The 56,098-nt window shown below is 73.4% G+C and carries 53 protein-coding genes and 1 pseudogene (1 of these 54 cut by a window edge); 23 read left to right on the forward strand and 31 right to left on the reverse strand.

What is annotated here, in order from left to right; all coding sequences use genetic code 11:
* Positions 1-221 precede the first annotated feature (221 nt).
* Positions 222-2,147: a 1-deoxy-D-xylulose-5-phosphate synthase gene (dxs, locus tag VE614_RS31825; protein WP_324945204.1), complete on the forward strand. Its 1,926-nt coding sequence runs from the start codon at positions 222-224 to the stop codon at positions 2,145-2,147.
* Positions 2,148-2,245: 98 nt separating this feature from the next.
* Positions 2,246-3,871, forward strand: coding sequence for a glycosyltransferase family 39 protein (locus tag VE614_RS31830; RefSeq protein ID WP_324945207.1), 1,626 nt, complete (start codon positions 2,246-2,248; stop codon positions 3,869-3,871).
* Between the two features lie 25 nt (positions 3,872-3,896).
* On the opposite strand, the gene VE614_RS31835 is transcribed toward VE614_RS31830, so the two are convergent.
* The 5 genes from VE614_RS31835 to VE614_RS31855 all read right to left on the reverse strand — a co-directional run bounded on the left by VE614_RS31835 (position 3,897) and on the right by VE614_RS31855 (position 11,385).
* Complete coding sequence (locus tag VE614_RS31835) at positions 3,897-4,265, reverse strand: NYN domain-containing protein (protein ID WP_324922778.1); 369 nt, start codon at positions 4,263-4,265, stop codon at positions 3,897-3,899.
* A gap of 118 nt (positions 4,266-4,383) precedes the next feature.
* A complete protein-coding gene (locus VE614_RS31840; RefSeq protein ID WP_324922779.1) occupies positions 4,384-6,513 on the reverse strand; it encodes a 3-hydroxyacyl-CoA dehydrogenase NAD-binding domain-containing protein in 2,130 nt (709 codons plus the stop codon).
* Positions 6,510-7,736: an acetyl-CoA C-acyltransferase gene (locus tag VE614_RS31845; protein WP_324945209.1), complete on the reverse strand. Its 1,227-nt coding sequence runs from the start codon at positions 7,734-7,736 to the stop codon at positions 6,510-6,512. The genes VE614_RS31840 and VE614_RS31845 overlap by 4 nt, the downstream gene beginning before the upstream one ends.
* Before the next feature lie 242 nt (positions 7,737-7,978).
* Positions 7,979-9,007: a LacI family DNA-binding transcriptional regulator gene (locus VE614_RS31850; RefSeq protein ID WP_324945213.1), complete on the reverse strand. Its 1,029-nt coding sequence runs from the start codon at positions 9,005-9,007 to the stop codon at positions 7,979-7,981.
* A complete protein-coding gene (locus VE614_RS31855; RefSeq protein ID WP_324945216.1) occupies positions 9,004-11,385 on the reverse strand; it encodes a glycoside hydrolase family 2 protein in 2,382 nt (793 codons plus the stop codon). The genes VE614_RS31850 and VE614_RS31855 overlap by 4 nt, the downstream gene beginning before the upstream one ends.
* A gap of 151 nt (positions 11,386-11,536) precedes the next feature.
* On the opposite strand from VE614_RS31855, the gene VE614_RS31860 reads away from it, so the two are divergent.
* Genes VE614_RS31860 through VE614_RS31870 form a run of 3 tightly spaced genes read left to right on the forward strand, consistent with a single transcriptional unit; the run spans position 11,537 to position 14,624 of the window.
* On the forward strand, positions 11,537-12,850 hold the full coding sequence (locus tag VE614_RS31860; RefSeq protein ID WP_324945219.1) for an ABC transporter substrate-binding protein: 1,314 nt from the start codon (positions 11,537-11,539) through the stop codon (positions 12,848-12,850).
* Complete coding sequence (locus tag VE614_RS31865) at positions 12,850-13,797, forward strand: sugar ABC transporter permease (RefSeq protein WP_324945223.1); 948 nt, start codon at positions 12,850-12,852, stop codon at positions 13,795-13,797. The genes VE614_RS31860 and VE614_RS31865 overlap by 1 nt, the downstream gene beginning before the upstream one ends.
* Positions 13,794-14,624, forward strand: coding sequence for a carbohydrate ABC transporter permease (locus tag VE614_RS31870; RefSeq protein ID WP_324945227.1), 831 nt, complete (start codon positions 13,794-13,796; stop codon positions 14,622-14,624). Before VE614_RS31865 ends, VE614_RS31870 begins: the two co-directional genes overlap by 4 nt.
* A gap of 72 nt (positions 14,625-14,696) precedes the next feature.
* Here VE614_RS31870 and VE614_RS31875 read toward each other — a convergent pair whose 3' ends face one another.
* The 3 genes from VE614_RS31875 to VE614_RS31885 all read right to left on the reverse strand — a co-directional run bounded on the left by VE614_RS31875 (position 14,697) and on the right by VE614_RS31885 (position 17,730).
* A complete protein-coding gene (locus tag VE614_RS31875; protein ID WP_324945230.1) occupies positions 14,697-15,986 on the reverse strand; it encodes a ribonuclease D in 1,290 nt (429 codons plus the stop codon).
* A 113-nt stretch (positions 15,987-16,099) separates the two neighbouring features.
* Positions 16,100-16,762, reverse strand: a complete 663-nt coding sequence (locus tag VE614_RS31880) for a response regulator transcription factor (RefSeq protein WP_003993737.1) — start codon at positions 16,760-16,762, stop codon at positions 16,100-16,102.
* A 299-nt stretch (positions 16,763-17,061) separates the two neighbouring features.
* Positions 17,062-17,730: a DUF3000 domain-containing protein gene (locus tag VE614_RS31885; protein WP_324945233.1), complete on the reverse strand. Its 669-nt coding sequence runs from the start codon at positions 17,728-17,730 to the stop codon at positions 17,062-17,064.
* A 112-nt stretch (positions 17,731-17,842) separates the two neighbouring features.
* Between VE614_RS31885 and hemE the strand changes: the two genes are divergently transcribed.
* Positions 17,843-18,898 (forward strand): uroporphyrinogen decarboxylase, encoded by a 1,056-nt coding sequence (gene hemE / locus VE614_RS31890; RefSeq protein WP_324945236.1) that lies wholly within the window; start codon positions 17,843-17,845, stop codon positions 18,896-18,898.
* A gap of 4 nt (positions 18,899-18,902) precedes the next feature.
* Here the strand turns inward: hemE and VE614_RS31895 are convergent, their stop codons facing one another.
* Positions 18,903-19,727, reverse strand: a complete 825-nt coding sequence (locus tag VE614_RS31895; protein ID WP_324945239.1) for a rhomboid family intramembrane serine protease — start codon at positions 19,725-19,727, stop codon at positions 18,903-18,905.
* A 106-nt stretch (positions 19,728-19,833) separates the two neighbouring features.
* Between VE614_RS31895 and VE614_RS31900 the strand changes: the two genes are divergently transcribed.
* A complete protein-coding gene (locus VE614_RS31900; RefSeq protein ID WP_324945242.1) occupies positions 19,834-20,100 on the forward strand; it encodes a hypothetical protein in 267 nt (88 codons plus the stop codon).
* Positions 20,101-20,241: 141 nt separating this feature from the next.
* Here VE614_RS31900 and VE614_RS31905 read toward each other — a convergent pair whose 3' ends face one another.
* Positions 20,242-21,639: an FAD-dependent oxidoreductase gene (locus VE614_RS31905; protein ID WP_324945245.1), complete on the reverse strand. Its 1,398-nt coding sequence runs from the start codon at positions 21,637-21,639 to the stop codon at positions 20,242-20,244.
* Between the two features lie 27 nt (positions 21,640-21,666).
* Positions 21,667-22,668: a DUF4349 domain-containing protein gene (locus VE614_RS31910; protein ID WP_324945248.1), complete on the reverse strand. Its 1,002-nt coding sequence runs from the start codon at positions 22,666-22,668 to the stop codon at positions 21,667-21,669.
* Between the two features lie 160 nt (positions 22,669-22,828).
* Between VE614_RS31910 and hemG the strand changes: the two genes are divergently transcribed.
* Both hemG and hemQ read left to right on the forward strand, forming a co-directional pair.
* Positions 22,829-24,283, forward strand: a complete 1,455-nt coding sequence (gene hemG, locus VE614_RS31915; protein ID WP_324945250.1) for a protoporphyrinogen oxidase — start codon at positions 22,829-22,831, stop codon at positions 24,281-24,283.
* 5 nt (positions 24,284-24,288) lie between these two features.
* Positions 24,289-25,014, forward strand: a complete 726-nt coding sequence (gene hemQ, locus VE614_RS31920) for a hydrogen peroxide-dependent heme synthase (protein WP_324945254.1) — start codon at positions 24,289-24,291, stop codon at positions 25,012-25,014.
* Between the two features lie 82 nt (positions 25,015-25,096).
* Here the strand turns inward: hemQ and VE614_RS31925 are convergent, their stop codons facing one another.
* From VE614_RS31925 to VE614_RS31945, 5 genes and pseudogenes are all read right to left on the reverse strand, one after another.
* Positions 25,097-26,680 carry an alpha/beta hydrolase gene (locus VE614_RS31925; protein ID WP_324945257.1) on the reverse strand — a complete coding sequence of 528 codons (1,584 nt, stop codon included), beginning with the start codon at positions 26,678-26,680 and terminating at the stop codon, positions 25,097-25,099.
* Between the two features lie 182 nt (positions 26,681-26,862).
* Positions 26,863-27,626, reverse strand: a pseudogene (locus VE614_RS31930) (TIGR04222 domain-containing membrane protein).
* Positions 27,627-27,795: 169 nt separating this feature from the next.
* On the reverse strand, positions 27,796-29,142 hold the full coding sequence (locus VE614_RS31935; protein ID WP_324945260.1) for a DUF692 domain-containing protein: 1,347 nt from the start codon (positions 29,140-29,142) through the stop codon (positions 27,796-27,798).
* 106 nt (positions 29,143-29,248) lie between these two features.
* Entirely contained in the window at positions 29,249-30,091 is an 843-nt protein-coding gene (locus VE614_RS31940; RefSeq protein WP_324945262.1) for a DUF1206 domain-containing protein, read from the reverse strand.
* Positions 30,092-30,326: 235 nt separating this feature from the next.
* Positions 30,327-30,470, reverse strand: a complete 144-nt coding sequence (locus VE614_RS31945; RefSeq protein ID WP_324945266.1) for a hypothetical protein — start codon at positions 30,468-30,470, stop codon at positions 30,327-30,329.
* Between the two features lie 229 nt (positions 30,471-30,699).
* On the opposite strand from VE614_RS31945, the gene VE614_RS31950 reads away from it, so the two are divergent.
* Positions 30,700-31,125 (forward strand): hypothetical protein, encoded by a 426-nt coding sequence (locus VE614_RS31950; protein WP_324945269.1) that lies wholly within the window; start codon positions 30,700-30,702, stop codon positions 31,123-31,125.
* A gap of 306 nt (positions 31,126-31,431) precedes the next feature.
* Here the strand turns inward: VE614_RS31950 and VE614_RS31955 are convergent, their stop codons facing one another.
* Positions 31,432-32,184 carry an aminoacyl-tRNA hydrolase gene (locus VE614_RS31955; RefSeq protein ID WP_324945272.1) on the reverse strand — a complete coding sequence of 251 codons (753 nt, stop codon included), beginning with the start codon at positions 32,182-32,184 and terminating at the stop codon, positions 31,432-31,434.
* Between the two features lie 43 nt (positions 32,185-32,227).
* On the opposite strand from VE614_RS31955, the gene VE614_RS31960 reads away from it, so the two are divergent.
* Entirely contained in the window at positions 32,228-33,091 is an 864-nt protein-coding gene (locus tag VE614_RS31960) for an ABC transporter ATP-binding protein (RefSeq protein WP_324945427.1), read from the forward strand.
* Entirely contained in the window at positions 33,088-33,759 is a 672-nt protein-coding gene (locus VE614_RS31965) for an ABC transporter (RefSeq protein ID WP_324945275.1), read from the forward strand. The genes VE614_RS31960 and VE614_RS31965 overlap by 4 nt, the downstream gene beginning before the upstream one ends.
* On the opposite strand, the gene VE614_RS31970 is transcribed toward VE614_RS31965, so the two are convergent.
* The 7 genes from VE614_RS31970 to zapE form a co-directional block, all read right to left on the reverse strand.
* Complete coding sequence (locus tag VE614_RS31970) at positions 33,751-33,939, reverse strand: hypothetical protein (protein ID WP_324945278.1); 189 nt, start codon at positions 33,937-33,939, stop codon at positions 33,751-33,753. The two genes, VE614_RS31965 and VE614_RS31970, sit on opposite strands and share 9 nt — an antisense overlap.
* A gap of 32 nt (positions 33,940-33,971) precedes the next feature.
* On the reverse strand, positions 33,972-34,814 hold the full coding sequence (locus VE614_RS31975; RefSeq protein WP_324945283.1) for a polysaccharide deacetylase family protein: 843 nt from the start codon (positions 34,812-34,814) through the stop codon (positions 33,972-33,974).
* A 103-nt stretch (positions 34,815-34,917) separates the two neighbouring features.
* A complete protein-coding gene (locus VE614_RS31980) occupies positions 34,918-36,285 on the reverse strand; it encodes a PhoX family protein (protein ID WP_324945285.1) in 1,368 nt (455 codons plus the stop codon).
* Between the two features lie 100 nt (positions 36,286-36,385).
* Positions 36,386-37,186, reverse strand: a complete 801-nt coding sequence (locus VE614_RS31985) for a slipin family protein (protein ID WP_324945288.1) — start codon at positions 37,184-37,186, stop codon at positions 36,386-36,388.
* A gap of 209 nt (positions 37,187-37,395) precedes the next feature.
* On the reverse strand, positions 37,396-38,853 hold the full coding sequence (locus VE614_RS31990) for a SulP family inorganic anion transporter (RefSeq protein WP_324945291.1): 1,458 nt from the start codon (positions 38,851-38,853) through the stop codon (positions 37,396-37,398).
* 8 nt (positions 38,854-38,861) lie between these two features.
* On the reverse strand, positions 38,862-39,443 hold the full coding sequence (locus VE614_RS31995) for a carbonic anhydrase (RefSeq protein ID WP_324945294.1): 582 nt from the start codon (positions 39,441-39,443) through the stop codon (positions 38,862-38,864).
* 661 nt (positions 39,444-40,104) lie between these two features.
* Positions 40,105-41,229: a cell division protein ZapE gene (zapE, locus tag VE614_RS32000; RefSeq protein ID WP_324945298.1), complete on the reverse strand. Its 1,125-nt coding sequence runs from the start codon at positions 41,227-41,229 to the stop codon at positions 40,105-40,107.
* Positions 41,230-41,527: 298 nt separating this feature from the next.
* Between zapE and VE614_RS32005 the strand changes: the two genes are divergently transcribed.
* The 4 genes from VE614_RS32005 to msrB all read left to right on the forward strand — a co-directional run bounded on the left by VE614_RS32005 (position 41,528) and on the right by msrB (position 44,843).
* Positions 41,528-42,295 carry a pyrimidine reductase family protein gene (locus VE614_RS32005; RefSeq protein WP_324945301.1) on the forward strand — a complete coding sequence of 256 codons (768 nt, stop codon included), beginning with the start codon at positions 41,528-41,530 and terminating at the stop codon, positions 42,293-42,295.
* A 178-nt stretch (positions 42,296-42,473) separates the two neighbouring features.
* On the forward strand, positions 42,474-42,947 hold the full coding sequence (locus tag VE614_RS32010; RefSeq protein WP_324945304.1) for an indole-3-glycerol phosphate synthase: 474 nt from the start codon (positions 42,474-42,476) through the stop codon (positions 42,945-42,947).
* A gap of 77 nt (positions 42,948-43,024) precedes the next feature.
* Positions 43,025-44,422, forward strand: a complete 1,398-nt coding sequence (gene murC / locus VE614_RS32015; protein WP_324945308.1) for a UDP-N-acetylmuramate--L-alanine ligase — start codon at positions 43,025-43,027, stop codon at positions 44,420-44,422.
* 13 nt (positions 44,423-44,435) lie between these two features.
* The gene (msrB, locus tag VE614_RS32020; protein ID WP_324945311.1) at positions 44,436-44,843 is read left to right on the forward strand and encodes a peptide-methionine (R)-S-oxide reductase MsrB; all 408 of its coding nucleotides are present in this window, start codon (positions 44,436-44,438) and stop codon (positions 44,841-44,843) included.
* Between the two features lie 55 nt (positions 44,844-44,898).
* On the opposite strand, the gene VE614_RS32025 is transcribed toward msrB, so the two are convergent.
* The 3 genes from VE614_RS32025 to VE614_RS32035 form a co-directional block, all read right to left on the reverse strand.
* Entirely contained in the window at positions 44,899-46,158 is a 1,260-nt protein-coding gene (locus VE614_RS32025) for a cation:proton antiporter (protein ID WP_324945314.1), read from the reverse strand.
* 249 nt (positions 46,159-46,407) lie between these two features.
* Positions 46,408-46,860 carry an ATP-binding protein gene (locus VE614_RS32030; RefSeq protein WP_324945316.1) on the reverse strand — a complete coding sequence of 151 codons (453 nt, stop codon included), beginning with the start codon at positions 46,858-46,860 and terminating at the stop codon, positions 46,408-46,410.
* Entirely contained in the window at positions 46,857-47,465 is a 609-nt protein-coding gene (locus VE614_RS32035; protein ID WP_324945319.1) for a response regulator, read from the reverse strand. Before VE614_RS32035 ends, VE614_RS32030 begins: the two co-directional genes overlap by 4 nt.
* A gap of 176 nt (positions 47,466-47,641) precedes the next feature.
* On the opposite strand from VE614_RS32035, the gene VE614_RS32040 reads away from it, so the two are divergent.
* From VE614_RS32040 to VE614_RS32070, 7 genes are all read left to right on the forward strand, one after another.
* Complete coding sequence (locus tag VE614_RS32040; RefSeq protein ID WP_324945322.1) at positions 47,642-48,979, forward strand: ferredoxin reductase family protein; 1,338 nt, start codon at positions 47,642-47,644, stop codon at positions 48,977-48,979.
* A gap of 35 nt (positions 48,980-49,014) precedes the next feature.
* Entirely contained in the window at positions 49,015-49,440 is a 426-nt protein-coding gene (locus VE614_RS32045) for an FMN-binding protein (RefSeq protein WP_324945325.1), read from the forward strand.
* A 1-nt stretch (position 49,441) separates the two neighbouring features.
* Positions 49,442-50,191, forward strand: coding sequence for an FAD:protein FMN transferase (locus VE614_RS32050; protein ID WP_324945328.1), 750 nt, complete (start codon positions 49,442-49,444; stop codon positions 50,189-50,191).
* A 57-nt stretch (positions 50,192-50,248) separates the two neighbouring features.
* Entirely contained in the window at positions 50,249-50,443 is a 195-nt protein-coding gene (locus VE614_RS32055) for a hypothetical protein (RefSeq protein ID WP_324945331.1), read from the forward strand.
* A gap of 89 nt (positions 50,444-50,532) precedes the next feature.
* Complete coding sequence (locus tag VE614_RS32060) at positions 50,533-51,717, forward strand: ABC transporter ATP-binding protein (protein ID WP_324945334.1); 1,185 nt, start codon at positions 50,533-50,535, stop codon at positions 51,715-51,717.
* Positions 51,714-52,364 carry an ABC transporter permease gene (locus VE614_RS32065; RefSeq protein WP_324945337.1) on the forward strand — a complete coding sequence of 217 codons (651 nt, stop codon included), beginning with the start codon at positions 51,714-51,716 and terminating at the stop codon, positions 52,362-52,364. Before VE614_RS32060 ends, VE614_RS32065 begins: the two co-directional genes overlap by 4 nt.
* A complete protein-coding gene (locus VE614_RS32070; RefSeq protein ID WP_324945340.1) occupies positions 52,361-53,029 on the forward strand; it encodes an ABC transporter permease in 669 nt (222 codons plus the stop codon). The genes VE614_RS32065 and VE614_RS32070 overlap by 4 nt, the downstream gene beginning before the upstream one ends.
* A 126-nt stretch (positions 53,030-53,155) precedes the next feature.
* Here VE614_RS32070 and VE614_RS32075 read toward each other — a convergent pair whose 3' ends face one another.
* The 4 genes in view from VE614_RS32075 to VE614_RS32090 are tightly spaced (at most 37 nt apart) and all read right to left on the reverse strand, a layout consistent with a single transcriptional unit that may run on beyond the window.
* On the reverse strand, positions 53,156-53,758 hold the full coding sequence (locus VE614_RS32075; RefSeq protein WP_324945344.1) for a GTP-binding protein: 603 nt from the start codon (positions 53,756-53,758) through the stop codon (positions 53,156-53,158).
* Positions 53,706-54,146 (reverse strand): DUF742 domain-containing protein, encoded by a 441-nt coding sequence (locus VE614_RS32080; protein ID WP_324945347.1) that lies wholly within the window; start codon positions 54,144-54,146, stop codon positions 53,706-53,708. Before VE614_RS32080 ends, VE614_RS32075 begins: the two co-directional genes overlap by 53 nt.
* A 37-nt stretch (positions 54,147-54,183) precedes the next feature.
* Entirely contained in the window at positions 54,184-54,660 is a 477-nt protein-coding gene (locus tag VE614_RS32085; protein ID WP_043504857.1) for a roadblock/LC7 domain-containing protein, read from the reverse strand.
* A protein-coding gene (locus VE614_RS32090) for an ATP-binding protein (RefSeq protein ID WP_324945354.1) crosses the window boundary here: on the reverse strand, positions 54,657-56,098 show its 3' portion. Its footprint extends 1,219 nt past the window's final position; the window shows 1,442 of its 2,661 coding nt (coding positions 1,220-2,661); its start codon lies off the right edge, out of view — the gene reads right to left on this strand; the stop codon is at positions 54,657-54,659. Before VE614_RS32090 ends, VE614_RS32085 begins: the two co-directional genes overlap by 4 nt.

Consider the following 56,098-nt stretch of genomic DNA (forward strand, 5'->3'; position numbering starts at 1 on the left):
CTGCTGGCCGCGGTCGTCATCGACTCGGTCTCCCGGCGCACCCAGCGGTCCGCGGGCCGCGGCTGACCGGCGCCTTCGAGCCGTCCCGTCCGGTGCCCGATCCGGAGCCCGGCCCGGAGTGTGACGAGGAACGCGGTGGCCGCCGCACACCGCCGCGAACGGAACACTAGACTCAACGGATCGGCACAGGCCCGTACGGCTCGACCAGCAAGGAGGCACGGGTGGCTCTGCTGACCCGCATCACGGGACCGCGCGATCTCGACCGGCTCAGCCCCGAACAGCTCGACCGGCTCGCTGGGGAGATCCGGACCTTCCTCGTCGACGCGGTCTCGAAGACCGGCGGTCATCTGGGGCCCAACCTGGGAGTGGTCGAGCTGACCATCGCCCTGCACCGGGTCTTCGACTCGCCCAAGGACAAGATCCTCTTCGACACCGGTCACCAGAGCTACGTGCACAAGCTGCTCACCGGGCGGCAGGACTTCTCGAAGCTGCGCGCCAAGGGCGGCCTCTCCGGCTACCCGTCACGGGCCGAGTCCGAGCACGACGTCATCGAGAACAGCCACGCCTCGACCGTACTGGGCTGGGCCGACGGCCTGGCCAAGGCCAACCAGGTGACGGGTCGCAAGGACCACGTCGTCGCGGTCATCGGCGACGGCGCGCTGACCGGCGGCATGGCCTGGGAGGCGCTGAACAACATCGCCGCCGCCAAGGACCGCCCCCTGGTGATCGTGGTCAACGACAACGAGCGCTCCTACGCGCCGACCATCGGCGGTCTGGCCAACCACCTGGCCACGCTGCGCACCACCGACGGCTACGAGCGCTTCCTGGCCCGCGGCAAGGAGATGCTCAACCGCACCCCGGTGGTCGGCAAGCCGCTGTACGAGACCCTGCACGGCGCCAAGAAGGGCCTGAAGGACGTCATCGCCCCGCAGGGGATGTTCGAGGACCTGGGCCTGAAGTACGTCGGCCCCATCGACGGCCACGACATAGCGGCCCTGGAGTCCGCCCTGGCCCGCGCCAAGCGCTTCAACGGCCCGGTCATCGTCCACTGCCTGACCGAGAAGGGCCGCGGCTACCAGCCCGCCGTCCAGGACGAGGCCGACCGCTTCCACGCCGTCGGCGTCATCCACCCCGACACGGGCCTGCCGGTGGCGGCCGCCGGCCTGGACTGGACCTCGGTCTTCGGCGAGGAGATGGTCAAGCTCGGCCACGAGCGCCCCGACATCGTCGCCATCACCGCCGCGATGCTCCAGCCGGTGGGCCTGCAGAAGTTCGCCGACACCTTCCCCGACCGCGTCTACGACGTGGGCATCGCCGAGCAGCACGGCGCGGTTTCGGCGGCCGGGCTCGCCACCGGCGGGCTGCACCCGGTCTTCGCGGTCTACGCCACCTTCCTCAACCGGGCCTTCGACCAGGTGCTGATGGACGTCGCCCTGCACAAGTGCGGGGTGACCTTCGTCCTGGACCGGGCCGGGGTCACCGGCAACGACGGCGCCTCCCACAACGGCATGTGGGACATGTCGATCCTCCAGGTCGTCCCCGGCCTGCGGATCGCCGCGCCGCGCGACGCCGACCAGTTGCGCGCCCAGCTCCGCGAGGCCGTCGAGGTGGAGGACGCCCCGACCGTCGTCCGCTTCTCCAAGGGCGCGGTCGGCCCGGCCGTCCCGGCGGTCGGCACCATCGGCGGCATGGACGTGCTGCGCGAGCCGGAGCTGGAGGAGGGCGAGCGGCCCGACGTGCTGCTGGTCTCCGTCGGCGCGCTGGCCCCGATGTGCCTGGAGGTCGCCGACCTCCTCGACCGGCAGGGCATCTCCACCACCGTGGTGGACCCGCGCTGGGTCAAGCCGGTCGACGAGGCCCTGCCGCCGCTGGCCGACCGGCACCGCGTCGTCGTCACCGTGGAGGACAACAGCCGGGTGGGCGGCGTCGGCTCCGCGATCTCCCAGGCGCTGCGGGACGCGGGCGTGGACGTGCCGCTGCGCGACTTCGGCATCCCGCCGAAGTTCCTGGACCACGCCTCCCGCGCCGAGGTGCTCGCCGAGATCGGGCTGACCGCGCCGGACATCGCCCGCCAGGTCACCGGCCTCGTCGCCAAGCTCGACGGCCGCTACGCCGACGAGGACACCGCGGAGGCCGCCCGCGACTGACGCCCGGTCCGGCCCGGCGCGGCACGGCGGGGAGCCCGCCGCGCCGGACCCCTCCCGCTCCCGGTGGGGCGGGAGGGCGGTCCGGATAGGTTGGGCCCATGCCGACCGCCGCTGAGCCGCCGCGATCCGTGGCCTCCCGGGCGACGCCGCCGACGACCGGACGGGTGCCGGGCCCCCGGGCCCGTCGGCAGGCCGGTGCCGTCGCCCACCGGCTGCTGTCCCGTCCCGCCGCGGGCCCCGGGCCGTTCTGGCCGCGGGTGCTGCCCGTGCTCCTGGTGCTGGCCGCCCTCACCCGCCTGCCGTCCTTCCTGCGCCCGGTGTGGAACCCCGACGAGGGCTTCCTCGCCACCCAGGCCCGGATGCTCGCGGACGGCGGCGTGCTCTACGACACCGTCGTGGACCGCAAGCCGCCGCTGCTGCCCTGGCTGTACCAGGGGGCGTTCGCCGTCTTCGGCGACGAGTCGCTGTGGCCGGTGAGGGCCGCGGCCGTCCTGGCGGTGGCGGCGACCGCCGCGCTGCTGGCCGCCACGGCCCGCCGCCGCTGGGGCGACCGGGCCGGGTGGACCGCCGGGGTGCTCCTCGTCCCGGTCTCGGTCGGCCTCAACCCCGAGGACGCCCAGGCGGCGAACTTCGAGGTCTTCATGCTGCCGTTCACGGCCGCCGCCGTCTGGTGCGCCGACCGCCGGCGCTGGGGCGCGGCCGGACTCGCGGTCGCCGGGGCCTTCCTGGTGAAGCAGACGGGCGGCGCCGTCCTGCTCCCCGCGGCGTACCTGCTGTGGCGGTCGGTGCCGCGCGGCCGGGAGCGGCGGGCCGCGCTCGCCCGGCTCGGCACCGGGTTCGCGCTCCCCGTCGCGGGCCTGGCCCTGGCCACCGGGTGGAGCCGCTTCCTCTTCTGGACGGTCACCGGCTCCGGCTCGTACGCCTCCTTCGGCGGCTCGGAACTGCACGTGCTCGGCCGGGGGCTGCTCAACACCGCCGTCCTGGCCGCGGGGTGCGCGGGGCTGCTGCTGCCGCTGGCGGCGGTGCTGCGCGGGCGGGTGCCGGGCCGGCGCCGCGTCCTCACGGCCGACCTGTGGGTCTGGCTGGCGGCGTCCGCGGTCGCCGTGCTCTCCGGCTTCCACTTCTTCGGGCACTACTACCTCCAGCTCCTGCCGCCGCTGGTCCTGCTGGGCACCGGGGCCCTGCACCTGCTGCCGGCCGCCCGGCTGCGCGCGGCGGCGCTGTGCTGCGCGCTGTCGTGCTCGGTGTTCCTGGGCTGGAGCGCCGTGGCGGACGGCGCCGGGCTGGACCACGCCCGGCGGGTGGCCGACGCCGCGCGCCGGCACACCGCGCCGGACGAGGAGGTGCTCATCTGGGGCATGCACCCGGAGAGCTACTGGCTGGCCGACCGCGCCCCGGCCAGCCGCTACCTCACCGCCGGTCTGCTCACCAACTTCAGCGGCGGCCGGGAGGGACACCGGGTGGGGGAGCGGTACGGCGTCGAGGGCGGCTGGCGGACCTTCCGCGCCGAACTGGCCGCCGATCCGCCCGAGGTGGTCATCGACGACTCGCGCGGCAAGCCGTACGCCCCGGCCCGGATGCCGACCCTGCGCGCCTTCCTGGCGGCGCACTACGAGCGCGCGGAGCGGGTGGACGGCGCGGTGGTCTACGTCCGGACGGACCGCACGGAGGACCACCGGGACCACCGGGACCACCCGGACCACCGGGGCCGCACGGGCCGCTGAGGGCGGGGCGGGCGCGTACGGCCGGTCAGCGGACCGAACGGGGCCCGGCCACCTCGGCGCCCAGCGCCGCCACCCGGGCGCGCAGCTCCCGGTCGGCGGTGACCACGACGCAGCGCCGCCCCCGTCCCTCGGCCGCCACCAGCTCCACGATCCGGTCGTCCCCGCTGCCCCCGGCGGCCACCACCCGCACCCCGGGCACGGAGGCCACCTCGCGCGCGGCGCCCTCCACGACCAGCACGACCTCCTCGTCCCCGCACCCGCCGTCCCGCTCGGCCCGCGCCGCGAGCCGGTCCCGCAGCCGCTCGGCCGCGCCGTGCCGGTCCCGCCACCAGCCGTCGGGCACCGAACCGACGACGTTGGCGGCGTCCACGACCAGAAGAGTGCGTTCGGACATGTCCCCCAGGGTGTCATGCAGACGGACGCGCACGGCGCGACGGCGCCCGCCCGCACGGGAGTGCGGACGGGCGCCGTGGAGAGGAAAGCCGGGACGTCGGGAAGGAGGGAAGCCGCCCTTACCGCGGGACGCTTGCCGCGCCCGGCTCCAGGAACCGCTTGCCGGTGACGCGCTCGGAGACGCCCTCGCGGTCCAGGTACGGCGTGATGCCGCCCAGGTGGAAGGGCCAGCCGGCGCCGGTGATCAGGCACAGGTCGATGTCCTGCGCCTCGGCCACCACGCCCTCGTCGAGCATCAGCCGGATCTCCCCGGCGATCGCGTCCAGGGCGCGCTCGCGGACCTGCTCCTCGGTCAGGACGGTGTCGCCGGTCTCGAAGAGGGCGGCGACCTCCGGGTCCAGCTCCGGCTTGCCGGAGTCGTACACGTACAGGTTGCGCTTGCCCGCCTCGACGACGCGGCCCAGGTTCTCCGAGACCGCGAAGCGGTCCGGGAACGCGGCGTGGAGGGTGCCCGCCACGTGGTGGGCGACGGCCGGGCCGACCAGCTCCAGCAGGACGATCGGCGACATGGGCAGGCCCAGCGGGGCCAGCGCCCGGTCGGCGACCTCCACGGGGGTGCCCTCGTCGATGGAGCGCAGCACCTCGCCCAGGAAGCGGGTCAGGATGCGGTTGACGACGAACGCCGGGGCGTCCTTGACCAGCACGGCCGTCTTCTTCAGCGACTTGGCGACCGCGAAGGCCGTCGCCAGCGAGGCGTCGTCGGTGCGCTCGGCGCGGACGATCTCCAGCAGCGGCAGGACCGCGACCGGGTTGAAGAAGTGGAAGCCCACGACCCGCTCGGGGTGCTTGAGCTTGCTCGCCATCTCGGTGACCGACAGCGAGGAGGTGTTGGTGGCCAGGATGGCGTGCTCGGGCACGACCGCCTCGACCTCGGCGAACACCTGCTGCTTGACGCCCATCTCCTCGAAGACCGCCTCGATGACGAAGTCGGCGTCCGAGAAGGCCTCGGCCTTGTCCAGGGAACCGGTCACCAGGGCCTTGAGCCGGTTGGCCTTGTCCTGGTTGACCCGGCCCTTGAGCAGCAGCTTGTCGATCTCGCCGTGGACGTAGGCCACGCCCTTGTCGATCCGCTCCTGGTCGATGTCGGTCAGGACGACCGGCACCTGGAGGCGGCGGACGAACAGCAGCGCGAGCTGGGAGGCCATCAGGCCCGCGCCGACGACGCCGACCTTGGTGACCGGGCGGGCCAGCGACTTGTCGGGGGCGCCGACCGGCCGCTTGGCGCGCTTCTGCACCAGGTTGAACGCGTACAGGCCGCTGCGCAGCTCGTCGCTCATGATCAGGTCGGCCAGGGCGCGGTCCTCGGCCTCGAAGCCCTGCCGCAGGTCGCCGTTCTTCGCCGCCGCGATGATGTCCAGCGCGCGGTACGCGGCCGGGGCCGCCCCGTGCACCTTGGCGTCGGCGATGCCGCGGCCGCGGGCGACCGCCTGGTCCCAGGCCTCGCCGCGGTCGACGTCCGGCCGGACGACCTCGATCTCGCCGCGGAGCACCGAGGCGGTCCAGGCCAGGGACTGCTCGAGGAAGTCGGCGCCGTCGAAGACGGCGTCGGCGATGCCCAGCTCGAAGACCTGCTCGCCCTTGAGCTGCTTGTTCTGGTTGAGCGAGTTCTCGATGATCACCGAGACCGCGCGGTCCGCGCCGATCAGGTTCGGCAGCAGGGTGCAGCCGCCCCAGCCGGGCACCAGCCCGAGGAAGACCTCGGGCAGGGAGAAGGCGGGAACGGCCCGGGAGACCGTGCGGTAGGTGCAGTGCAGGCCGACCTCGACGCCGCCGCCCATCGCCGCGCCGTTGTAGTACGCGAAGGTGGGCACGGCCAGGGAGGACAGGCGCTTGAAGACGTCGTGGCCGCCCTTGCCGATGGCCAGCGCGTCCTCGCGGCGCCTGATCACCTCGACGCCCTTGAGGTCGGCGCCGACGGCGAAGATGAACGGCTTGCCGGTGATGCCGACGCCGGTGATCTCGCCCCGGGCGGCCTCCTCCTCGACCTGGTCGATCGCCTTGTCCAGGTTGGCCAGCGACTGCGGCCCGAAGGTGGTGGGCTTGGTGTGGTCCAGGCCGTTGTCCAGGGTGATCAGCGCGAACCGCCCGGCACCCTGCGGGAGGTCGAGGTGGCGTACGTGCGCGCTGGTGACGACCTCGTCCGGGAACAGCTCGGCGGCGCCCTTCAACAGCTCAGCGGTGGAACTCACTTGCCCTCCCAGTGGGGGTTCTCCCAGATCACGGTGCCGCCCATGCCGAAACCGACGCACATGGTGGTCAGGCCGTAGCGGACGTGCGGCTGCTCCTCGAACTGCCGCGCGAGCTGCGTCATCAGGCGGACGCCCGACGAGGCCAGCGGGTGGCCGAACGCGATGGCGCCGCCGTACTGGTTGACGCGCGGGTCGTCGTCGGCGATGCCGTAGTGGTCCAGGAAGGCCAGCACCTGGACGGCGAACGCCTCGTTGATCTCGAACAGGCCGATGTCGTCGATCGACAGACCGGCCTTGGCCAGCGCCTTCTCGGTGGAGGGGATGGGGCCGACGCCCATGACCTCCGGCTCCACCCCCGCGAAGGCGTAGGAGACCAGGCGCATCTTGACCGGCAGGCCCAGCTCCCGCGCCACGTCCTCGGCGGCGATCAGGGAGGCGGTGGCGCCGTCGTTGAGACCGGCGGCGTTGCCCGCGGTGACGCGGCCGTGCGCGCGGAAGGGCGTCTTCAGGCCCGCGAGCTGCTCCAGGGTGGTGCCCGGGCGCATCGGCTCGTCGGCCGTGACCAGGCCCCAGCCGGCCTCGCCGCCCGACTCCTGGGCGACCGCGGCGGTGCGGCGGACGGAGATCGGCACCAGGTCGGCCTGGATCTTGCCGTCGGCGTACGCCTTGGCGGCCTTCTCCTGGCTGCGCACCGCGTACTCGTCGGCGCGCCGCTTGGTCAGGTGCGGGAAGCGGTCGTGCAGGTTCTCCGCCGTCATGCCCATGAACAGGGCGGACTCGTCGACCAGCTTCTCCGAGACGAAGCGCGGGTTGGGGTCCACGCCCTCGCCCATCGGGTGGCGGCCCATGTGCTCGACGCCGCCGGCGATGACGACGTCGTACGCGCCGAAGGCGATCGACCCGGAGGTGGTGGTCACGGCGGTCATGGCACCGGCGCACATGCGGTCGATGGAGTAGCCGGGCACCGTCGTCGGCAGCCCGGCCAGGATGCCGGCGGTGCGGCCGAGGGTGAGGCCCTGGTCGCCGATCTGGGTCGTCGCGGCGATGGCGATCTCGTCGATGCGCTCCGGGGGCAGGTCCGGGTTGCGGCGCAGCAGCTCACGGATGCACTTGACGACCAGGTCGTCGGCGCGGGTCTCGTGGTAGATGCCCTTCGGGCCCGCCTTGCCGAACGGGGTGCGGACGCCGTCGACGAAGACGACGTCCCTGACGGTACGAGGCACGATGGCTCTCCTCCAGGGTGCGGGATGGCACTGCTGCGGCACGCATGCACTGAGCGCGCGCTCAGGCCCCATGCTACTTATGAGTAACGTGGCTGCCCAGCCCTGGCGGGTCGAGCGGCGAAGGTCACATCGGCAACCGACGGCGGTAACGCGCCCCTCAGGGGCGCGGGCCCGTGCCGGTCCGCGGCTCCGCCGCGCGGGCGCACCCGCTCTCCGACGCACCCGCGGTCGGAAATCGACCCTCACCGGGACGGCGGCGCCGTGGACCCCCGAGGGGTCAGCACCGGCGTGGGAACGGGATGCGACCCCACCCCTTCCCCGGAGATCACCCCGAACAGCGTCCGCGCCACCTCCGCCCCGAACCCGTGCACGTCATGACTCATCGCGGACAGCGTCGGATGCGTCAGCCGGCACAGCTGCGAGTCGTCCCACGCCAGCAGCGACACGTCCTCCGGCACCTTCAGACCCATCTCGGCGGCCACCGACAGCCCCGCCACCGCCATGATGTCGTTGTCGTAGACGATCGCCGTGGGCCGGTCCGGCGGGGCCGCGGTCAGCAGCGAACGCGTGGCCCGTGCCCCCGCCTCACCGGAGAAGTCGGTCGCCACCTGCCACGCTCCGGCCAGCCCCAGCGCCCGCGCCGCCTCGTCGAACGCGGCCGTGCGCAGCGCCGTGTGCCCCAGCGCCGCCGTGCCGCCGACCCGGGCGATCCGCCGGTGCCCGAGCGCCGCGAGATAGCGCACGGCCTCGCCGACGGCCGTGGTGTCGTCGGTCCACACGGAGGTCAGCGAGCCGGTCAGCGACGGATGCCCGACGGCGACCACCGGCAGCCCGAGCCGCTCGGCGACCGGCACCCGGGGATCGTCCGCACGGAAGTCGACCAGGATGGAGCCGCCGATCTGCCGCCCCTTCCACCAGGACTCCAGCAGCCCGGCCTCCTCGTCGAGGTTCTTCACCAGCCGTAGCAGCAGCGAGCAGGAGTGCTCGGTCAGCACGCCCTCCAGGCCGGAGACGAACTCCATGTAGAACGGCTCCAGGCCCAGCATCCGCGCCGGGCGGCAGATCGCCAGACCCACCACGTCCACCCGCGCCCCGGCCAGCGACCGCGCGGTCAGATTGGGCGCCCAGCCCAGTTCCCGGGCGGCCTGGAAGATCCGGTCCCGGGTGGCCTCCGACAGGCCCGGCTTGTGGTTGAAGGCGAGGGAGACGGCACCCTTGGAGACGCCGGCGCGCGCGGCGACGTCCTTGATGGTGACGCGGGAGGCAGTCATCGAGAGGGCTCCATGCAGTACAGGGCGGCCCGGGCGGCGGCCGCATCGGGATTCTCCCAGTCCCGGACGCCGATGGTCACCCTCTCGCCCGGCAGCAGCGTCACCAGCCCGCGATCGGCCCGCGCCGCGGGGTCCAGCCGGTCCGCCTGGAGCAGCAGGTCCCGGACGAGGGTGCGGGCCGTCACCTCGATGCCGCCCGGCGCCAGCGCGACCTCGAAGTCCGGCCGCGGGTAGGGGATCTCCCGGTCCGGTGCCGGGAAGCGCCAGGCCCGCACGCCGTCCGCCTCCGCCACCAGGAACTCCTTCGGCCCGCCCGGCACCAGCTCGCGCGGCACCGGCACCGGCTCGACCGCCCGCCGCCCGGCGGTGAAGGGCACCTCCGCCACGCCGAGCACGTCCCCCTCGACGGACATCCGGCGCAGCGCCAGCGCCCCCGTCCAGGCCTCGCCGGCCTGGTTGACGATCGCGACCGCGAGCCCGCCGTCCGGCTCCTCCCGCACGGTCAGCAGCCGGTCCGCGTACAGTCGCCGCAGCTCGTGGTAGAGCGGCTTCTCCCGCCCGTCGCCGTCGATCGCCGCCCAGGAGGTCACCGGCCAGCAGTCGTTGAGCTGCCAGACGACCGTGCCCGCGCACACCGGCCAGTGCGACCGCCAGTGCTCGATGCCGGCGGCGATCGCCCGGGCCTGGTTGACCTGCGTCAGATAGTGCCAGCGGTCGAAGTCCCCCTCGGGGAGGACGAAATGGCGCTCCAGGCCGCGGCGCAGCTTGCCGTTGCCGTCGTCGGCCTTCTGGTGGTGGAGCATGCCGGGGGAGCCGGGGGCGAGTTCCTCGCCGGGCAGCGCCCGCCGCAGCGTGGCGTACGCGGGCGGCGCCTGCCAGCCGAACTCGGCGACGAACCGGGGCACGCTCAGCCGGTAGTCCGCGTAGTCCTCCCGGTTCCACACCTCCCAGGAGTGGTGGGTGCCGTGCGCCGGTTCGTTCGGGTGGTGCCGCCAGGAGCCGGACCAGGGGCTGCCCGCCGTGTACGGCCGCGTCGGATCCAGCTCGGCCACGATCCGCGGCAGGACGCCCAGGTAGTACCCCTCACCCCAGGAGTCCCCGGCCAGCCGCCGCTCCCAGTCCCAGTCGCGGAAGCCCCACAGGTTCTCGTTGTTGCCGTTCCACAGCACCAGCGAGGGGTGCGGCATCAGCCGGACGACGTTCTCCCGGGCCTCCGCCTCCACCTCGCCGCGCAGTGGCTGCTCCTCCGGGTAGGCGGCGCAGGCGAACGGGAAGTCCTGCCACACCAGCAGGCCCAGATCGTCGCAGGCGTCGTAGAAGTCCTCGCTCTCGTAGATCCCGCCGCCCCACACCCGCACCAGGTCCACGCCCGCGGCGGCCGCCTGGCCGAGCCGCTCGCGGTAGCGCTCGCGGGTGATCCGGGACGGGAACACGTCGTCCGGGATCCAGTTGACGCCCCGCGCGAAGAGGCGTTCGCCGTTGACGACCAGGGTGAACCCGGTGCCGTGGGCGTCGGCCGAGGTGTCCAGCCGGACGGTCCGGAAGCCCACGCGCCGCCGCCAGACGTCGAGCCGGTCGGCGCCGTGCAGGAGGGTCACCTCCACGTCGTACAGCGGCTGCGCGCCGTAGCCGCGCGGCCACCACAGCGCGGCCTGCGGCACCCGCAGCCGTACGACCCCCCGCGCGCCGTCGAGGCGCGCGCGGGCCACCGTCCCGCCGACCCGGGCCTCGACCGTCAGGTCCGCCTCGACGCGGGTGCGCTCCACGTCCAGGTGCAGCTCCACGACCCCGGTGCCGTCCTCGACGGTGACCAGCGGGCGGACGCGGGCGAGGCGGGCCGTCGACCAGTGCTCCAGGCGTACCGGCCGCCAGATGCCGGCGGTGACCAGGGTGGGGCCCCAGTCCCAGCCGAAGGAGCAGGCCATCTTGCGCAGATACTGGTACGGCTCGGCGTAGGCGCCCGGGCGCTCGCCCAGTGTGCCGCGGACGGCCTCCGCCTCGGTGTACGCGGAGGCGAACCGGACCGTCAGCCGTCCGGTCAGACCGGTGACGTCGAAGCGGTACGCGCGGTGCATGTTGCGGACCCGGCCGAGGAGCCGTCCGTCCAGCCGGATCTCGGCCACCGTGTCCAGGCCGTCGAAGACGAGGTCGGTCTGCTCGTGCGGGGAACGGGCAGCGGTGAGGTCCAGGTCTCGCTCGTACGTCCACTCCCGGCGGCCCACCCACGCCACGTCGGTCTCGTTGCGGCCGAGGAACGGATCCGGGATCGCCCCGGCGGCCAGCAGGTCGGTGTGCACGCACCCGGGCACGGCGGCGGGGAGCGCGGCCCCTTCGTGCCGCAGGTTCCAGCCGTGGTCGAGCGGTGTGGCCTCCAGCATGCGCACTCCCTTAACCGGTCGATGCCCAAAGCCGGTCACGTTTTCGCAACCTTGGCGAGATACGGACTTTACCGGTTAAGAAAGCGCTGTCAGAGTGCCGAATCAGCCAACCCGCAGTGCTCGTCCGTCCCCCTGAACGGAGCTGACGCACATGAACCACCGCCGCCCCCTCCTCGCCCTCTCCGCAGCCGCCCTGCTGCTCTCCGCGTGCACCGGCACGGGAGGCACCGCCCAGGGCGCGGACGCCGAGGCCCCCGACGACCCGTCGAAGGTCAGCGGAACCATCACGGTCCTCACCGTGCGCACCGACCTGGTCCAGGACGGCACGATGGACCGGTACGCCGCCGAGTTCCGCGAGACCTATCCGAAGGTGAAGGTCGAGTTCCAGGCCCTCACCAACTACGAGGCCGAGATCAAGATCCGGATGAACACCGAGAACTACGGCGACGTCCTGCTGATCCCCGCGGTGATCGAGAAGGCCGACTACCCGAAGTTCTTCGCGTCGCTCGGCACCCGGGAGGAACGCGAGGAGAAGTACCGCTTCACCGACTTCACGGCCGTCGACGGCAAGGTCTACGGGCAGAGCCCGGTCGGCGTCGCCCCCGGTTTCGTCTACAACAAGCGGGTCTGGCGGGAGGCCGGGATCACCGACTGGCCCACCACCCCCGCCGAGTTCCTGGCCGGTCTGAAGGCGATCAAGTCCAGGACGGACGCGACTCCGTACTACACCAACTTCGCCGCCCAGTGGCCGCTCACCTCGTGGACGTACGTCAACGGCTCCGTCAGCTGCGACACCGGCGCCACCACCGAGCTCGCCGAGGGCGACCCCTGGGCGGAGGGCGCCGATCTGCGCGTCGGAGACACCCTGCTGCACGACATCGTCCGGCAGGGCCTCGCCGAGAAGGACCCGACCACCACCAACTGGGAGGCGTCCAAGACCCGGCTGGCCAGGGGCGAGATCGCCACCCAGTGGCTCGGCACCTGGGCGATCGTCCAGTTCCAGGACGCCGCCCGCAAGGCCGGCGCGAACCCCGACGACATCGGCTTCATGCCCTTCCCCGCCCAGGTGGACGGGACGTTCTGCGCGGTCGTCGCTCCCGACTACAACCAGGCCGTCAACATCCACTCCGACCACAAGGAGGCGGCCCGCGCCTGGATCGACTGGTTCACCGACAAGTCCGGCTACGTCGAGGACAACCTCGCCATCTCCCCGCTCCAGGACGCTCCCCTGCCCGAGGTGCTGAAGCCGTACGAGACGGAGGGCGTGAAGCTCATCGAGGTCGACGACGCCCAGGGCGCCAAGGTGAAGCAGATCGACAACGAGTCCGAGATCGGCATCTACAAGCCGGACTACCGCCAGGACCTCGTCGACCTCGCCCGCGGCGCGAGGAAGGGCAGCCTCGACGACTTCCTCGACGACCTCGGCAAGCGCTGGACCGAGACCCGGAAGAAGCTGGGGTCCTGATGGCGGACACCGCGCAGAAGGCCCCCGCGCACCTCCCCGCCGCACCCCCCGCCCCACGGCCGGCTCCGGCCTCCCGCGGGGCCCGGCTGCGGCGGGGCGTCACCCCCTGGCTGTTCCTGCTGGCCCCCCTGGCGCTGCTGGTCACCTTCACCTACGCGCCGATCGCCAACATGGTCGCCTACAGCTTCACCGACTGGGACGGCGTCAGCCCCGAACTGAGCTGGACGGGCGCCGAGAACTACGTGGAGATCTTCACCCGCGAGGACCTCTTCCAGGTCTTCTTCGTCTCCGGCTACTACCTCGCCGCCTCCGCGGTGCAGATCGTCGCCGCCCTCTACTTCGCCACCATCCTCAGCTTCGACATCCGCTTCCGGAACTTCTTCAAGGGCGTGCTCTTCTTCCCGTACCTGATCAACGGGGTGGCGATCGGCTTCGTCTTCCTCTACTTCTTCCAGGACGGCGGCACCCTCGACTCGGTGCTCGGCCTGTTCGGCGCGGACCCCGGCCACGCCTGGCTGGGCGACCCCACCTCCGCGAACACCTCCCTCGCGGGCGTCTCGATCTGGCGCTACCTCGGACTGAACTTCGTCCTGTTCCTGGGCGCCATCCAGTCCATCCCGGGCGAGCTGTACGAGGCGGCCGAGCTGGACGGGGCGGGCCGCTGGCAGCAGTTCCGGCACATCATCGCGCCCGGCATCAAGCCGGTCCTGACCCTGACCGTGATCCTGTCCGTCTCCGGCTCGCTGTCCGCCTTCGAGATCCCGTACATCATGACCGGCGGCGCCACCGGCACCGAGACCTTCGTGATCCAGACCGTGAAGCTGGCCTTCCAGTTCAACAAGACGGGGCTCGCCTCCGCGGCGGCCGTCGTGCTGCTGCTGATCATCCTGCTGGTCACCTGGGTGCAGCGGCGCCTCGTCCCCGACGAGAGGGTGGACCTCGTATGACCCGCCGTGTGGTGGCCCGCACCCTGGTGTACCTGTCACTGGTCCTGGCGGCCCTCGTCGTCCTGCTGCCGCTGGCCGTGGTCCTGCTGACCTCGCTCAAGACCGAGAAGGAGATGGCGGACGACAGCGGGGCGCTGACCCTGCCGGACAACCTGCTGAACTTCGCGAACTACGCGACGGCGTTCCAGGACGGCCGGATGCTCTCCGCCTTCGGCAACACGGCCCTCATCCTGCTCTTCGCCATCGGCGGCACGGTGCTGATCGGCTCGATGACGGCGTACGCGATCGACCGCTTCCGGTTCCGCTTCCGCAAGCTGGTGCTGGCGGGCTTCCTGGTCGCCGCGCTGGTGCCCGGGGTGACCACTCAGGTCGCGACCTTCCAGATCGTCAACAGCTTCGGGATGTTCGACTCCCTCTGGGCGCCGATCGCCCTCTACATGGGCACGGACATCGTCTCGATCTACATCTTCCTGCAGTTCGTCCGGTCCATCCCGGTCTCCCTGGACGAGGCGGCCCGCCTGGACGGCGCCGGCGCCTTCACGATCTACCGCAAGATCATCTTCCCGCTGCTGAAACCGGCGATCGCCACCGTCGTCATCGTCAAGGGGATCACCGTCTACAACGACTTCTACATCCCCTTCCTCTACATGCCGTCCGAAGACCTTGGCGTGATCTCGACGTCCCTGTTCCGCTTCCGGGGCCCCTTCGGCGCCCACTGGGAGACGATCTCGGCGGGAGCGGTCCTGGTGATCCTGCCGACCCTCATCGTCTTCCTGGCGCTGCAGAGGTTCATCTACAACGGCTTCATGAAAGGCGCGACGAGGTGATCCCGCCTCAGGGGCGCGGGGAACCGCCCGAGAAACCACAGACACCCCGCACCCGCCCGACGACAAGAACCCCTACGGCGCCTTGGCGGACAACGCCTCCACCAGCACCGGTGTCACCAGCTCGACCTGCCAGGGCCGGGCGCCGTAACCCACCAGCGCCTGCGAAACGCCCTCGGCGTCCAAGGACTTCGGCGGCTCCCAGCACACCCGCCGTACCGCGTCCGGAGCGACCAGGTTCTCCTGCGGCAGATTCAGCTCCTCGGCCAGCGCGGTGACCCCCGCGCGAGCCGCCGACAGCCGTGCGGCGGCGGCCGGGTCCTTGTCGGCCCACGCCCGCGGCGGCGGAGGTCCCGGCACCTGCTGACCGGGCTGCGGCAGCCGTGACTCGGGCAGCGCCTTGGCCCGGTCGACCGCGGCCTGCCACTGCTCCAGCTGCCGCCGCCCCATCCGGTGCCCGAACCCGCTCAGCGCGGACAGGGCGTGGACGTTGCCCGGAAGGGAGAGCGCGGCCTCCACGATGGCCGCGTCCGACAGCACCTTGCCCGGCGACACATCGCGCCGCTGGGCGATCCGGTCCCGGGCCTCCCACAGCTCGCGCACCACGGCGAGCTGCCGCCGGCGCCGCACCTTGTGCATGCCGGACGTCCGCCGCCAGGGATCCTTGCGGGGCTCGGCCGGCGGCGCCGACGCGATGGCGTCGAACTCCTGGTGCGCCCACTCCAGCTTGCCCTGCCGGTCCAGCTCCTTCTCCAGCGCGTCCCGCAGGTCGACCAGCAGCTCGACGTCGAGGGCGGCGTAGCGCAGCCAGGGCTCGGGCAGCGGGCGGGTGGACCAGTCGACGGCGGAGTGGCCCTTCTCCAGGACGTAGCCGAGGACGTTCTCGACCATGGCGCCGAGGCCGACGCGCGGGAATCCGGCGAGCCGCCCGGCCAGCTCGGTGTCGAACAGCCGGGTGGGCACCATGCCTATCTCGCGCAGACAGGGCAGGTCCTGGGTGGCGGCGTGCAGCACCCATTCCACGCCGGACAGCGCCTCGCCGAGCCCGGACAGGTCGGGGCAGGCGACGGGGTCGATCAGCGCGGTGCCGGCGCCCTCACGGCGCAGCTGCACCAGGTAGGCGCGCTGGCCGTAGCGGTAGCCGGACGCGCGCTCGGCGTCGACGGCGACGGGTCCGGAGCCGGCGGCGAAGGCGGCGATCACCTCGGCGAGGGCCGCCTCGTCCGCGATCACGGGCGGAATGCCCTCGCGGGGCTCCAGCAAGGGGATCGGCGCCTCCGTAGCAGAAGATCCGCCGTCGTCCGGAGGGGCGCCTCCGGTGGTTCGCAGTGAACTGTCTGCTGCGGTGTCGTGGGCGTCGGTCACCTGTCAAGGGTATCCGTGGATACGCCGAGCCCGTCGACGGAACGTTCCGTCGACGGGCACCGGAGGGTCGTAAACCGGTCAGCTCGGGGGAATCACCGGGTGGCGGGCGGGGGTCAGTGGATGATGCCGGTGCGCAGGGCCACCGCGACCATGCCGGCGCGGTCACCGGTGCCCAGCTTGCGGGCGATGCGGGCGAGATGGCTCTTGACGGTCAGCGCGGACAGGCCCATCGAGACGCCGATGGCCTTGTTGGACTGCCCTTCGGCGACCAGTCGCAGCACCTCCACCTCGCGGCCGGACAGCTCGCGGTAGCCGCCCGGGTGGCTCGGGGCACCCGGGGGGCGGCGGTGGAGGCGGGCGGCGGCCGCGCCGATGGGGGCGGCACCGGGCCGGGTGGGGAGCCCGACGTTGGTGCGGGTGCCGGTGACGACATAGCCCTTGACGCCGCCCGCGAGTGCGTTGCGGACCGCGCCGATGTCGTCGGCGGCGGAGAGGGCGAGCCCGTTGGGCCAGCCCGCGGCGCGCGTCTCGGACAGCAGGGTCAGGCCGGAGCCGTCGGGCAGGTGGACGTCGGCGACGCAGATGTCGCGGGGGTTGCCGATGCGGGGACGAGCCTCGGCGATGGACGACGCCTCGATGACGTCGCGCACACCGAGCGCCCACAGATGGCGGGTCACGGTGGAGCGGACGCGGGGATCGGCGACGACGACCATGGCGGTGGGCTTGTTCGGGCGGTAGGCGACCAGGCTTGCGGGCTGCTCGAGGAGAACGGACACCAGGCCTCCTGGGGTGCGGACGGCTTTGAAGGTCACAGACGTCTTCGGCACCAAACCTCGTGTCCTTTAGAGAATGATCACGATCTAGTGAGTAGTAATCGGTGCAATTCGGACACGCGGTCGATCGTTCGGTGAACGAATCGGTTCGTTCGAGGGATCACTCCTGATTGAAAGTGGCCGTATCGACAAAGAGATGGTCAGTGAGAGGCTCCAAGAGAGGGAAGTGACAGGGGTAAACCGCAGAGGGAGCGGGAGAGGGAAGCAGAAGCGCGCGGGGAGGGCGCGGGGAGGGCGCGCGCTCAGCGCGACTGCGGTCCCCGCCGCTGCGGCAGCGTCACCACCGACGCGTCACCCGGACCGGCCGGGGGCAGCCCCGCGACCTGGGCCAGCAGATCGCACCAGGACGCCAGATGCGCCCCCGTGTCCGGCACGCCGCCCAGGCCCTCCCGGGGCGTCCACGAGGCCCGGATCTCGATCTGTGAGGCGGACGGGCGCGCCGCCAGCCCGCCGAAGTAGTGGGAGCTGGCCCGCGTGACGGTGCCGCTCGGCTCGCCGTACGTCAGCCCGCGCGCCTGGAGCGCTCCGGTCAGCCACGACCAGCAGACCTCCGGCAGCAGCGGATCGGCCGCCATCTCCGCCTCCAGCTCCGCGCGCACCAGCGTCACCAGCCGGAAGGTGCCGCGCCAGGCCTCGTGCCCGGCCGGGTCGTGCAGCAGCACCAGGCGACCGTCGGCCAGATCCTGGTCACCGTCGACGACCGCCGCCTCCAGGGCGTACGCGTACGGCGCGAGCCGCTGCGGGGCCCTGGTCGGCTCGACCTCGACCTGCGGGCGCAGCCGTGCCGACCGCAGCGCGTCGACGGCGGACCGGAAGACCGGCGGAGCCGTCTCGCCCGTATGCAGATCCCTCTCCTTCGGGTCGTCCATTCCGCCAGCGCCGTCCGAGCGTCGTCCCTGAGCCGCAGCCATGCGGGGAAGGTTAAGCGGAACGGGCGCCCGGCGCAGGGAGACACCCCGCCGGGCGCACCGGGGTGCGGAGGGCCGGGCCGGGGCCGTCGGCCCGCCGTGCGAAACTTGCCCCGTGAGTGCCAACCAGACGCAGCCTTCCGCGACGTACGACTCCGCCTTCCTCAGGGCGTGCAGGCGCGAACCCGTGCCGCACACGCCCGTGTGGTTCATGCGGCAGGCCGGGCGCTCGCTGCCCGAGTACCGCAAGGTCCGCGAGGGCATCCCCATGCTGGAGTCCTGCATGCGGCCGGAGCTGGTCACCGAGATCACCCTCCAGCCGGTGCGCCGGCACGGCGTGGACGCGGCGATCTACTTCAGCGACATCGTCGTCCCGCTCAAGGCCATCGGCGTCGACCTCGACATCAAGCCCGGCGTCGGCCCGGTCGTCGAGCGCCCGATCCGCTCCCGCGCGGACCTGGCCCAGCTGCGCGACCTCACCCCCGAGGACGTCTCGTACGTCACCGAGGCCATCGGCCTGCTCACCCGCGAGCTGGGCGCCACCCCGCTGATCGGCTTCGCGGGCGCCCCGTTCACCCTCGCCAGCTACCTCGTCGAGGGCGGCCCGTCGCGCACGTACGAGAACGCCAAGGCGATGATGTACGGCGACCCCGAGCTGTGGGCCGACCTGCTCGACCGCCTCGCCGACATCACGGCCGCGTTCCTGAAGGTGCAGATCGAGGCGGGAGCCTCGGCGGTCCAGCTGTTCGACTCCTGGGCCGGCGCGCTCGCCCCCGTCGACTACCGGCGCTCCGTGCTGCCCGCCTCGGCGAAGGTCTTCCGGGCCGTCGCGGACTACGGCGTGCCGCGCATCCACTTCGGCGTCGGCACCGGCGAGCTGCTGGGCCTCATGGGCGAGGCAGGGGCGGACGTCGTCGGCGTCGACTGGCGCGTCCCGCTCGACGAGGCCGCCCGCCGGGTCGGCCCCGGCAAGGCGCTCCAGGGCAACCTCGACCCGACCGTCCTGTTCGCCTCCACGGAGGCCGTCGAGGCCAAGACCCGCGAGGTGCTGGACTCCGCGGCCGGCCTGGAGGGCCACGTCTTCAACCTCGGCCACGGCGTCATGCCGTCCACCGACCCGGACGCGCTGACCCGCCTGGTCGACTACGTCCACACCCGGACCGCCCGCTAGCCGCTCACCACGTGTACCGGGGCCGTGCCCGCCTGCCGAAGAGCAGGCCGCGCGGCTCCGGCGGCGGTGGGGTGCCCGGCCTGAGCGGCCAGGCGAGCAGCATCCCGGCGAGGAAGCCGGCGATGTGCGCCGCGTACGCCACGGTGCCCGCGTCGGAGAGGCCCTGGCCGGAGGAGTACACCGCCTGGAGGCCGAACCAGAACCCCAGGACCAGCCAGGCGGGCAGCCGCAGCGGCAGGAAGACCAGGAACGGCACCAGGACCCACACCCGGGCCTTCGGATACAGCACCAGATAGGCACCGAGCACCCCGGCGATCGCCCCGGAGGCGCCGATCAGCGGCTCGGCGGAGCCGGCGTTCAGCAGCGCGAAGCCGTAGGTCGCCGCGTAGCCGCAGACCGCGTAGAAGAGCGCGAAGCGCACATGGCCCATGCGGTCCTCGATGTTGTTCCCGAAGATCAGCAGGAACAGCATGTTGCCCAGCAGGTGCAGCCACCCGCCGTGCAGGAACAGCGCCGTCAGCACGCTCAGCTCCGGCGACTTGTCGTAGCCCGGCGGGCCGACGACACAACCCGGCCCCTGCGGGCCCACCGCGGTCTCGCCGGTCGGCACCAGCCGCGGCATCCGGTGATGGATCAGCTCCTGCGGCACGGCGGCGTACTGGTCCAGGAACGCGTGCAGATGGCACTGCTGGGCGAGGGCGCTGTCCCCGGCCACGGAACCGGCCAGGCCGGGCATGAACAGGAACACCAGCACGTTGGCGGCGATCAGCGCGTACGTCACCCAGGGCGTACGACGCGCCGGGTTCACGTCATGGACGGGGATGACCACAAGGGACTACTGCCCGGGATGCGTGCCCCGAATCGGTGAACGGAGCCGTCCGCACCTCCGTATGTCCCGGCGACCGTCCGTGCCACGACGACGTGAGGAACAGGCGATGAGCGACCGTACGACCCCTCCGATGCACGCCCTGCCCGACGGCGAGGCGGAACTCGCCCTCGTGGTCCGGCTCCCCTGGGAGGACGTCGCCCGGCTCGGCCAGGAGGCCGGGCGGCTGGCCGCGCAGATGCAGCGGCCGGTGACGCTGGACGAGGCCGTCAGCCACCGGCTGCGGTCGGCGCGCGTGCCGGCGCCCGCGGCGCACGCGCGGACGGAGCAGCCGGCTGCGGTGGCTTCGCTGCCGAGGATGAGCGGGTCGGCCTAGACCGGCCGCGGGGTGCGGACCGGCTGTGCCGGTCGCGCGGTTCCGCGCTCCTGAGCGAGGTCCACTGGTCCCGCCTCAGAAGGGACGCGGGAACTGCGCGACCGGACCCCACCGACCCGCACCCGGCGACGACCGCACCCCCTACGGGGCCTCCCGCACCGCCGCGGCTGCCTTGCGCGCAGCGACCTGCACCGGGTCCCACACCGGGGAGAACGGCGGCGCGTACCCCAGGTCGAGGTGGGCCACCTGCTCCACGGTCAACCCAGCGGTCAGCGCCACCGCGGCGATGTCCACGCGCTTGCCCGCCCCCTCCCGGCCGACGATCTGGACGCCGAGGAGGCGGCCGGTGCGGCGTTCGGCGAGCATCTTCACGGTCATGGGGGAGGCGCCGGGGTAATAACCCGCGCGGCTGGTGGACTCGATCGTGACCGTCACGTACTGGAGCCCGGCCCGCCGCGCGTCCTTCTCGCGCAGCCCGGTGCGGGCGATCTCCAGATCGCAGACCTTGCTGACCGCGGTGCCGACGACACCGGGGAAGGTGGCGTAACCACCGCCGACGTTGGTGCCGATGACCTGGCCGTGCTTGTTGGCGTGGGTGCCGAGCGGGATGTGCCGCTCCCGGCCGGAGACCAGGTCCAGCACCTCCACGCAGTCGCCGCCGGCCCAGATGTCCTCGTGGCCGCGCACCCGCATCGCGAGGTCGGTGAGGAGTCCGCCGCGGTCGCCCAGGGGCAGCCCCGCCGCGCGGGCGAGCGAGGTCTCCGGGCGCACCCCGATGCCGAGGACCACCACGTCCGCCGGATACTCGGCGTCCTGCGTGGCCACCGCGCGGACCCGCCCGTCGTCCCCGGTGAGCACCTTGGTCACCTCGGCGTCGTCCACCATGGTGATGCCCATGCCCGCCATGGCCTCGCGGACCAGCCGCCCCATGTCGGGGTCGAGCGTGGACATCGGCTCGGCCCCCCGGTTGACGACCGTCACCTCGTAGCCGCGGTGGATGAGCGCCTCGGCCATCTCCACACCGATGTAGCCCGCCCCGACGACCACCGCGCGACGGCCCCGCGTGCGCGTGAGGGTGTCCAGCAGGGCCTGCCCGTCACCGAGGGTCTGCACCCCGTGCACCCCGGGCGCGTCCGCGCCGGGCAGGTCGGGCCGGACCGGCCGCGCCCCGGTGGCGATCACGAGATGGTCGTACGACGTCCACGACTCGGCGCCGGAATCGACGTCACGCGCGCGTACCCGCCGCCCCTCGGTATCGATCTCGGTGACCTCCGTGCGCAGCCGCAGGTCGATGCCGCGCGCCCGGTGCTCCTCGGGGGTGCGGGCGATCAGCTCGTCGCGTCCGGCGACGTCGCCACCCACCCAGTACGGGATGCCGCACGCCGAGTAGGAGGTGAAGTGGCCCCGCTCGAACGCGACGATCTCCAGTTCCCCGGGGCTCTTGAGACGACGGGCCTGCGACGCGGCGGACATCCCCGCGGCGTCGCCGCCGATCACCACCAGTCGCTGCCGGGTGTCCCTCGTACGGCTCATGTTCATGCGAACACGCTACGGGCGCCCGGCATCTCAGTCGCGCGGCCCCTCCGGTTCCGTACCGCGCGCCTCCTCGGTCTCCCGCTCCCCGGTCCCCTCCGGCTCCTGCCCCCGCGCGGGCAGCGGGCCGAGCGCCGTCATCGCGGCCGGCTCGGCCGCGCGGCGTGCCCGGCGGGGCCGGACGAGACGCAGCCAGACCAGGAGCAGCACGGCCGCCAGCGCGACGAACGGCAGCACGGCGGCGAGCGCCACGACGATCCAGCGCAGCATCGCCACGAACGCGTCCCAGCCGCCGCCGAGCGCGTCGCCGACCCCCGGGTCGTCGTCCTCGGCGGCCCGCTCCACCGGTGTCTCGGTCAGGGCCAGGGTGATGGTCGCCAGGCTCGTGCGGTCCTTCAGGGACGCCTGCTGGGCGAGCAGCGCCTCCAGGTCCGCCTGGCGGCTGCTCAGTTCACCCTCCAGCGTCACCACGTCCTGGAGCCGGGTGGCCTCGTCCATCAGCGAACGGATCCGGTCCACGCTGGCCCGCTGGGTGCGGATCCGGCTCTCCACGTCGACGACCTGCCCGGTGACGTCCTGCGCCTTCGCGCTGCGCTCCAGGAGCCGGCCCGCGCCCTCCAGGTCCGCCAGCACCTCCTCGTACCGGTCCACCGGCACCCGCAGCACCAGCTCGGTGTACTCCTCGTGCTCGTCCCGGTGGGTGGTCTCCCGGCCGACGTAGCCGCCCGCGTCCTCGGCGGCGGCGCGGGCGCCGGCGAGCGCCTCGGACACGTCCTTCACCCGCACGGTCAGCGAGGCGGTGCGGACGATGTGGTTCACGGCCGGCTTCGGCGCCTCGTCCTGGTCGCTCCGCGTGGCCCCGGACCGGCCGCCTCCGTCCTCGTAGCCCGGACCGGCCGCCTCCGCGGCCTTGTCGCCGGCGCCGGACGCGGTCTCGTCGGCCGCGCCCCCGCAACCGGTCACCGTGAGGGCGGTGGCGAGCAGCAGCCCGGCGAGGAACCGGCCGGGCCGTCGTGCGGAACGTCGTGCGCGCATGTGGGAGTACCCCCCGAGGTTCGGTGCGAGTGACGTTCCTACGACGCCCGGGTGGCGCCGGAGGTTTGACCGGCCCGGTCCCGAACCGGTCACGGCCTGGACTCGGCCGGGCCACGGCCCCTCGGCGGCACTGTCGGTGGCGTCTGAGAAGGTGGAGGACATGAGCGGAGTACGGAGCGACGCCCGTCGGGTCGTCGTCATCGGAGCGGGGATCGCCGGGCTGGCCGCCGCCCACCGGCTGCTGGAGCGCGGCGCGCGGGTCACCGTGCTGGAGGCGTCCGACCGGGTCGGCGGCAAGCTGCTGCCCGGCGAGATCGCGGGCGTGCGGGTCGACCTCGGCGCCGAGTCGCTGCTGGCCCGCCGCCCCGAGGCGATCGGTCTCGCGCGCGAGGTGGGCCTCGCCGGCCGGCTCCGGCCGCCGGCCACCACGACCGCCGCGCTGTGGACCCGCGGCGCCCTGCGCCCCATGCCCCAGGGCCATGTCATGGGCGTCCCCGGCACCGCGGACGCCCTGTCCGGGGTGCTCTCCGAGGAGGGTGTGCGCCGGATCGAGCGGGACGCCGAGCTGCCCCGCACCGAGGTCGGCGACGACGTGGCGGTGGGGGAGTACGTCGCCGCGCGGCTGGGCCGCGAGGTCGTCGACCGCCTGGTCGAACCCCTGCTCGGCGGCGTCTACGCGGGCGACGCCTACCGCATCTCCCTGCGCTCCGCCGTCCCCCAGCTCTTCGAGGCCGCCCGCACCCACGACTCGCTCACCGAGGCGGTCCGCGGCATCCAGGCCAGGGCGGCGGCGCACCCGCGGACCGGCCCGGTGTTCACCGGCATCGAGGGCGGCGTCGGCACCCTGCCCCTCGCGGTGGCCGACTCGGTGCGGGCGCGCGGCGCGGAGATCCTGACCCGCACGGCGGCGACGGAGCTGCGCCGGGCGGGCGACGGCGGCTGGCGGATCACCGCCGGGGACCGGACCCTGCACGCGGACGCCGTGGTCGTCGCCGTCCCCGCGCCCGCCGCCGCCGCACTGCTGCGCGCCGAGGTCCCGGCCGCCGCGGCCGAGCTGACCGCCGTGGAATACGCCTCCATGGCCCTGATCACCCTCGCCTACCGGCGCTCCGACATCCGTCTCCCCGAGGGCAGCGGCTTCCTCGTCCCGCCGGTCGACGGACGGACCATCAAGGCGTCCACGTTCGCCTCCCGGAAGTGGAGCTGGATCGCCGAGCAGGACCCGGAGACGGTGGTCGTGCGCACCTCGGTCGGCCGCCACGGCGAGACGGAGATCCTCGGCCGCGACGACACCGGCCTGGTCGCCGTCTCCCGCCACGACCTCGCGGCGGCCACCGGACTCGACGCCACGCCGGTGGCCACCCGCGTCACCCGCTGGGACGACGGCCTGCCGCAGTACCCGGTCGGCCACCACGCGCGCGTGGCGCGCATCCGCGACCACGTCGGCAAGCTGCCCGGTCTCGCCGTGTGCGGCGCGGTCTACGACGGGGTCGGCGTCCCGGCCTGCATCGCGAGCGCGTACGCCGCGGTGGACCAGCTCGGCGGCGACCCGCGGGCTGTGGAGCAGCTCACCGCCCACCCGGTGCAGAGTCTGCACGGCGGAGCGGGAGAATGAGGGACATGAGTGACGACGCCACCACCACCGGCCGGATCCCGAACAAGGGCAAGCTGGCCAAGGACCTCAACGAGGTCATCCGCTACACCCTGTGGTCCGTGTTCAAGCTGAAGGACGTCCTCCCCGAGGACCGCGCGGGCTACGCCGAAGAGGTCCAGGAGCTGTTCGACCAGCTCGCCGCGAAGGACGTGACGATCCGCGGCACCTACGACGTCTCGGGTCTGCGCGCCGACGCCGACCTGATGATCTGGTGGCACGCCGAGACCAGCGACCAGCTCCAGGAGGCGTACAACCTCTTCCGCCGCACGAAGCTGGGTCGCGCCCTCACGCCGGTGTGGTCCAACATGGCGCTGCACCGCCCGGCCGAGTTCAACCGCTCCCACATCCCGGCGTTCCTCGCCGACGAGACGCCGCGCGACTACGTCAGCGTCTACCCGTTCGTGCGGTCCTACGACTGGTACCTCCTGCCGGAGGAGGACCGCCGCCGGATGCTCGCCGACCACGGCAAGATGGCCCGCGGCTACCCGGACGTCCGCGCCAACACGGTCGCCTCGTTCTCCCTCGGCGACTACGAGTGGATCCTCGCCTTCGAGGCCGACGAGCTGTACCGCATCGTCGACCTCATGCGCCACCTGCGCGCGTCGGAGGCCCGCCGCCACGTCCGCGAGGAGATCCCGTTCTTCACCGGGCGCAGGAAGTCGGTGGCCGATCTGGTCGCCGGTCTGGCCTGACTCCGCCGGACAGGGGCGGGGCCGTAGGGCATCGCGGCTCCGGCGCGGAATGCGGCCAGCCGCAGACGGCCCGCCCCCGGCGTCATCGCGCAGCCGCGGGCTTCGGCTCCGGGTGCGGCGCGCAAGCGGCGCGCCGCCCCGGCACCCGCCCCTCCAGCAGATACGCGTCGACGTATCCGTTCACACACGCGTTGGGCCCACCCGCGAGCCCATGCGTCCCCGCGTCCCGCTCGGTCACCAGCACCGCCCCCGGCAACCGCCGCTGCAACTCCAGTGCCCCCTCGTACGGCGCGGCGGCGTCCCGCTCGGCGGCGAGAATCAGCGTCGGCGGCAACTCCCCGGGCCCGGTCCGCACATCGAGAGCCTGCTGACGCGGCGCGTGCCAGTACGCGCAGGGCAGGTTCATCCACACGTTGTCCCACGTCTCGAACGGCGCCACCCGCGCGAGCCGGGTGTTGTCCCGGTCCCACACCGCCCAGTCCGTCGGCCACGGCGCGTCGTTGCACTCCACGGCCGTGTAGACCGCGCTCGCGTTCTCCGCCTCGGCCGCCGCCTCCCGCTGCGGCGCGGCCAGGTCGACCAGCGGCTGCGGATCGTCCTTCAGATACGCCGACAGCGCGTGTGCCCGCGCCGGCCAGTAGTCGTCGTAGTAGCCGGCCTGGAGGAACAGGTTCTGCAGCTGTCCCGGCCCGACCTCCCCGCCGGCCGGTTCGGCGGCGAGCCGCGCCCGCGCCCGGTCGTAGCTGCGCTGCACCTCGCCCGGGGTCGCGCCCAGCCCGTAGACGTCGTGGTGCTCGGCGATCCACTCCTTCAGATCCGACCAGCGCCCCTCGAACGCCGCCGACTGGGCCAGGTTGTTGCGGTACCAGACCTGCGCGGGGTCCGGGTTCACCGCGGAGTCGAACACCATCCGCCGCACGTGCGAGGGGAACAGGGTGGCGTACAGCGCCCCGAAGTAGGTGCCGTACGACGAGCCCATGAAGGTCAGCTTCCGCTCGCCCAGCGCGGCGCGCAGCACGTCCAGGTCGCGGGCGTTGTTGAGGGAGTGGTAGTGCCGCAGCGCGCCGCCGGAGCGCTGGGCGCAGCCGCGCGCGTACGCCTTGGCCTGCGCGATGCGTTCGCGCTTGTACGCCTCCGAGGGGTGGGTCGGCGCCTGGGTGGGGCCCTTGAAGAAGCGCGCCGGGTCCTGGCAGGACAGCGGGGCCGACGTGCCGACGCCGCGCGGGGCGTAGCCGACCAGGTCGTACGCGGCGGCGATCCGCTTCCACTCGGGGAGCAGGCCGACCAGCGGGAAGTGGAAGCCGGAGGCGCCCGGGCCGCCCGGATTGTGCACGAGGGCGCCCTGCCGGGGCACCTTGCGCTTGCTGTTGTGCGGGTCGCGCTGGGTGGCGCGCACCCGGCTGACGGCGAGGTCGATCTGCCGGCCGTCCGGCCGCGCGTAGTCCAGTGGGACGCGGACGGTGCCGCACTCCATGCCGCCCGGCATGTCCTGCCCGTCGGCGCAGGCGCCGAAGTCGACGCCCCGGGCCGCGGCCCGGGCGGCGGCCACCGCGGTGCCGCGCATCTCGGGGTCCCCCGGGGCCCTCGGTGTGCCGTCGGCGGGGGCGGCGGCCAGGGCGGTCAGCAGCAGGGATCCGGCGGCCGTGTAGAGGGCGGCAGCTCTCATCGCGTACTCCCTTTCGGTGCGCGGCAGCGACAAAAGGGATGTTTGGTTCGCGGGTGGACGATGGCAAGCACCGGGCGCCCGGTGTCGGCCCGCGTGCTTCCCCATGCCCCCTGAACGGCCCCTACGGGTCCCTGCGGACCTGTCCGCGATGGCGCGGGTGCCGGCCGCGCGCTGAGGAGCCGTCAGTCGCGCCAGGCCGGTCCGCTCCGCTCGAAGGCCGCCCGCAGCTCCGGCTCGGCGACCGCGCGTGCACGGCGACCGAGGTGAGGTACGCGCGCTCGTCGGCACGGTCGCCGGGCTGCCGGGGCAGCGCGGCCAGCAGCCGCTGCCCGGCCGGGGAGGCCCAGTGCGAGTACGGGTGCGCCTCGATGCGCGCCAGGGCCAGGCAGCTCAGGGCGAGGGCGAGCGGCAGCGCGAACCAGCACGCCACCAGGGGACGCGCCAGTCCCGGTTCGCCGGGCAGCAGCAGCGCGGTCGTGCCGAGCGCCACCACGGCCAGCGCGGCGAGCCGCACCCGCCGGACACCCGCCGCCACCGTCGTCCGGGCTCCGGGCGGTACGGCCAGGCCCGCGCGGACCAGCCGGTCGGCGAGCGCGCGCACCGCATCGGCGGTGGCAGCGGCGGCCCGTACCGGAGCGAGCGGGGACTGCCCCTGCGGCCCGATCGCCCCTATCACCGAGCGCTCCAACTCGTCGCGCCCGCGCGGGTCGACGACGGTCGCCCAGCCGGTGTGCGCGAGCAGCAGCCGCCGCTGGCGGGCCATGGAGACCAGGGTGAGATCGGCGACCCGGGCGGGGCCGCCGGACAGGAACGCGGCCTCGTACGGCGTCAGCTCGTGTGTCCCGGTCGCGCCGTCGTGGGCCGTGCGCACGGCGGCCAGGCACAGCGAGGCGCACGCCGCGCCGGCGGCGGCCCAGGCGAGCAGCAGGAGGAGGACCCAGAACATGCCGTGTTTTCTATGCCGGCGATCCGGTGAACGCCATGGGCCGTTCACGATCCGGACGCGGCGTTGCCGGTCTGTGACGTTCCGTTTCGCGCAGGGTGCCGCCTGCCGCGGCACCGCACATGGGTGCGCTTCCCCCGCGGGCGTACGGCGGCGGAGGCGCCCGCGCCGGTCAGCGGCCCAGCAGCATCCGGCGGGCGCCCCGGGCCAGCCGTACGGCCGGGCGCGCCGAGTACGGCACCGGACCCGACCGCTCCCGCCACCACGTCCGCACCTCCCGCCGCACCCGCGCCTCCAGCCGGCCGGAGCACAGCAGGTGCTCGGCGAAGTCCAGGGCGTCGCGCCGGTAGCCGCCGGTCATCGGACGGCCGTGGGCGTACGCCAGGAACTCTGTCCGGTACGTGGCCCCGAGCAGCCCCGGCAGCTCCGGTGCCAGCTTCGCCACGATCCCCGCCCGTTTCCCGGCCAGCGCCCGCGCCTGCACTCCCAGCCGCACGCGGTCGAACCCCTCCGGCGCGGGCGTCCCGGCGACGAGCGCGGAGAGCAGGGCGGCCTGAGCGAGACCGAGCCGCTCGCGGGCGGGGGCGGACCCAGCCGCCGGAGTCCCGAGCCGCGGAGTCCCGGGCTTCCGGGTCCCCCTCCCCGCAGTGTCGGCCCCCGCAGTGTCGGCACCCGGAGTCGCGGTCGCCCGCGCACGGCCCTCCCGCAGCGCCTCCCGGATCGCCCCCAGTTCTCCCGCCAGCTCCGCCGGCGCGGGGAAGTTCTCGTCCCGCTCCAGCAGCACGCCCGGCGGGGAGACCCGCGAGGCGAGGTCGGCCAGGATGCCGAGGACCGGACGCGGGACGGGGTGGGCGTGGCTGTCGTGCCAGACGCCGTCCCGCTCGAAACCGCCCGCGACATGGACGTACGCGATGGCCTCCAGGGGCAGTTCGGCGAGCGCCTCGGCCGGGTCCTCCCCGCGGTTGACGTGGTTGGTGTGCAGGTTCGCCACATCGATCAGCAACCGTACGCCCGTGCGGTCCGCCAGCTCGTACAGGAACTGGCCCTCGGTCATCTCCTCGCCCGGCCAGGAGATCAGCGCGGCGATGTTCTCCACCGCCAGCGGCACCGGCAGCGCGTCCTGCGCGATCCGCACGTTCTCGCACAGCACGTCCAGAGCGTCCCGGGTGCGCGGCACCGGCAGCAGATGGCCCGCCTCCAGCTGCGGCGAGGCGGTCAGCGGCCCGCCCGCGCGGACGAACGCGATGTGCTCGGTGACCAGCGGCGAACCCAGCGCCTCGGCCCGCTCGGCCAGCGCCGTGAGCCGGCCCGGATCCGGCCGGTCCGCGCCGCCGAGCCCCAGGGAGACACCGTGCGGCACGACGGTCACCCCGCGCTCGCGCAACCGCCGCAGCGAGTCCGGCAGATGGCCGGGGCACACGTTCTCGGCGACGACCTCCACCCAGTCGATGCCCGGCATCGCCTCGACGGCGTCCGCGATCTCCGGCCGCCACCCGATCCCCGTCCCGAGTCGCTCCACGCCCCCCACCTCCAGGTGCTCCGCACGATGTGCAGGGGGTATGGCCCCGCCGTCGGCGCCCGAACCCCGCCGCGCGCACCTTCAGAGCAACATTTGAGGTTCCGCCTCACACCCTGCGGTAGCGGGCCAGCGCGATGGAGAACAGACCGAAGACGGCCAGGCCGAGCGCCACCAGGGCCAGCAGCCACGGTCCCGCCGGGGTGCCGGCGAAGGCGCGCAGCGTGCCGTCCAGCCCCTTGGCCTTCCCGGGGTCGTAGTCCACGGCGGCGATCACGGCGAAGACACCGGCCGCCGCGTAGACCAGACCGCGCGCCGCCCCGCCGGTCACCCCCAGGACGTCCACGACGCGCTGAACCCGCCGGGACATCCGCGCCTTCATGAGGTGCTTGTGGAACGTGCGCCGGGCCGCGCGCACCCCGATCCCGACGCCGACCCCCAGGACGACGAGACCCGCGAGACCCACCAGCCAGCGGCCGAGGGGCAGTTCGAGGGCGCGCGAGACGAGGTCCCGCGACGTCGCGTCGCTCCCCTCGCTGTTCTTGGAGGAGGTCACGAACGTCAGCACGGAGAACGCCACGAATCCGTAGAAGACGCAGCGCCCGGCGTTCAGGGCACGCTTGGACGCCTTGCGGCCGTCCGGGCCGGAGGCCCCGAACACGGCCTCGGACAACCGCCACACGGCCATGCCGACCAGGCCGATGCCGATCGCCCACACCAGTGCCTCACCGAACGGCTGCCGGGCCAGCTCCTGGACGGCGCCGCTGCTGTCCGCCTCCCTGGACCCACCGCCCCCGGTGGCGATGCGCAGCGCCAGCACACCGATCAGCAGATAGATCGTGCCGCGCGCCACCAGGCCCCAGCGGGCCCCGGCGTCGACGACCGAGCCGTTCGCCGCGCGGCGGGCCCGGGCGGCCCCCGTACCGCGCGTCGGGTGAAGACGGGTCCTCATCCAGCCTCGAGTCACGGACGATCCGGTCGCCATGGCCGCTGCCCTCCTGTCGTCGCCCCACCCGGCGGTGTGCGATGCCGGCACGGGCCCGGATGCCCCCGGCGGTACGGGGTATGCGCCCGGTGCCGCCCGCGTCCGGGGGCGGACGCGGCGCGGGCCGCCGCCCCGGACGAAGCGGAGCGGCGGCCCGCCGTCGGCTGCTCGTCGCTTCCCGCGAGCGGGTGCGGGAGCGCGCTCACCGGCGACGCAGCCTGCCGAGGAGCGTGCGGGCCTGCGCCCGGGTGCGGGGGTTCGACGCCGCGCGCCGTGCCGACGCGATGGTCCGTCGGCCCTGAGGGCTGCGGCTGTACTGCTTGAGCCGGTTCAGTATGCCGGGCATGACACCTCCATGAGTGCGGTGCGGGGAGGGCGACTCGCCTCCCTTCCGCTCGTCTACCCGCGCGACGCGGAAGGACGCGGAAGGACGCGGAAGGACGCGCAAGGACGCGCAAGGACGCGGAAGGACGCGCAAGGATACGGAAGGGCACGGAGGGACACGGAAGAAGGCGGATCCCGGACCGCGCCGGGCCGTCGAGTTTGCCCGCGGCGGATGCGGTAAGGCGGATGCCATGGCCAACACACAGGAGCAGGAAGGCAAGACGGGACGCGCCGCCCGTACCGCGAAGACTGCCGCCTCGAAGGCGGGGGACACCGCGACGAAGGCCGGGAACGCCGCGTCGAAGGCGGGGGACAAGACCGCTTCACCGGGCGACACCGCCGCGCGAGCGGCCCGGTCGGTGTCCGCCGGGGCATCCCGGGCGGTCACCTCCGCGGGCACCGCGCTCGCGAGCACCCGGGGCACCGTGGTGTCGGCCGCGGGCCAAGTGGCCTCGGCCGCCACGACGGCCTGGGCGGTCGTCAGGAACCGCAAGCTGATCGCCGCCGGGGCCGCGACGGGAGTAGGGGCCCTCGCCACGGCGTCCTTCGTGGCGGGCCGCCTCGTCGAGCGCAGCGGGCACGGGCCGATCACGCGCCTGACCGGCGGGCGCATCTGACCGCGCGGACACCGCGGCACCCACGGGCCCTGACGGGCTGTCGGCCGGCGTGTCCGCAGCTGCCGCACCGTACGGCGGCGTGCCGGCGGCCGGACGACACCGGCACGCCGGCCGCCGCCGTGTTCACCGCCGCCCGCCGCGCACACCGCACCCGATGACCGCGCCCCGGCGGGGCCCACCGCGACCCCGCCCCGGCGGGGGCCACTCACCCGGCACTACGTCACCGGCCGAGGCGCGAGCCGACGGACGCTCGCGCGGTGACGAACCCGCGGCGGCGGGGGACACCCCTGGATGGCGTCCAACCGCCTAGGCCCGAGGCCGGCGCAGTGCCGGATGGTCGGCGACGACCGTGCAGGAGCCGGGGGCGATCTCCGTGTAACCGGCGTCCCGGACGACCGGCAGGCCGCTCGCGGTCAGCTGCCCCCAGTCCGCCGGGTCGGCGATGCGGACGGCGAGCGGGAAACCGGCGTCGCGCCAGTCCGCGCGCTCCTGGTCGGACAGTTCCCACCAGGCGAGCTGGGCGCCGTGCCCGGCCTGCGCCATCGCCTTTCCCGCGGACATCTCCACCCCGGGGTTCAGCCACAGCACCGGCGCGCCCGGATCCGCCGGGGCCGGGGACTCCGGGTCGTCGAGTTCGGTCCCGGACACCTGGAGCTTCACCAGTTCCCTGGGCCAGCCGTCCAGCGGCACCGGCGGGAACACCCGCACCTCCGCCGCCTTCCCGGTGACCGTGATCCCGGGCAGCGCCTGCGCCCGCCGCCACTCGGCGCCGCGCGCTCGCCGCACCACCTTGCGGATCCGGGCGTCCTGCCAGTCCCGCACGGCCCGGGCCCATTCGCCGTCCCCCAGCGACCGGTCGTCGGCGAGCATCACGAGCACCGCGCGAGCCGCCGTCTCCAGCGCGTCGGTGCGCGCCGGGGGCGCGGCCCGCTCGATGCGCACGACCAGGGGCAGCACGAACTGCGGGGCCTCGTCGCGGCCGGAGCGGGCGGCACGGAAGGGGCTGCCGTCGGAAGCGGAGGGATCGGCGGGATCGGGAACGGAGGCATCCTGTGTCACGTCCTTCAGTCTGCCAGGCGGAAGACCGGGGGAAAGGGGCGTGGTGGGGCGAGAGCTGCGACTGGAGGCAGTGGGCCGCCGCTACGGGCCGCGCGGCTCCTGGGTGCTGCGCGGTGTCGACCTGTCCGTGCCGCCCGGCGCCCTGATCCGCGTGGAGGGCGCCAACGGCACCGGAAAGTCCACCCTGCTGCGCCTGCTCGCGCGCCTGGACGCCCCCACCGAGGGCCGCGTCACCGGCCGCCCGCGCACCGCCTACGTCCCCGAACGCTTTCCGCCGGCCCTGCCGTTCACCCCCGCCGGCTATCTCCGCCACCTCGGTGCCGTGCACGGCCTGTCCCGCGCGGGGGCCGCCCGGGCCGCCGACATCTGGCTGGAGCGCTTCGGCGCCGGGGCGTACGCCCACACGCCGATGCGGCGGCTGTCGAAGGGCAGCAGCCAGAAGGTGGCCGTCGCGCAGGCGCTGCTCGCCGATCCGGAGCTGCTGGTGCTGGACGAGGCGTGGACCGGCCTGGACACCGCCGCCCGCGCCGAACTGGAGCGGGCGGTCGCCGAGCGGACGGCGGCCGGGGGCGCCGTCGTCTTCGTCGACCACGACCCACGGAGGCTGGCGGGCGCGGCCGTCGCCGTCCACACCGTCCGCGACGGCGCCCTGCACCGCCGTACCGGGGAAACGGCGCCCGCGCCCGGCCCGCGGGCCACCGTCGAGGTGCAGGGACCGCCCGGCGCGCCGCTGCCCGCCGACGCCCTGCGCCTGGCCGCCTCGGCCGCCGAGACGGCCCCCGGCGCCCACCGGATCACCGTCCCCGCCGCCCATTCCGATGTCCTGCTGCGCGCCCTGCTGACGGCGGCCCCGCCCTGGCACGTCGTGTCCGTGCGCACTCCCGCCGATCCGGAAAGCCCCCGATGACCGCCCTTGTCCGCTATCAGGCCGCGCTGCTGCTCCGCTCGCAGCGGTGGCTGCCGCCGTTCATCCTGTACGCCGTCTTCCTGGCGGTGAGCGTGCAGGGCGGGCAGCCGGTGCTGGACTCGCTCGGCTACGCGGCCGCCGCGCTGCTGCCCGTCGCCGCCTGGCTGGCCCGGATCTGCGCCGAGGGCGAACCGGCCGCGGCGCGCGCCTGTACCGCCGCCGCGGCCGGGCCGGCCCGGGCGCATCTGGCGTGCCTGCTGGTGGCGTTCGCCGCGGCGACGGCCCTCGGTGGCCTCGCGACCCTCGCCGTGACGCTGATCAGCGACCCGGCGAGCGCCGACGGGCAGACCCGGGTGCCCCGGCTCCCGGCCGGGGCCGCGGGGCTGCTCGCCGCGCTCGCCTGCGCTCTGCTCGGCACCGCCGTCGGCGCGCTCACCAGCCGCCCGGTGCTGCGCTCGACCGGCCGGGCGGTGCCCGCGCTGCTGCTGGCCGCGCTGCTGTCGCTGGTGCTCACCGGTTCCCCGGCGAACGCGGCGGTCAGCGGCCTGGTCACCGGCTCCCGCTCGGGTGCCGTCCCGTTCCCGCTGCTGCCGCTGGGCGCGGCGGCGCTGCTCGCGGCGGCGGCGACCGCCGTGGCGTGCGCGCTCGGCTCCCGCCGGTCAGCCTGAGCAGGAGGTGCGCTGTGCCTCCTGCCACTCGCAGACCGGGCAGAGGGTGATCCCCTTGTACGACTCGGGGTGCTCCGTCGGCTCCCGGCACAGCACGCACTCCGCGTACGGCGGCCCGTCCGCCTTGGGCGGTCTGCTCGCGTCGATCAGGCAGTAGTCGTTGACCTCGGCCTCGCTCATGTCTCCAGCGTAGGCCGGTCGGCGCGGGCCGGTCAGCGTCGTGCCGACCCGATCAGCTCCGACACCTTCACGAAGCGGAAGCCCTGGCGGCGCAGCTCCGGCACGATCGTGCGGATCGCCCGCTCGGTCGTCGGCGCGGCGCTGCGGGTGCAGTGCAGGACGACCACCGAGCCGGGCCGTACGCCGTCCAGCACCTGCCGGGCGACCGCGTCGGCGTCCGTCGCGAAGGCGTCGCCGCCGACCACGTCCCACTGCACGGCGGTGACGCCGGTGCCGCTGAGCGCGCGCAGGGCGCGGCGGTCGTAGCAGCCGCCGGGGAAGCGGAAGTACGGCTTGGCGTCCGGGACACCGGCCGCGCGGAAGGCGGCGTACGCCCGTTCCACGTCCGCCCGCATCCGGTTCCCGGCGACGGTCGGCAGGCCGTAGCAGTCGTCGGTGAACGCGTAGTGGCTGTAGGAGTGGTTGGCGACCTCGAACAGCGGGTCCCGGCCGATGGCGCGGGCCTGGGCCGGGTACTCCTCGGCCCAGCGGCCCGTCATGAAGACGGTGGCCGGCACCTTCAGCGTCCGCAGCGTGGTGATCAGCCGGGGGTGGTCGAAGCGTTCGCCCGCCGCCGCTCTCGGCCCCTGGTCGGCGGTCATGTCGGCGTCGAAGGTGAGCGCGACGGTCTTCCCGCCGCTTCGAGGGCCGTGGTGGAACACGGGGGTCAGTCCGCCGGGGCCGGGCGCCAGGGTGGCCGGCCGGGACGGGGCGGAGGCGGCGGGGGCGGGCGGGGCGGCCCGGGAGGCGGTGCGGGCGGCCTCGGGGGCGCCGCACGCGGCGAGCGCGGCGCCGAGCGCACAGACGGCGGCGATACGTCGTACGAGAAGGATCATCGTATGAACGTAAGGGGGTGAAGCGGGCTTATCGGGCCCGCGTCGCCGACAGTGCGCTCAGCGTCCGCCGGAAGTCACCCGGCCGGACGGCCGGGGCCGGGGCCTATCCGCGCCAGGGTCCCGTCACCGCGAACGTCGTGCCGGGCGTGTAGCAGTTGACGTACATCGTCCGGCCGTCGGGGGAGAAGGCGACGCCGGCGAACTCGCCCCACTCCGGCTCCTCCTCGGTGCCGATGGCCTGGCGGTTGCGCGCCATCTCGTACACCTCCCCCTTGCGGGTGACGCCGAAGACGTGCTGCGCCCCGTTGCCGTCCTCGCAGACCATCAGACCGCCGCTGGGCGCGAGGCAGATGTTGTCCGGGGACTCGCCCGGCAGCTGGACGTCGGTGTCCGGGCCGAAGACGACCACCAGGGTGAGGTGCCGCCGGTCCGGGTCGTAGCGCCAGATCTGCCCGAAGTGGTCGCCGGCCGATCCCTCCTGGCTGCGGGCGTACGACGACACGAAGTAGACGCTGCGCCCGCCCCAGTAGCAGCCCTCCAGCTTCTGCGCGCGGGTGATGCCCTTCTTGCCGTAGTCCTGGAGGCGGACCGATGTCTGCTTGGCCAGCGGGTCGGGGACGTCCACCCACTCGACGCCGTCGAAGCAGGCGCCCGGCTCCTGGACGGCCGACAGGTCGGGCACACCGGGCACCCGCATCGCCTGGAGGCGCCCGCCCGCGCGCAGCGCGCCGGTGCCGCCGAGCGGCTTGTTCGGGAGGAAGCGGTAGAAGAGGCCGAAGGGCTGGATGAAGGCGTCCTCGGTCTCGTAGACGATGCCGTTCCTCGGGTCGACGGCGACCGCCTCGTGCTGGAAGCGGCCCATCGCGGTCAGCGGGACCGCCCCGGTGCGGCGCGGGTCGGCCGGGTCGACCTCGAAGATGAACCCGTGGTCCTTGGTGTAGCCGTTGGTGCCCGCCTTGTCCTCGGTCTCCTCGCAGGTCAGCCAGGTACCCCAAGGGGTGGGCCCGCCCGAGCAGTTGACGGCCGTGCCGGCGACGGCGACCCGCTCGGAGAGCACGTTGTCGCGGGCGTCCAGGGTGAGGGCCGTACAGCCGCCCTTGCCCGCCGGATCGTAGGTCAGGCCGTCGACCGTGGGAACGCCGAGGCGGGCCGTCGCGCGGTTCTCGTGGTTGCGGACCAGATGGACCCGGCCGCCGCGGCCGGGCAGCGCGGCCATGCCGTCGTGGTTGGAGGGCACCTTGCCCTCGCCGGAGCGCAGCGGGTCGCCCTCGCGGGACAGCACCTTGTAGCGGAAGCCCTTCGGCAGGTCGAGCAGGCCGTTCGGGTCGGGGACGAGCGGTCCGTAGCCGGTGTGGCCCACTTCCTGGGCGGCGGCCGTGCCCGCGAACAGCTCGGAGACGGCTCCGGTGAACGCGATGCCCACTCCGAGGGCACCGGTGCGGGCGAGGACCTGACGACGGGACACAGACATGGAGGTACCTTCCTGCTGGCGGACAGGACAGTGATCCGCTGTGTCTACCATCTACCGTCCGCCACGGGAACAACGCGCGTAGCACCTCATGGGTCCGGCCTCAGGTGTCGAGCGCGGGCGGAGGGCTCTGTTCCGCCCCCGCGTCCCGGCCTCGCTCCAGGAATCGCAGCAGCTCCACCGGGATCGGCAGCACCAGGGTGGAGTTCTTCTCCGCCGCGACCGCCATCACGGTCTGGAGCAACCGCAGCTGGAGGGCGGAGGGCGCGTCGGCCATCTGATGGGCGGCCTCCGCCAGCTTCTTCGACGCCTGCAGCTCGGCGTCGGCGTTGATGATCCGGGCCCGGCGCTCCCGGTCCGCCTCCGCCTGCCGGGCCATCGAGCGCTTCATGGTCTCCGGCAGCGACACGTCCTTGATCTCCACCCGGTCCACCTGGACTCCCCAGCCGACGGCCGGGCTGTCGATCATCAGTTCCAGGCCCTGATTGAGCTTCTCCCGGTTGGACAGCAGATCGTCGAGGTCGCTCTTGCCGATGATGGAGCGCAGCGAGGTCTGGGCCATCTGTGAGACGGCGAACTTGTAGTCCTCGACCTTGATCAGCGCACTCGCCGCGTCGACGACCTTGAAGTACACCACCGCGTCGACCCGCACGGTCACGTTGTCCCGGGTGATGCCCTCCTGGGCCGGCACGGGCATCGTGACGATCTGCAGGTTGACCTTGTGCAGCCGGTCGACGAACGGAACGATCAGGGTGAAACCGGGCCCGCGTACGCCGTCCAGCACCCGGCCCAGCCGGAAGACCACCCCGCGTTCGTACTGCTTCACGACCCGCGCCGCCGCCGCGACGTACACGACGCCCGCGGAACCGACCGCCGCGGCCGCCCCCAGCAGCTCCTCCACCATGACGACCTCCTCGTCCAGAGGCTTGAAGCCCGGAGGTCCGAAACCCGGAAGCCCGAAGCCCGGAAGCCCGAAGCCCGGGAGCCCGGAAGCCCGAAGCCCGAAGGTCCGATATGTCTGATGGTGACACGATATGCCCGGCGCCCGGTCCGGGGCCACGGCGGGCCCCGGACCGGGCGCCGGGCGGAATCGTGCGGAAACGTCGCGCGGGATCAGGCGGCCATGGTGAGCTTCACCGGTTCGATGCCGCTCTGACTGTGCCGCTCGGCCCAGCTCTCCAGCGCCGTACGGCAGGCGTGGTCGAGGTGGTGCAGACCCGACAGGTCCAGCTCGACCGGGCGGTCCTGGGGCAGGGACTCCAGGCTGCTGAGGATCTTCGGCAGCCGCAGGAACGTCGCGTTGCCCGACAGACACGCCTGCACCGGCCCGGCGCCCTTGTCGACGACCTCCACCCTGACGTGCGAGGCCTCCCAGGCGGTCTTGACGACCGACAGGGCGATACCGATGAGGACACCCTCGAACATGTTCACCGCCACGATCGACACCGCGGTGACCACGAGGATCAGCGCCTCGCCGCGGTGCCCCCGCCACAGCGTGGCGATCTGCCGGAACGGGATCAGCTTCCAGCCCGCGTGGACCAGGATGCCGGCCAGCGCGGGCAGCGGTATGAGGGCCAGCGCGGACGGCAGCAGCGCCGCGAACAGCAGCAGCCAGACGCCGTGCAGCACCCGGGAGGCCTTGGTCTTCGCGCCCGCCGCCACGTTCGCCGAGCTGCGCACGATCACCGCGGTCATCGGCAGCGCGCCCAGCACGCCGCACACCGCGTTGCCCGCGCCCTGCGCCATCAGCTCCTTGTCGTACTCGGTGCGCGGACCGTCGTGCAGCCGGTCCACGGCCGCCGCGCTGAACAGCGACTCGGCGGACGCGATCAGCGTGAAGGCCAGGACGGTGCCGAGCAGCGCCGGGCTCGCCAGCTCGCCGAACGCGTCGAGGCCGGGCGGCTGGACGGAGTCCAGCAGGCCGTTCACCTCCACCGTGGCCACCGGCAGGCTGAGCGCCAGGGTGGCCACCGTCGCCAGGGCCACCGCGGCGAGCGCGCCCGGCACGGACTGGACCTGCTTGGGCAGCTTCTTCCAGCCGACCATCACCGCGATGGTGCCCACGCCGACCGCCAGTGAGACGAGCGCCTCGGTGCTGCCGAACGCGTCGACGGCCGCCCCGGGGAGTCCGAGGATCTTGTCGATGCCGGAGGCGGGCGCCTTCAGCCCCGCCGCCGCGTACAACTGCCCGGCGATGATGACCAGGCCGATACCGGCCAGCATGCCCTCGACGACCGAGAGGGAGATGGCCCGGAAATAGCGCCCCAGCTTCAGGGCGCCCATCACGAGCTGGAGCAGCCCGGCCGCGAGCACGATCACGCCGAGCGCGGGCAGCCCGAACTCCTGCACCGCCTCGAAGACCAGCACGGTCATTCCGGCCGCGGGGCCGGACACCTGGAGGCTGCTGCCGGGCAGCAGACCGGTGACGATGCCGCCGACGATGCCGGTGATCAGGCCGACTTCGGCCGGGACGCCGGAGGCGACGGCCACGCCGACGCACAGCGGCAGCGCGACCAGGAAGACGACGAGGGAGGCGGCGAAGTCCTGCCTGAGGAAGGGGTATTTGGTCATGGCGGGACTCACAGCGCCTCGAACGCGTCGGTGTCCGCGCGGTGTTCGCGGACCCGGCCGGTGTGCACCTCGTAGTACCAGCCGCGCAGCCGGAGCCGGCCGTCCGCCAGCCGCCGTTCGACGCACGGGTAGGACCGCAGCCGGAGCAGCTGGGACAGCACGTGGTGCTGCACCGCCTCGGCGACCTCCGGGTCCGCCGGGTCGGCGGCCTTCGGCTCGTCGGCGGCGTGCGCCAGCCAGTCGCGTACGGCGGGCACGGTGGCGAGGTCGTCGCCGCGCACCAGCGCGCCGACGGCACCGCAGTGGGAGTGCCCGCAGACCACGATGTCCTGGACGCCGAGGACTTCCACGGCGTACTCGATGGTGGCCGCCTCGCCGGTGGGGGTGCCGGAGGCGTACGGGGGCACGATGTTGCCCGCGGTGCGCAGCTCGAAGAGCTGGCCGGGACGGGCGCCCGTGATCAGGGCCGGGACGACCCGGGAGTCGGAACAGGTGATGAACAGGACCTCGGGGGACTGGCCTGCCGCGAGGTTGGCGAACTCCTCAGGGCGCTGTCCGAACGTGCGGGCGTTGTCGATGAGGGGCTGCATGGTGGTGACTCCTCCTGGCGCGCCGTGGGGGCGCGTCGGGCGTGCATGACAGAGGGCGGTGTGGGGGGTCGCTCTGCTGGATCAGCAGCGGAACACCTGGAGGGCGGCCGGAGTGTGCGATCTGGAGGGTCTCGACGCGTGGTCGCGCACGACGCTGGGCGCGGGCGCGTCGAGTCCGGCCCCTGGTTCCGGGCCCCGGGGCGGGAGCGGCCGTCCGGCTGTCCCGGGGGTGGGCCCGGCGGTGCGGTGAGGTGGGGGACCGGTCGGGTCCCCGCGGAACGGACCGAGGTGCAGCGGAGGCTCGGGGGCCGGCGCCGTAGCGGAAGGGATGATTCCAGCCTGGGCGCCATCTGCGAGTGGGCGATCCGCGTACGCGTGTGCTAACGATGCGGAAACGCCGAGGGAGCAAAGGGTGAGCAGCACGGCGGCGAGGAACCGCAGTGCGGTCCATCCCGTCGCAGCTCGGAACATGAGTTCCCTTCCGCTCTGTTCACGTCTCTAGTCCGGACCAACGGTTGGTCAACAGCTGGTCAAGAAACACGTTAACCCTGCAAAGTCGTTTGCAGGGTTAACTCGACGTATCCAGCGGGAGAGAGCCTCAAAAGTGAGGGGTAATTGGCCGGAAGTGGATCTTGATCATGACGTAGTACTGCGATAGGGGCTATGGGGCTTCCGAGGGCGTCACCAGCCGCTTGGCGTCACGGGCCAGCGCGGTCAGACGCGAGATCGCCCGGAAGTACTTCTTCCGGTAGCCGCCCTTCAGCATCTCCTCGCTGAACAGCCGGTCGAAGGGCAGCCCGGAGGCGAGGACCGGGACCTCGCGGTCGTAGAGCCGGTCCGCGAGGACGACGAGCCGCAGCGCGGTCGACTGGTCGGGCACCGGCCGCACACCGGTGAGGCAGACCGCCTTCAGGCCGTCCGTCAGCGCGCCGTAGCGGCTGGGGTGGACGCGGGCCAGGTGGTCCAGCAGCCGCGGGAACTCGTCGAGGGAGGCGCCCTCGGTGGCGTACGCCGCCTGCGTCACCTGCTCGTCGGAGAACGGGGCCGGGGCCTCCGGCAGACCGCGGTGGCGGTAGTCCTCGCCGTCGATGCGCAGGGCGCGGAAGTGGGCGGACAGGCCCTGGATCTCGCGCAGGAAATCGGCCGCCGCGAAACGGCCCTCGCCGAGCTTGCCGGGCAGGGTGTTGGAGGTGGCGGCGAGCGCGACACCGGCCTCGACCAGCTTGCCGAGCAGCGTCGACACCAGGACCGTGTCGCCCGGGTCGTCCAGCTCGAACTCGTCGATGCACAGCAGGCGGTGTCCCGACAGGGTCCGCACGGTCTGCTGGAAGCCGAGGGCGCCGACGAGGTTCGTCAGCTCCACGAAGGTGCCGAAGGCCTTCAGGGCGGGCTCGGCGGGGGTGGCGTGCCAGAGGGAGGCCAGCAGGTGGGTCTTGCCCACGCCGTAGCCGCCGTCCAGGTAGACGCCCCGGGGCCCGGCCGGGGCCTTGGGGGCCTTGGCCCTGCCGAAACCGAGGAAGCCGCGCCGGACCGTGCCCTTTCCGCTGGCGTGCGCGCCGCCGAGGCCCCCCGCGAAGGATTCGAGGACGTGGACGGCCTCGGTCTGGCTGGGCTGGTTCGGGTCCGGGATGTACGTGCTGAAGCGGACCGAGTCGAAGCGGGGCGGGGGGACCATCTCCGCGACGAGGCGCTCCGCGGGCACGTGGGGCTCGCGGGCGCACAGCGAGAGGGGGGCTGCCGCGTCGGCTATCGGGGGGCGGTTGGCGGGGGCGGGGGTGCTGGACACGGTTATCCATGCTACGGGGTGTTTCGGGGCGCCTGCTGGCGTGCGGGACCCGGTGGGCGGGCGGCTGCGGCGGCGTTGGGGCTGGTCGCGCAGTTCCCCGCGCACCTTCTGCGGTGCGGTGCGGTGGGGTGGGTGCGGTGCGTCGTGGTTGGTCGCGCAGCTCCCCGCGCCCCTCCGGGGGTGCCGCCGTCGTGCAGGTGCGGCGTCGGTGGTGGAGTCGCACTGGCCGGTCGTGTTCGTCGCGGGCCGTCTTCGCTGAATACGTTCCGTATTGCTCTGGCGTGGAACACTGCACCGCATGCGACGCCTGTTCCCTGTGGCCGCCGAGGCCGATGATCGTGAGTGGAGCCTTGCCGAGCTGGCGGAGGCCTATGCCTATCCCGCGCCGAGGCCGGGGGAGCCGGTGGCCTGGCTGCGGGCCAACATGGTGTCCACCCTGGACGGGGCCGCGCAGCACGACGGGCGGTCCCAGCCCATCTCCGGCGCGGCCGACATGCGGATCTTCGGCACGCTGCGCGCCCTGGCCGATGCGGTCGTGGTCGGTGCTGAAACGGTCCGGCGGGAGGGATACCGGCCGGCGAAGGCCCGCGCGGACTTCGCGGCCCTGCGGGAGGCGGCCGGACAGGGGCCCGCCCCCGCCATCGCCGTGGTCTCCGCGAGCCTGGAGCTGGACTTCTCACTCCCGCTGTTCACCTCACCGCTGGTGCCCACCCTGGTACTGACCGGTGCCGCGGCACCCCCGGAGCGGGTCGCCGCCGCCGAGAAGGCCGGTGCCCGCGTGGTGGTCGCCGGTGACGGAGTGGGCGTGGAGCCCGCCCGCGCGGTGCGGGAGCTCGCCGAGCTGGGGCACACCCGGCTGCTCACCGAGGGCGGGCCGCGCCTGCTGGGACAGCTGGTCGCGGCCGGGGTGCTGGACGAGCTGTGCCTGACCGTCTCGCCGATGCTCACCGCGGGCGACGCCCAGCGGATCGCGGGCGGGCCGGGTGTGGCGGTGCCGCAGCAGTACGGCCTGGTGTCGCTGCTGGAGGAGGGCGGGTTCCTCTTCTCCCGCTACCGTCGGTCGTGAGTGTGATGGAATCTGTCATTCCGGCTCAGCGGAATGTGTCGCTCCGCTTAACTTCCGCTGGGCACACTAGGACTCGCAGTACCCGTGCGATCACGGGGCAGGATGGTTTCCGCAGGGCCTGGTACGGCCCGCGGAGGACTGAGGGCGTCGAGAGCCCTCGGAGGAGAAGGGGCGCCTGGTGTTCACAAGCGTTTTGATGATCGAGAAGGCCCTGACGTCCGCCGACGTGGAGTTCGTCACGACCTTGCACGGGGACGAGCCGGTCCGCTTCCACGTCCTGCTCCAGCCGCGCGGCGAGCAGGCCGACCGCCTGCTGCGGGCCATCGACGACCTCGCCATCGGCGCGGTGGAGGAGGCCGTGCGCGAGGGCGAGACACCGGAGGGCGAGGAGGCCAGGAGCGAGGGCGAACGGGCCCTGGAGGTGTCGCTGGCGGCGTTGCGCGCGGCGGGCAGCTCCGCCGACGGGCGGCTCATCGAGGACCACCCCCTGGACGCCCTGAAGTCCCTGGTCGCGGAGGTCGGGGCGGACGAGGTGATCGTCCTGACCGACCCCCACTACGTGGAGGAGTTCTTCCACCGGGACTGGGCGTCGAGAGCGCGGCACAAGGTCGGCGTGCCGGTGCTCAAACTGTTCTCCCACAGCAAGGCATAGGCTTGGGCGGCGCGCCCCCCGGCGGACCGCCGCGGGGCGCGCCCACCGACGTACCGCAATCCTGGGGAGAACAACGCATGGCACCCGGCCTTCCTACCGCCATGGACCGACCGCACTTCATCGGCATCGGCGGAGCCGGAATGTCGGGCATCGCCAAGATCCTGACGCAGCGCGGCGCCAAGGTCGCGGGCAGTGACGCCAAGGAGTCCGCGACGGCCGAGGCACTGCGCGCGCTGGGCGCGACGGTGCACATCGGGCACGCGGCCGAGCACCTGGCCGACGACGCCAGCTGCGTGGTCGTGTCGTCGGCGATCCGCGCCGACAACCCGGAGCTGGCCCGCGCGGCCGAGCTGGGCATCCCGGTGGTGCACCGCTCCGACGCCCTCGCCGCGCTGATGGACGGCCTGCGCCCGATCGCGGTGGCCGGCACGCACGGCAAGACCACCACCACGTCGATGCTCGCGGTCTCCCTCTCCGCTCTGGGCCTGAACCCGTCGTACGCCATCGGCGGCGACCTGGACGCGCCCGGCTCCAACGCGCTGCACGGCGACGGCGAGATCTTCGTCGCCGAGGCGGACGAGAGCGACCGCAGCTTCCACAAGTACGCGCCCGAGGTCGCCATCGTCCTCAACGTGGAGCTGGACCACCACGCCAACTACGCCTCCATCGACGAGATCTACGAGTCCTTCGAGACCTTCGCGGGCAAGATCGTGCCCGGCGGCACCCTGGTGATCTCGGCGGACCACGAGGGGGCGCGAGAGCTGACCCGCCGCCTCGCGGGCACCGTGAAGACCGTCACGTACGGCGAGTCGCCGGACGCCGACGTCCGTGTGCTGTCCGTCGTCCCGCAGGGCCTGAAGAGCGAGGTGACCGTCGAGCTGGACGGCACGCCGCTCACCTTCACGGTCTCCGTGCCCGGCCGCCACTACGCCCACAACGCCGTCGCCGCCCTCGTGGCGGGCGCGGCGCTCGGCATCCCGGCGGCGGAACTGGCACCGGCGCTCGCCGCGTACACCGGCGTCAAGCGGCGCCTCCAGCTGAAGGGCGAGGCCGCCGGGGTCCAGGTGATCGACTCCTACGCCCACCACCCGACCGAGATGACCGCCGACCTGGAGGCCATGCGGGCGGCGGCCGGCGACTCCCGCATCCTCGTCGTCTTCCAGCCCCACCTGTTCTCCCGCACCCAGGAGCTGGGCACGGAGATGGGCCGGTCGCTGGCGCTCGCCGACGCCTCGGTGGTCCTGGACATCTACCCGGCCCGCGAGGACCCGATCCCCGGCGTCACCAGCGAGCTGATCATCGACGCGGCCCGCGCGGCGGGCGCCGAGGTGACGGCCGTGCCCGACAAGGCCGGCGTACCGGACGAGATCGCGGGAATGGCCCGCCCCGGCGATCTGGTTCTCACCATGGGCGCGGGCGATGTCACCGACCTCGGCCCGCGCATCCTGGACCGTCTGTCGCGCCAGTCGAAGTGAGGGGCTGAAGCACATGTCGTACGACGTCGAGAAGCCGGACGAGCAGTGGCGGGCGGAGCTGAGCCCGGCCGAGTACGCCGTGCTGCGCCAGGCCGCGACCGAGCCCGCGTTCACCGGTGAGTACACGGACACCAAGGCCAGGGGCGTCTACTCCTGCCGGGCCTGCGGCGCGGAGCTGTTCACCTCGGACACCAAGTTCGACTCCCACTGCGGCTGGCCGTCCTTCTTCGACCCCAAGGACACCGACGCGGTCGAACTGGTGGAGGACCGCTCGCACGGGATGGTGCGAACGGAGGTGCGCTGCGCGCGCTGCGGGTCGCACCTCGGGCACGTCTTCGAGGGGGAGGGTTACCCGACCCCGACCGACCAGCGGTACTGCATCAACAGCATCGCGCTGAAGCTGTCCGCCGAGGAGAGCTGACCGCCGAGAGAGCTGACCGCCGAGGGCAGCTGAGCTGACCGGTGACCGCGCGGTGTCAGGCCGCGCGGTCGGCGCTGGGTTTCGGCGCGCGGGCGGGCTCCCGGTCCTCCCCGGTCGGACGGCCCAGGATCCAGTTCAGCAGCGGGCCCGCCATCGCCGTCGTCACCACGGCCATGACGACCATGAGCGAGTAGAGGTCCTGGCCGAGGATGCCCAGTTGCAGGCCGACGTTCAGGACGATGAGTTCGGTCAGGCCGCGGGTGTTCATCAGGGTGGCCAGGGCGGTGGACTCCCGGACCGGCATCTTGTTCAGGCGGGCGGCGGCGAACGCGCCCGCGAACTTCCCGCCGATGGCCACCACGAGGATCAGCGCCAAGTCGCCGAGCCCGCTCGCGTCGAGCCCGGACAGATCGACTTTGAGGCCGGCGACCAGGAAGAACACCGGCAGCAGCAGGGTGCCGCTCATCTGGCCGAGGCGGTCGTGGACGTCCTCGCGCAGCTGCGCGGTGCCCTGGCGCGGCAGGATCACCCCGAACAGGAACGCCCCGAAGATGTAGTGCAGGCCCAGCCACTCGGTGGCGGCGGCCGACAGCAGTAGTCCGGCGAGCACGCAGGCGAACACGGTCGGGGTGAGCCGGAGATCGGTCCGGCGCGCCATGATCCGGCGCAGCAGGGGGCGTACGACGAAGAACATGCCCAGCAGGTAGGGCACGGCGAGCAGGATCCGCCACTCCTCGGAACCGGCCGAGCCGCTGAGGGCGACCACGGCGGCGAGCAGGGACCAGGCGAGCACGTCGTCGATCGAGGCGCAGGCCAGCGCCACCACGCCGAGCGGGCTGCGGGACATGCCCCGGTCGGTGAGGATCCGGGCCAGCACCGGGAACGCCGTGATCGACATGGCGATGCCCATGAAGAGCATGAACGCCGTCCGGTCGTCGGCGGCGTGGTCGTTCAGCAGATAGAGGGCCAGGGCCGCGCCGAGTCCGAAGGGCAGGAGGACGGAGCTGAGGGAGACGGTGGCGGCGAGGCTTCCGATGCCCCGGATCAGCGTGGCGTCCCACTCCAGGCCGATGATGAACATGAAGACGGCGATGCCGACCGCGGCGAGGGCGCCCAGCAGGGGCCGTATGTCGTCGGGGAAGAGGGCATCGGAGATCGCCCCGTGGAACAGGGTCGGCCCGAGCGCGATGCCGGCCAGCACCTCGCCGATCACCGCGGGCTGACCGAGGCGGCGCGCCAGCGCGCCGAGCAGCCGGGCCAGGATCACGAGCACGGCGAGACCCGCGAGCAGTGCCGTGGTCTGTTGAGCGGTCATGTGGTCCGTCTCCGTCCGTCGCGGTCGGCAGAACTGCCTGGGGCGAATCCTTGCCTCTGCGTCCGCGCGGTGAACCGGTCGCGAAAAAGGGCCGAAAGCAATGAGGGCGTGCAGGGGCGCATGGCGGGCCGGGCGTGCTTCCGAGGGGGGAGGGTCATGGGGACCGCCGCCTCCGCGCTCCGGCCTGACGGAATGTCACCGGACGGACGTCTCCCGAGGGTTCTGAAAGGCTGGAGCGGGGTTCCGGTATCACGGGCGCACCGGCAGCCGGACGGTGAACTCCGTCCGGCCCGGCGCACTGGCCACCGCGATGGTGCCGCCGTGCGCCCGCACCAGGGAGCCCGCCACGGACAGGCCCAGGCCGCTGCCGCCCCGGTCGCGGCTGCGGGCCTTGTCCACGCGGTAGAAGCGGTCGCAGACCCGCTCCCGGTCGGCGGCCGGAATACCGGGTCCCGCGTCGGTGACCCGGATCAGGGCCGCCCCGGCCGTGACCGAGGCCGCCACGCACACCTCGGTCCCGGCCGGGGTGTGCACGGCCGCGTTGGTGAGCAGGTTGTCCAGCACCTGCCGGATCCGCTGCGGATCGAGCCGCAGCCGCATCGGCCCCTTCCCGGTCCGCACGGTCAGCGGATGGTCCGGGTGACCGGCCCGGAACGCGTCGGCGGCCTGCTCCACCAGTTCGGCCGGATCGGCCTCCGTCATCCGCAGCGGTGTCTCCGCCTCGGCCGCGTCGAGCCGGGCGAGCAGCAGCAGATCGTCCAGCAGGACCCCCCATCCGGGCGGCCTTTGCGCGCAGCCGTGCCAGATGCCGTTCGCGTTCCGCCGGCTCGTTTGCGGCGGCGTACTGGAACGGGTCCGCGTAGCCCCGCACGGACAACAGCGGGGTGCGCAATCGTCAGGTCGCCGACCCGCAGCACCGACCGCTGGACGCGCGGTCCGGCGCTGCGCCGCAGCACGGTCCGCAGCCGGGCCATCAGCTCCTCCACCGCGAACGGCTTGACCAGGTGGTCGTCGCCGCCGCGGGTCAGCCCGGCCACCCGGTCGGCGACGCCGTCGCGCGCGGTGAGGAACACCACCGGCACCATGGTGCCCGAGCCGCGCAGCCGGTCCAGGACGCCAAAACCGTCCAGGTCGGGCAGCATCAGATCGAGCACCACGATGTCCGGGCGGAACTCCGCCGCCCGGCGCAGCGCCTGCTCGCCGGTGTTCGCGGTGACCGCCTCCCAGCCCTCGTAGCGGGCGACCGTGGCGACGAGGTCGGCGATGGGCGGATCGTCGTCCACGACGAGGAGGCGCACTCTTTCCACCCGGTCATAGTGCGCGATCCACCCGGACGGACCAGTCCGGGGCGGCGCGCGGACACCGATCGATACACCCTTGAAAGTTGTACGACAGGAGATCGACAGCTCCGGGCGGACAAGCTCGGTGTCCTCAGGTCCGATCCACCGGGTGCCCGCGGGCCCCGACCAAGGAGTTGGCATCCGTGACGACCGTCCAATCGCCTCCCCGGCCCCGCACGGCGATACGTCCCAAGGTGGTGGCGCGCACCGGGCTGTACGCCGTGCTCGCCGCCAACGCGGCCGTGGTCACCTTCTTCTTCGTCCAGGCCGGATTCGCTTCCAACACCCTGATCCTGCTCGGCCGGCTGGCCGGCCTGTACGGCGCGCTGCTCATGGCCTTCCAGCTGCTGCTGGTGGCCCGGCTGCCCTGGCTCGACCGCCGGATCGGCATGGACCGGCTCACCCTGTGGCACCGCTGGACCGGCTTCTCGCTGCTGTGGACGCTGCTCGCGCACGCCGTGTTCATCACCTTCGGCTACGCGGACTCGTCCGGGCTGGACCCGGTGAACCAGCTGGTCGACCTCGCCGAGACCGTCGAAGGCGTGCTCCGCGCGGTCGTCGCGCTCGCCCTGATCCTCGTCGTCGGCACCGTCTCGGCCCGTTTCGCCCGGCGCCGGCTGGCCTACGAGACCTGGCACTTCGTCCACCTCTACACCTACCTCGCGGTCGTCCTCGCCTTCACCCACCAGGTCGCCGTGGGCACCACGTTCGTCGCCTCGCCCGCCGCCACCGCCTACTGGTGGACCGTGTGGACCGCCGCCCTCGGCTCGGTGCTGCTCGGCCGGCTGGTGCTGCCGCTGTGGCGCAACCTGCGCCACCGGCTGCGGGTCTCGGCCGTCGTCCCCGAGAACGACGACGTCGTCTCCGTCCACATCACCGGCCGCGACCTGGACCGGCTGCCCGCCCGCGCCGGCCAGTTCTTCCTCTGGCGGTTCCTCACCCGCGACCGCTGGTGGCAGGCCAACCCGTTCTCCCTGTCGGCGGCGCCCGACGGCCGCACCCTCCGGCTCACCGTCAAGGCGGCCGGTGACGGGAGCGCCGCCCTGCGCCACCTGAAACCCGGCACCCGGGTCTTCGCCGAGGGCCCCTACGGGGCGTTCACCGCGCTGCACCGCACCCGCCCCGACGCGGTCCTCGTGGCGGGCGGCGTCGGTGTGACCCCCATCCGGGCGCTCCTGGAGGAACTGCACGGCCACGCCGTCGTCATCCACCGGGTCGCCACCGAGCGGGACGCCGTGCTCCACGACGAGCTGCGCGAGCTGGCGCACGCCAAGGGTGCCGAGCTGTACCTGGTCACCGGCCCCGCCACCCCCGACAAGCTGGCCCCCGCCGAGCTGGCCCGGCTCGTCCCCGACATCGCCGACCGGGACGTCTACCTCTGCGGCCCGCCCGGCATGACCGCAGCGGTCCGGCGCAGCCTGCGCGACCTGGGCGTACCGGCGCCGCAGATCCACTTCGAGCGCTTCAGCCTGGCCGGCTGAGAGGCCCGACGAGAACGGCTGGAAGAGGAGAACACGTGAAGCGAGCACTGCCCGTCCTGGTCCTGACCGTCGCCGGACTGATCCCCGTCTGGCGGTACGCACCGTCACAGGAAGCCCCGTCGTCCCCGGATGAGACCGTCGCCGCCCCGACACCGTCCGCGACGGCCCCGCCCTCTCCCTTCCCTTCCTCGTCTTCCTCCTCCGCCGTGGTGGCGGGCTCCACCGTCCCCACCGAGAAGGGCGATGTGCAGGTGGAGGTGACGTTCGAAGGGGAGCGGATCGCGTCGGTGCGCATGCTGCGGCAGCCGGATCATCCGCAGACCACCAACGCGGTACCGGTGCTGATCGAGGAAACCCTGGAGGCGCAGAGCGCGGACATCGACTCGGTGACGGGTGCGACCATCACCAGCGAGGGCTACAAGGAGTCGCTGCAGGCCGCGCTCGACGCGAGGAGAGCCTGACGTGCGGCGCGTCGAGCAGGTGATGGGCTTTCCGGTCTCGCTGCGGATCGACGACCCCGAGATCCCGGAGGGGCTGGCCGACCGCGTCTACGCCTGGCTGCGCGAGGCCGACGAGCGGTTCAGCCCGTTCCGGCCGGACAGCGAGGTGTCCCGGCTGGACCGGGGCGAGATCGCGCCCGGGGAGATCAGCGACGGCCTCGCCGAGGTGCTGGCCATCGGCGAGCGGTACCGGACCGCCACCGGCGGCGCCTTCGACGTCCGGGTGCCCGGCCGTGGCCTCGACCCGTGCGCGGTGGTCAAGGGCTGGTCGGTGCAGCGGGCGGCGGATCTGCTGACCCGTGCGGGGGTACGGCGGTTCTGTCTCAACGCCGGGGGCGATGTGGTCGTCGCGGGCGGACCCTGGCGGATCGGCGTACGCCACCCCGAACAGGCCGGCCGGGTGTGCGCGGTGCTGGAACTCACCGCGGGCGCGGTCGCCACCTCCGGCCGCTACGAGCGCGGCGACCACATCCTCGACGCCCGCACCGGCCGCCCCGCGACCGGCCTCCTCGGCGTCACCGTCGTCGCCCCCACCCTCACCGAGGCCGACACCGTCGCCACCGCCGCCTTCGCCCTGGGCCCGGCCGGCGTCGCCTGGGCCGCGGGGCGGCCCGGCTGCGAGGTGTACGCGATCGACGCGGAACGCAGGGTGCGGCGCACGGCGGGAGTCCCGCTGGCGGGGGCGGCGGCGGAGGCGGGAGCGGCGGCCTGAGGGGCTGGGGCCGGAAATCGCTCGATGCCCGGCCGGGCGCCGCGGTCCACTGCGCGCATGAGTCCGACGGCGGAGGTCTTCCTGGACGAATGCGCCCCGGTGCGCGCCGGGCTCCGGGAGCTGGCCGAGCCGACCTGCCGGCCGGACCGTACCGTCGACCAGCCCGCCCGGCACATCGGCAGCCGCCCGGACTGCGTCGAGGCAACTGCCCGGCGGGCGGCGGGAATCGGCGGCGGTCTGTTGATCTGGTAGCCGTACAACCGGTCTAGACTCTCCCCGCAACGGCCCGCCGCCCGGCGAGAGCGGACAGCAGCTGCCAAACCCGAAGGGTGTCCGGCGATTTGATACGGATAGATTCAGTCACCAAGCGATACCCGGACGGCACGGTGGCGGTCGACCGGCTGTCACTGGAGATCCCGGACCGGTCCATCACGGTCCTGGTCGGACCGTCGGGCTGCGGCAAGACGACGACCCTGCGGATGATCAACCGGATGATCGAGCCCAGCGAGGGCACCATCCTCCTCGACGGGGCCGACATCCGGCAGCGCCCCGTCAACGAACTGCGCCGCTCCATGGGCTACGTCATCCAGCACGCCGGGCTCTTCCAGCACCGCACGATCGTCGACAACATCGCCACCGTCCCCCGCCTGCTCGGCCGGCGCAAGTCCGAGGCCCGCGCCCGCGCCCGGGAACTGATGGAGCGGGTCGGTCTCGACGCCTCCCTCGCCCGCCGTTACCCCTACCAGCTCTCCGGCGGTCAACAGCAACGCGTCGGCGTGGCCCGGGCCCTGGCCGCCGACCCGCCCGTGCTGCTCATGGACGAGCCGTTCTCCGCCGTCGACCCGGTCGTCCGCAAGGGCCTCCAGGACGAGCTCCTGCGCCTCCAGGACGAGCTGGGCAAGACGATCGTCTTCGTCACGCACGACATCGACGAGGCCGTCAAGCTCGGCACGATGGTCGCCGTCCTGCGCACCGGCGGCCGGCTCGCCCAGTTCGCGCCGCCCGCCGAGCTGCTGTCGAACCCCGCGGACGCGTTCGTCGAGGACTTCCTCGGCGCCGACCGGGGCATCCGCAGGCTCTCCTTCTTCTCCTCCGCCGGTCTCGACCTGCTGACCACGCCGATCGTCGCCGTCGACGCCACCGCCGAGCAGATCGCCGCCCGCGCCGCCTCCGGCACCCCCTACCTCTTGGTCACCGGCGTCGACGGCAAGCCCCTCGGCTGGGCCGAGCCGCACGACCTGACCGCCGGGCAGGTGCGGCCGGAGCGACTGCTGCCGTGCGGGCGGCCGTTCGCGGCCGGCACGGACTCGCTGCGCTCCGCGCTGGACTGCGCGGTGCTCTCGCCCACGGGCTGGGCCGTCGCCGTGGACGGCGAGGGCCGGGCGGCCGGGGTGGTCTCCCAGCAGTCCATCGCCGAGGCCATCCGCGGCGCCCACGCGAACGACGCGCAGCCCGCGAGCGCGGGAAAGCCCGTGCGGGACGGTGAGCCCGCGAGCGGCGAAGTCGCGGAGAAGGCCGCGCGATGAGCGAACTCTTCGACCTGCCCAGCGATCTCCAGAACAGCTACCTCGGCCTGGTCGTCCTGCACTTGCGCATCGCCCTGCTCCCGGTGCTGGCCGGACTGCTCGTGGCGCTGCCCATCGCCCAGCTGTGCGTACGGCTGCGCTGGCTGTACCCGCCGGTGCTGTGGGTGACCACCGTGCTGTACGCCGTCCCGTCGCTCGCCTTCTTCGTCGTCCTCATCGACTACACCGGCCTGAGCGAGCTGACGGTGATGATCCCGCTGACCGTCTACAGCCTCGTGGTGTTCGTCCCGGCGCTCGTGGACGGCGTCCGCTCGGTGCCCCGCGAGACCCTCGACGCCGCCACCGCCATGGGCCTGGGACCCGTACGCCGCTATCTCCAGGTGCAGTTGCCGATCGCGGCCCCCGCGGTCATCGCCGGCCTGCGGGTGGCGTCGGTGTCGAGCATCTCCCTGGTCAGCGTCGGCATGCTGATCGGCAACCAGGGAGCGCTCGGCAACCTGCTCAACAGCGGCATGATCTACCACCAGCCGCGCCTGATCTGGCTCTCCGTCGTGGGCACGGCCGTCCTCGCCCTCCTGGTGGACGCCGCGCTGATCCTGCTGCGGGCGCTGGTGACGCCCTGGATGCCGAAGGGTGCCGTCCGGTGAACGTACTGACCTTCGTCGAGGCCTTCTTCAGCGACAGCGCCCACTGGCAGGGCTATGACGGCATCCCCACCCGGCTCCTCGAACACGTCCGGTACACGCTGATGGCACTCGGCATCGCCGCCGCCGTCGGACTGCCGATCGGCCTGCTGACCGGCCACACCGGGCGCGGCGGCAACACCCTCGCCCTGATCGCCACCGCCGCCCGCGCCCTGCCCAGCTTCGGCCTGATGGTGCTGATGTTCGTCATCCTCGGGCTCGGGCTCGCGCCGGTGATGATCCCGCTGGTGGTGCTCGCCGTGCCGCCCGTCCTGGTCACCACCTACGAGGCGATGCGCTCCGTCGACCCGGCGCCGGTGGACGCCGCCCGGGGCATGGGGATGAGCGAGGCGGGCGTGCTGCTGCGGGTCGAACTCCCGGTGGCGCTGCCGCTGATCCTCAGCGGGCTGCGCTCGGCGGCCATCCAGATCGTCTCGACGGCGACCATCGCGGCGTACGTCAGTTTCGGCGGCCTCGGCCGGTACATCGTCGACGGCCTCTATCAGCGCGACTACGAGAAGGTCGTGGGCGGCGCCACCCTGGTCGCCGCGCTGGCCCTGGCCACGCTGGGCGTGTTCTGGGCGGCGGGCCGCCTGGCGGTGTCCCGGGGTGTGCGCCGCAGCGGCTGAACCTCGAGGATGCGGGGATCCGGCAACCCGGGGATCCAGTAACCCGGGGATCCGGGGACCCAGGAACCCGGGGACTCCGGGGGCCGGCCGGCCGCCGGGGACGGAGGACTCCGGGGGCGGGGGCGCTCAGCTCTCGGCGCGCGCCAGCGCCAGTCGCAGCACGACGAGCAGCGCGTCCCGCACCGAACCGCGCTCCCGGGCGTCGAACACGACGACCGGCACGTGGTCGGCCACGTCGAGCGCCCAGCGCACCTCGTCCAGCGAGTGCGCGACCCGCCCGTCGAAGGCGTTCACGGCGACCGCGAACGGGATCTCCCGGTGCTCGAAGTAGTCGACGGCCGCGTAGCAGTCGTCGAGACGGCGGGTGTCGACGATGACGAGCGCGCCGACCGCGCCCTCCACGATGTCGTCCCACATGAAGCCGAACCGCTCCTGCCCGGGCGTGCCGAACAGATACAGCTTCAGCGTCGGATCGATGGTGAGGCAGCCGAAGTCCATGGCCACCGTCGTGGTGGTCTTGCGCGGGGTGTGGCTCAGATCGTCCACCCCCGCCGCGACCTCGGTGATGGCCGCCTCGGTGGTCAGCGGCTCGATCTCGGAGATCGAACCGACCGCGGTCGTCTTGCCCACCCCGAAACCGCCCGCGATCACCATCTTCACCGGCAGCGGCGGCAGCTCAGTCGGTGTCACGGAGTACCCCTCGGGAGTCGGGGATGGCCCGCAGGCCATCGATAACCCTGCGCAGGACGGACGCGTCATGGGTGGCGGCCGTGTCCGGCACGTGCACCGCCAGATGCCCGGCGGCCCGCAGATCCTCCGCGAGCACCCGGACGACGTTCAGATGCAGCCGCAGCCGGGCCGCGATCTCCGCGAGGGACTGCGGCACCGCGCACACGGCGACGATGTCGTGCCGCTCGAAGGAGAGCCGGCCGAGCGCGCCGAGCCCCTCCGCGGTGGCGATCACCTGGGTCTCCACCGGTATCGGCCGCTCGGCCGCGGTCTCGCCCGCGCCCGCCACCCGGCCCGCGGTGACCAGGAACGGGCGTACGGCGGGGACGGGGCCGGCCGGGTCCGGCTCCTCGTCCGGGCCCGGGGGCGGCGGAAAGCCGTCCGCCATGGGTGGTCTCTTCCTCTCTCGGCCGGGCGGTGCCCGGTCAGCCCGCCGGTGTCGCGCCGACGCTGTTCTTCAGCTCCAGCACCAGCTGGGGGCTGAGCGCCGCACCGGCACGGTTGGCGAACAGCGTCATCTCGTACGCGATGTTGCCCAGCTTGGCCTCCTTGTCGGCGACCACGCCGAGCACGGCGCCGCTGCCGATCGCGGAGACCAGGACGTGGCCGCCCTCCAGATCGATGATGACCTTGTTCAGCGCGCCCAGACCGTAGTTGCCGGAGGCGCCGGCGGCCAGGCTGGTCAGGCCGGAGACGATCGCCGCCAGCCGCTCCGAATGGGCTCGCTCCCGCAACTGCGCCACCGCGATCAGCAGCCCGTCCGAGGACACCGCGATGGCGTCCACGACGCCCGCGGTCTCGGTCGCGAAGCGGTTGAGCAGCCAGGTGAAGTCGGCTGCGGCGGCCCGCAGGTCGTCCGGTGCGGTGTCTCCGGCGGGAGTGCCGCCTGTCTGCGTGCTCAACTCTCCGCTCCTTCCGGTGGGTTGGCCGAGGGATCGGTCGAGGGGTCGGTTCGGGGGTCGGTCCTGGTGTGCGAGTCGGGGGTCCCGGGGGCGGTACGCGAGGTGTCCGGGCGTCCGCTGTCGCGGTGAGCGCGTTCGACGGCCGCCTCGAACTCCTCCAGCGCGTCACGCACCGCTTCGGCGTCGGCCGGGGGCAGCGCCGGGCGGACGGAGTGCCGGTCGGCACCCTCGCCGAGCGTCGTCCGCAGCGTCGCGCCGCGCACCCGCCGCCGCAGCGGCCGGGCCCCGCCGCCGGGCGGGGCGGACTCGGCGCGGGCCCGGGGGATGAGCGGGGCCTCACCGGTGCCGCCGGCGGCGGGCGCACGCCGGGGGAGCCGGCGGGGGAGCGACGCCGTGCCGTCACCACCACGGACTTCGGCATCGGAGGGCGAGCCGGTTCGCGGCCGCGCGGATTCGCGGGCCGGTCCTTCGGGCCGTACGCCACCCTGAACGGCCGTGTCGCCGGTGTCACCACCGGCGTCGCCGGTGCCGCCGGTGCCGCCCGTGCCGCCGGTCTCGGCGGAGGCGGTGGCGGCGGGGCCGGCCTCGACAGGGGCGGCCGCGGCGAAACCGGTGCCGGCGAAACCGGTGCCGACGAAACCGGTGCCGACGAAACCGGTGCCGGCGGAGCCGGTGCCCGCCGGACCGCCCGCGGACAGCACCGGCCGGACAGCCGGGAGCGCCGGGTCGGGCGTCAGCAGCAGCGCGGGCGGGAGAGCGATCTCGGCGGTGACGCCGCCGCCCGGGGTGCGGGACAGCGTGACCCCGATCCCCCAGCGGCGCGCCAGCGTGCCCACCACGAACAGGCCGAGCACCTTCGTCGGCACCAGGTCGAGCCGTTCGCGGCGGACCAGCCGGGCGTTCTCCTCGGCCAGCCGCTCGGTGCTCATGCCGAGGCCGTGGTCGGCGACGGTGACCGCCGCCCCCTCCGGGCCGCCCTGCACGGTGACCTCGACGGCACTGCCGGCCGGCGAGAACGACACGGCGTTCTCCAGCAGTTCGGCCACCATCAGGGTCAGGTCGCCGACCACGTCGGGCTCCACCATGACCTCGGTCCCGGCGTGCAGCTCGACCCGCTGGTAGCCCTCGATCTGCCCGAGCGCGGCCCGTACGACGTTGGTGAGCGCCGCCGGCCCCGCGTCGAGGACGGTCTCGCGGATGCCGGCCAGCAGCATCAGGCTGTCGGCGTTGCGGCGCAGCCGGACCGCGATGTGGTCGATGCGGTAGAGGCGCTCCAGCAGCGCCGGATCGGTCTCGCCGCGCTCGACGGCGTCGATCAGGGCGAGCTGGCGGGTGGTCAGGTTGCTCACCCGGCGGCCGACGTTGCCGAACATCTCGGCGACGTTGCGGCGGCTGAGTACCTGCCGTTCCAGCAGCGCGGCGGCGGTGCTCTGGACGT

The sequence above is a fragment of the Streptomyces sp. genome (assembly GCF_035645055.1).
GTDB lineage: Bacteria > Actinomycetota > Actinomycetes > Streptomycetales > Streptomycetaceae > Streptomyces.

Bases quoted from the DNA above. Each gene is read 5' to 3' on its own strand.
- msrB (WP_324945311.1), top strand. From the start codon at position 44,436: ATGTCGTACGACGTCGAGAAGCCGGACGAGCAGTGGCGGGCGGAGCTG.
- VE614_RS31910 (WP_324945248.1), bottom strand. From the start codon at position 22,668: ATGCGCGCACGACGTTCCGCACGACGGCCCGGCCGGTTCCTCGCCGGG.
- VE614_RS31980 (WP_324945285.1), bottom strand. From the start codon at position 36,285: ATGTCTGTGTCCCGTCGTCAGGTCCTCGCCCGCACCGGTGCCCTCGGA.
- VE614_RS31995 (WP_324945294.1), bottom strand. From the start codon at position 39,443: ATGCAGCCCCTCATCGACAACGCCCGCACGTTCGGACAGCGCCCTGAG.
- VE614_RS31940 (WP_324945262.1), bottom strand. From the start codon at position 30,091: ATGAGGACCCGTCTTCACCCGACGCGCGGTACGGGGGCCGCCCGGGCC.
- VE614_RS31965 (WP_324945275.1), top strand. From the start codon at position 33,088: ATGACCGCCCTTGTCCGCTATCAGGCCGCGCTGCTGCTCCGCTCGCAG.
- murC (WP_324945308.1), top strand. From the start codon at position 43,025: ATGGCACCCGGCCTTCCTACCGCCATGGACCGACCGCACTTCATCGGC.
- VE614_RS32030 (WP_324945316.1), bottom strand. From the start codon at position 46,860: ATGACGGAGGCCGATCCGGCCGAACTGGTGGAGCAGGCCGCCGACGCG.
- VE614_RS31945 (WP_324945266.1), bottom strand. From the start codon at position 30,470: ATGCCCGGCATACTGAACCGGCTCAAGCAGTACAGCCGCAGCCCTCAG.
- VE614_RS31850 (WP_324945213.1), bottom strand. From the start codon at position 9,007: ATGACTGCCTCCCGCGTCACCATCAAGGACGTCGCCGCGCGCGCCGGC.
- hemG (WP_324945250.1), top strand. From the start codon at position 22,829: ATGAGCGGAGTACGGAGCGACGCCCGTCGGGTCGTCGTCATCGGAGCG.
- VE614_RS31865 (WP_324945223.1), top strand. From the start codon at position 12,850: ATGGCGGACACCGCGCAGAAGGCCCCCGCGCACCTCCCCGCCGCACCC.
- hemQ (WP_324945254.1), top strand. From the start codon at position 24,289: ATGAGTGACGACGCCACCACCACCGGCCGGATCCCGAACAAGGGCAAG.
- VE614_RS32055 (WP_324945331.1), top strand. From the start codon at position 50,249: ATGAGTCCGACGGCGGAGGTCTTCCTGGACGAATGCGCCCCGGTGCGC.
- VE614_RS32080 (WP_324945347.1), bottom strand. From the start codon at position 54,146: ATGGCGGACGGCTTTCCGCCGCCCCCGGGCCCGGACGAGGAGCCGGAC.
- VE614_RS32065 (WP_324945337.1), top strand. From the start codon at position 51,714: ATGAGCGAACTCTTCGACCTGCCCAGCGATCTCCAGAACAGCTACCTC.
- VE614_RS32025 (WP_324945314.1), bottom strand. From the start codon at position 46,158: ATGACCGCTCAACAGACCACGGCACTGCTCGCGGGTCTCGCCGTGCTC.
- VE614_RS31830 (WP_324945207.1), top strand. From the start codon at position 2,246: ATGCCGACCGCCGCTGAGCCGCCGCGATCCGTGGCCTCCCGGGCGACG.
- VE614_RS31900 (WP_324945242.1), top strand. From the start codon at position 19,834: ATGAGCGACCGTACGACCCCTCCGATGCACGCCCTGCCCGACGGCGAG.
- VE614_RS32075 (WP_324945344.1), bottom strand. From the start codon at position 53,758: ATGGCCTGCGGGCCATCCCCGACTCCCGAGGGGTACTCCGTGACACCG.
- VE614_RS32005 (WP_324945301.1), top strand. From the start codon at position 41,528: ATGCGACGCCTGTTCCCTGTGGCCGCCGAGGCCGATGATCGTGAGTGG.
- VE614_RS31925 (WP_324945257.1), bottom strand. From the start codon at position 26,680: ATGAGAGCTGCCGCCCTCTACACGGCCGCCGGATCCCTGCTGCTGACC.
- VE614_RS31860 (WP_324945219.1), top strand. From the start codon at position 11,537: ATGAACCACCGCCGCCCCCTCCTCGCCCTCTCCGCAGCCGCCCTGCTG.
- VE614_RS31985 (WP_324945288.1), bottom strand. From the start codon at position 37,186: ATGGTGGAGGAGCTGCTGGGGGCGGCCGCGGCGGTCGGTTCCGCGGGC.
- VE614_RS31950 (WP_324945269.1), top strand. From the start codon at position 30,700: ATGGCCAACACACAGGAGCAGGAAGGCAAGACGGGACGCGCCGCCCGT.
- VE614_RS31835 (WP_324922778.1), bottom strand. From the start codon at position 4,265: ATGTCCGAACGCACTCTTCTGGTCGTGGACGCCGCCAACGTCGTCGGT.
- VE614_RS31905 (WP_324945245.1), bottom strand. From the start codon at position 21,639: ATGAACATGAGCCGTACGAGGGACACCCGGCAGCGACTGGTGGTGATC.
- VE614_RS31870 (WP_324945227.1), top strand. From the start codon at position 13,794: ATGACCCGCCGTGTGGTGGCCCGCACCCTGGTGTACCTGTCACTGGTC.
- VE614_RS31975 (WP_324945283.1), bottom strand. From the start codon at position 34,814: ATGATCCTTCTCGTACGACGTATCGCCGCCGTCTGTGCGCTCGGCGCC.
- VE614_RS31990 (WP_324945291.1), bottom strand. From the start codon at position 38,853: ATGACCAAATACCCCTTCCTCAGGCAGGACTTCGCCGCCTCCCTCGTC.
- VE614_RS31970 (WP_324945278.1), bottom strand. From the start codon at position 33,939: ATGAGCGAGGCCGAGGTCAACGACTACTGCCTGATCGACGCGAGCAGA.
- VE614_RS31855 (WP_324945216.1), bottom strand. From the start codon at position 11,385: ATGCTGGAGGCCACACCGCTCGACCACGGCTGGAACCTGCGGCACGAA.
- VE614_RS31885 (WP_324945233.1), bottom strand. From the start codon at position 17,730: ATGGCTGCGGCTCAGGGACGACGCTCGGACGGCGCTGGCGGAATGGAC.